This is a genomic window from Acrocarpospora macrocephala (genome assembly GCF_009687865.1).
In the GTDB taxonomy this organism is placed as follows: domain Bacteria; phylum Actinomycetota; class Actinomycetes; order Streptosporangiales; family Streptosporangiaceae; genus Acrocarpospora; species Acrocarpospora macrocephala.
The window spans coordinates 82,059-139,729 of the sequence record NZ_BLAE01000024.1 but is presented as its reverse complement, the minus strand read 5'-3'; the positions used below and the strand labels follow the sequence as shown (position 1 = coordinate 139,729).

General features: G+C 71.5%; 49 protein-coding genes (2 of these 49 cut by a window edge). 17 read left to right on the top strand and 32 right to left on the bottom strand.

All coding sequences use genetic code 11. From position 1 onward, the window contains the following. The 3 genes in view from Amac_RS21865 to Amac_RS21855 are tightly spaced (at most 33 nt apart) and all read right to left on the bottom strand, a layout consistent with a single transcriptional unit that may run on beyond the window. On the bottom strand, positions 1-106 hold the start of the coding sequence (locus Amac_RS21865) for a DUF4387 domain-containing protein (RefSeq protein ID WP_155356236.1). 263 nt of this gene lie to the left of the window's left edge; the window shows 106 of its 369 coding nt (coding positions 1-106); it begins with the start codon at positions 104-106; its stop codon lies off the left edge, out of view. Continuing rightward, positions 99-1,484 carry an acyclic terpene utilization AtuA family protein gene (locus tag Amac_RS21860; protein ID WP_155356235.1) on the bottom strand — a complete coding sequence of 462 codons (1,386 nt, stop codon included), beginning with the start codon at positions 1,482-1,484 and terminating at the stop codon, positions 99-101. Before Amac_RS21860 ends, Amac_RS21865 begins: the two co-directional genes overlap by 8 nt. Positions 1,485-1,517: 33 nt before the next feature. Then, complete coding sequence (locus tag Amac_RS21855) at positions 1,518-2,501, bottom strand: phosphoglycerate dehydrogenase (protein ID WP_218041215.1); 984 nt, start codon at positions 2,499-2,501, stop codon at positions 1,518-1,520. Positions 2,502-2,609: 108 nt separating this feature from the next. On the opposite strand from Amac_RS21855, the gene Amac_RS21850 reads away from it, so the two are divergent. Continuing rightward, entirely contained in the window at positions 2,610-3,320 is a 711-nt protein-coding gene (locus tag Amac_RS21850) for a GntR family transcriptional regulator (protein WP_155356234.1), read from the top strand. Positions 3,321-3,504: 184 nt separating this feature from the next. Here the strand turns inward: Amac_RS21850 and Amac_RS21845 are convergent, their stop codons facing one another. The 5 genes from Amac_RS21845 to Amac_RS21825 form a co-directional block, all read right to left on the bottom strand. Continuing rightward, the gene (locus Amac_RS21845; protein ID WP_155356233.1) at positions 3,505-4,755 is read right to left on the bottom strand and encodes a hypothetical protein; all 1,251 of its coding nucleotides are present in this window, start codon (positions 4,753-4,755) and stop codon (positions 3,505-3,507) included. An 82-nt stretch (positions 4,756-4,837) separates the two neighbouring features. Beyond that, positions 4,838-9,949: a hypothetical protein gene (locus Amac_RS21840; RefSeq protein ID WP_155356232.1), complete on the bottom strand. Its 5,112-nt coding sequence runs from the start codon at positions 9,947-9,949 to the stop codon at positions 4,838-4,840. Next, a complete protein-coding gene (locus Amac_RS21835; protein WP_155356231.1) occupies positions 9,946-11,853 on the bottom strand; it encodes a CHAT domain-containing protein in 1,908 nt (635 codons plus the stop codon). The genes Amac_RS21840 and Amac_RS21835 overlap by 4 nt, the downstream gene beginning before the upstream one ends. Before the next feature lie 9 nt (positions 11,854-11,862). Then, on the bottom strand, positions 11,863-12,312 hold the full coding sequence (locus Amac_RS21830; protein ID WP_155356230.1) for a hypothetical protein: 450 nt from the start codon (positions 12,310-12,312) through the stop codon (positions 11,863-11,865). 62 nt (positions 12,313-12,374) lie between these two features. After that, the gene (locus tag Amac_RS21825) at positions 12,375-13,544 is read right to left on the bottom strand and encodes an SAM-dependent methyltransferase (RefSeq protein ID WP_155356229.1); all 1,170 of its coding nucleotides are present in this window, start codon (positions 13,542-13,544) and stop codon (positions 12,375-12,377) included. A gap of 301 nt (positions 13,545-13,845) precedes the next feature. On the opposite strand from Amac_RS21825, the gene Amac_RS53750 reads away from it, so the two are divergent. The 3 genes from Amac_RS53750 to Amac_RS21820 all read left to right on the top strand — a co-directional run bounded on the left by Amac_RS53750 (position 13,846) and on the right by Amac_RS21820 (position 15,306). After that, on the top strand, positions 13,846-14,013 hold the full coding sequence (locus Amac_RS53750) for a hypothetical protein (protein WP_170322588.1): 168 nt from the start codon (positions 13,846-13,848) through the stop codon (positions 14,011-14,013). A 137-nt stretch (positions 14,014-14,150) separates the two neighbouring features. Then, on the top strand, positions 14,151-14,312 hold the full coding sequence (locus Amac_RS53745) for a hypothetical protein (RefSeq protein ID WP_170321267.1): 162 nt from the start codon (positions 14,151-14,153) through the stop codon (positions 14,310-14,312). 292 nt (positions 14,313-14,604) lie between these two features. Continuing rightward, the gene (locus Amac_RS21820) at positions 14,605-15,306 is read left to right on the top strand and encodes a GOLPH3/VPS74 family protein (RefSeq protein ID WP_307729748.1); all 702 of its coding nucleotides are present in this window, start codon (positions 14,605-14,607) and stop codon (positions 15,304-15,306) included. Positions 15,307-15,309: 3 nt separating this feature from the next. On the opposite strand, the gene hisF is transcribed toward Amac_RS21820, so the two are convergent. From hisF to hisD, 8 genes are all read right to left on the bottom strand, one after another. Then, positions 15,310-16,080, bottom strand: coding sequence for an imidazole glycerol phosphate synthase subunit HisF (hisF, locus tag Amac_RS21815; protein ID WP_155356227.1), 771 nt, complete (start codon positions 16,078-16,080; stop codon positions 15,310-15,312). Continuing rightward, the gene (locus tag Amac_RS21810) at positions 16,077-16,463 is read right to left on the bottom strand and encodes a RidA family protein (protein ID WP_155356226.1); all 387 of its coding nucleotides are present in this window, start codon (positions 16,461-16,463) and stop codon (positions 16,077-16,079) included. Before Amac_RS21810 ends, hisF begins: the two co-directional genes overlap by 4 nt. Continuing rightward, entirely contained in the window at positions 16,460-17,194 is a 735-nt protein-coding gene (priA, locus tag Amac_RS21805; RefSeq protein ID WP_155356225.1) for a bifunctional 1-(5-phosphoribosyl)-5-((5-phosphoribosylamino)methylideneamino)imidazole-4-carboxamide isomerase/phosphoribosylanthranilate isomerase PriA, read from the bottom strand. Before priA ends, Amac_RS21810 begins: the two co-directional genes overlap by 4 nt. Before the next feature lies 1 nt (position 17,195). Beyond that, entirely contained in the window at positions 17,196-17,534 is a 339-nt protein-coding gene (locus Amac_RS21800) for a hypothetical protein (RefSeq protein ID WP_155356224.1), read from the bottom strand. 7 nt (positions 17,535-17,541) lie between these two features. Beyond that, positions 17,542-18,177 carry an imidazole glycerol phosphate synthase subunit HisH gene (hisH, locus tag Amac_RS21795; RefSeq protein ID WP_155356223.1) on the bottom strand — a complete coding sequence of 212 codons (636 nt, stop codon included), beginning with the start codon at positions 18,175-18,177 and terminating at the stop codon, positions 17,542-17,544. A 148-nt stretch (positions 18,178-18,325) separates the two neighbouring features. Continuing rightward, positions 18,326-18,919, bottom strand: a complete 594-nt coding sequence (gene hisB, locus Amac_RS21790; RefSeq protein ID WP_155356222.1) for an imidazoleglycerol-phosphate dehydratase HisB — start codon at positions 18,917-18,919, stop codon at positions 18,326-18,328. Then, positions 18,916-19,989, bottom strand: a complete 1,074-nt coding sequence (locus Amac_RS21785) for a histidinol-phosphate transaminase (protein ID WP_174900206.1) — start codon at positions 19,987-19,989, stop codon at positions 18,916-18,918. The genes hisB and Amac_RS21785 overlap by 4 nt, the downstream gene beginning before the upstream one ends. Then, positions 19,986-21,290, bottom strand: a complete 1,305-nt coding sequence (gene hisD / locus Amac_RS21780) for a histidinol dehydrogenase (RefSeq protein WP_155356221.1) — start codon at positions 21,288-21,290, stop codon at positions 19,986-19,988. Before hisD ends, Amac_RS21785 begins: the two co-directional genes overlap by 4 nt. A 122-nt stretch (positions 21,291-21,412) precedes the next feature. On the opposite strand from hisD, the gene Amac_RS21775 reads away from it, so the two are divergent. Then, positions 21,413-22,957, top strand: coding sequence for a dolichyl-phosphate-mannose--protein mannosyltransferase (locus Amac_RS21775; RefSeq protein WP_155356220.1), 1,545 nt, complete (start codon positions 21,413-21,415; stop codon positions 22,955-22,957). 93 nt (positions 22,958-23,050) lie between these two features. Here Amac_RS21775 and Amac_RS21770 read toward each other — a convergent pair whose 3' ends face one another. Both Amac_RS21770 and Amac_RS21765 read right to left on the bottom strand, forming a co-directional pair. Then, positions 23,051-23,512 (bottom strand): hypothetical protein, encoded by a 462-nt coding sequence (locus tag Amac_RS21770; protein ID WP_155356219.1) that lies wholly within the window; start codon positions 23,510-23,512, stop codon positions 23,051-23,053. A gap of 123 nt (positions 23,513-23,635) precedes the next feature. After that, positions 23,636-24,907: a S8 family peptidase gene (locus tag Amac_RS21765; protein WP_155356218.1), complete on the bottom strand. Its 1,272-nt coding sequence runs from the start codon at positions 24,905-24,907 to the stop codon at positions 23,636-23,638. Between the two features lie 100 nt (positions 24,908-25,007). On the opposite strand from Amac_RS21765, the gene Amac_RS21760 reads away from it, so the two are divergent. Continuing rightward, on the top strand, positions 25,008-27,590 hold the full coding sequence (locus Amac_RS21760; RefSeq protein WP_155356217.1) for a CHAT domain-containing protein: 2,583 nt from the start codon (positions 25,008-25,010) through the stop codon (positions 27,588-27,590). Positions 27,591-27,686: 96 nt separating this feature from the next. Beyond that, a complete protein-coding gene (gene ybaK / locus Amac_RS21755; RefSeq protein ID WP_155356216.1) occupies positions 27,687-28,178 on the top strand; it encodes a Cys-tRNA(Pro) deacylase in 492 nt (163 codons plus the stop codon). On the opposite strand, the gene Amac_RS56305 is transcribed toward ybaK, so the two are convergent. Further along, entirely contained in the window at positions 28,175-29,017 is an 843-nt protein-coding gene (locus Amac_RS56305) for an SEC-C domain-containing protein (protein ID WP_246268558.1), read from the bottom strand. The two genes, ybaK and Amac_RS56305, sit on opposite strands and share 4 nt — an antisense overlap. Before the next feature lie 31 nt (positions 29,018-29,048). On the opposite strand from Amac_RS56305, the gene Amac_RS21745 reads away from it, so the two are divergent. Next, on the top strand, positions 29,049-30,440 hold the full coding sequence (locus tag Amac_RS21745; protein ID WP_155356215.1) for an amidase: 1,392 nt from the start codon (positions 29,049-29,051) through the stop codon (positions 30,438-30,440). Here Amac_RS21745 and Amac_RS21740 read toward each other — a convergent pair. Further along, the gene (locus Amac_RS21740; protein WP_155356214.1) at positions 30,412-30,891 is read right to left on the bottom strand and encodes a hypothetical protein; all 480 of its coding nucleotides are present in this window, start codon (positions 30,889-30,891) and stop codon (positions 30,412-30,414) included. The genes Amac_RS21745 and Amac_RS21740 overlap by 29 nt on opposite strands. Positions 30,892-30,969: 78 nt before the next feature. Between Amac_RS21740 and murA the strand changes: the two genes are divergently transcribed. Beyond that, on the top strand, positions 30,970-32,271 hold the full coding sequence (gene murA, locus Amac_RS21735) for a UDP-N-acetylglucosamine 1-carboxyvinyltransferase (protein WP_155356213.1): 1,302 nt from the start codon (positions 30,970-30,972) through the stop codon (positions 32,269-32,271). Between the two features lie 45 nt (positions 32,272-32,316). Here the strand turns inward: murA and Amac_RS21730 are convergent, their stop codons facing one another. After that, the gene (locus Amac_RS21730) at positions 32,317-34,578 is read right to left on the bottom strand and encodes a transglycosylase domain-containing protein (RefSeq protein ID WP_155356212.1); all 2,262 of its coding nucleotides are present in this window, start codon (positions 34,576-34,578) and stop codon (positions 32,317-32,319) included. Between the two features lie 90 nt (positions 34,579-34,668). Then, positions 34,669-35,412 carry an NUDIX hydrolase gene (locus Amac_RS21725; protein ID WP_246268556.1) on the bottom strand — a complete coding sequence of 248 codons (744 nt, stop codon included), beginning with the start codon at positions 35,410-35,412 and terminating at the stop codon, positions 34,669-34,671. Positions 35,413-35,498: 86 nt separating this feature from the next. Between Amac_RS21725 and Amac_RS21720 the strand changes: the two genes are divergently transcribed. The 5 genes from Amac_RS21720 to Amac_RS21700 all read left to right on the top strand — a co-directional run bounded on the left by Amac_RS21720 (position 35,499) and on the right by Amac_RS21700 (position 43,323). Beyond that, entirely contained in the window at positions 35,499-37,079 is a 1,581-nt protein-coding gene (locus tag Amac_RS21720) for an AbeC-like domain-containing protein (RefSeq protein ID WP_155356211.1), read from the top strand. Between the two features lie 19 nt (positions 37,080-37,098). Next, complete coding sequence (locus tag Amac_RS21715) at positions 37,099-37,995, top strand: 5'-methylthioadenosine/S-adenosylhomocysteine nucleosidase family protein (protein WP_155356210.1); 897 nt, start codon at positions 37,099-37,101, stop codon at positions 37,993-37,995. Between the two features lie 109 nt (positions 37,996-38,104). Beyond that, positions 38,105-39,511 (top strand): amino acid permease, encoded by a 1,407-nt coding sequence (locus Amac_RS21710; protein WP_246268555.1) that lies wholly within the window; start codon positions 38,105-38,107, stop codon positions 39,509-39,511. A gap of 116 nt (positions 39,512-39,627) precedes the next feature. Beyond that, positions 39,628-41,574: a serine/threonine-protein kinase gene (locus Amac_RS21705; protein WP_155356209.1), complete on the top strand. Its 1,947-nt coding sequence runs from the start codon at positions 39,628-39,630 to the stop codon at positions 41,572-41,574. A gap of 24 nt (positions 41,575-41,598) precedes the next feature. Next, entirely contained in the window at positions 41,599-43,323 is a 1,725-nt protein-coding gene (locus Amac_RS21700; RefSeq protein ID WP_155356208.1) for a serine/threonine-protein kinase, read from the top strand. A 106-nt stretch (positions 43,324-43,429) separates the two neighbouring features. On the opposite strand, the gene Amac_RS21695 is transcribed toward Amac_RS21700, so the two are convergent. Genes Amac_RS21695 through Amac_RS21675 form a run of 5 tightly spaced genes read right to left on the bottom strand, consistent with a single transcriptional unit; the run spans position 43,430 to position 48,695 of the window. Continuing rightward, positions 43,430-45,082: a CotH kinase family protein gene (locus Amac_RS21695; RefSeq protein WP_155356207.1), complete on the bottom strand. Its 1,653-nt coding sequence runs from the start codon at positions 45,080-45,082 to the stop codon at positions 43,430-43,432. Positions 45,083-45,087: 5 nt separating this feature from the next. Beyond that, positions 45,088-45,765: a DUF4956 domain-containing protein gene (locus Amac_RS21690; RefSeq protein ID WP_155356206.1), complete on the bottom strand. Its 678-nt coding sequence runs from the start codon at positions 45,763-45,765 to the stop codon at positions 45,088-45,090. A 4-nt stretch (positions 45,766-45,769) separates the two neighbouring features. After that, a complete protein-coding gene (locus tag Amac_RS21685) occupies positions 45,770-46,582 on the bottom strand; it encodes a polyphosphate polymerase domain-containing protein (RefSeq protein WP_155356205.1) in 813 nt (270 codons plus the stop codon). 41 nt (positions 46,583-46,623) lie between these two features. Next, positions 46,624-47,997, bottom strand: coding sequence for a sensor histidine kinase (locus Amac_RS21680; RefSeq protein WP_155356204.1), 1,374 nt, complete (start codon positions 47,995-47,997; stop codon positions 46,624-46,626). Continuing rightward, positions 47,994-48,695: a response regulator transcription factor gene (locus Amac_RS21675; RefSeq protein ID WP_170322587.1), complete on the bottom strand. Its 702-nt coding sequence runs from the start codon at positions 48,693-48,695 to the stop codon at positions 47,994-47,996. The genes Amac_RS21680 and Amac_RS21675 overlap by 4 nt, the downstream gene beginning before the upstream one ends. Before the next feature lie 129 nt (positions 48,696-48,824). On the opposite strand from Amac_RS21675, the gene Amac_RS21670 reads away from it, so the two are divergent. Beyond that, a complete protein-coding gene (locus Amac_RS21670; protein ID WP_155356203.1) occupies positions 48,825-49,553 on the top strand; it encodes an AzlC family ABC transporter permease in 729 nt (242 codons plus the stop codon). Next, complete coding sequence (locus Amac_RS21665; RefSeq protein WP_155356202.1) at positions 49,550-49,861, top strand: AzlD domain-containing protein; 312 nt, start codon at positions 49,550-49,552, stop codon at positions 49,859-49,861. Before Amac_RS21670 ends, Amac_RS21665 begins: the two co-directional genes overlap by 4 nt. On the opposite strand, the gene Amac_RS21660 is transcribed toward Amac_RS21665, so the two are convergent. From Amac_RS21660 to Amac_RS21650, 3 genes are read right to left on the bottom strand one after another with little or no spacing between them, the layout of a single operon-like run. Continuing rightward, positions 49,862-50,788: an RluA family pseudouridine synthase gene (locus tag Amac_RS21660; RefSeq protein ID WP_155356201.1), complete on the bottom strand. Its 927-nt coding sequence runs from the start codon at positions 50,786-50,788 to the stop codon at positions 49,862-49,864. Next, a complete protein-coding gene (gene lspA, locus Amac_RS21655; protein ID WP_246268554.1) occupies positions 50,781-51,347 on the bottom strand; it encodes a signal peptidase II in 567 nt (188 codons plus the stop codon). The genes Amac_RS21660 and lspA overlap by 8 nt, the downstream gene beginning before the upstream one ends. Beyond that, the gene (locus Amac_RS21650; protein WP_218041214.1) at positions 51,311-51,754 is read right to left on the bottom strand and encodes a TraR/DksA family transcriptional regulator; all 444 of its coding nucleotides are present in this window, start codon (positions 51,752-51,754) and stop codon (positions 51,311-51,313) included. Before Amac_RS21650 ends, lspA begins: the two co-directional genes overlap by 37 nt. Before the next feature lie 484 nt (positions 51,755-52,238). Here Amac_RS21650 and ileS point away from each other — a divergent pair, with 484 nt between their 5' ends. Continuing rightward, positions 52,239-55,379, top strand: coding sequence for an isoleucine--tRNA ligase (gene ileS / locus Amac_RS21645; RefSeq protein ID WP_155356199.1), 3,141 nt, complete (start codon positions 52,239-52,241; stop codon positions 55,377-55,379). A 151-nt stretch (positions 55,380-55,530) separates the two neighbouring features. Here the strand turns inward: ileS and Amac_RS21640 are convergent, their stop codons facing one another. Together Amac_RS21640 and Amac_RS21635 are read right to left on the bottom strand one after the other, a co-directional pair. Continuing rightward, a complete protein-coding gene (locus Amac_RS21640) occupies positions 55,531-56,853 on the bottom strand; it encodes a hypothetical protein (RefSeq protein ID WP_155356198.1) in 1,323 nt (440 codons plus the stop codon). Positions 56,854-56,948: 95 nt separating this feature from the next. Then, positions 56,949-57,671, bottom strand: the 3' portion of a protein-coding gene (locus tag Amac_RS21635; protein ID WP_155356197.1) for a DivIVA domain-containing protein. 180 nt of this gene lie beyond the right edge of the window; the window shows 723 of its 903 coding nt (coding positions 181-903); the start codon falls outside the window, past its right edge — the gene reads right to left on this strand; it ends in the stop codon at positions 56,949-56,951.

Here is a 57,671-nt window from a genome sequence, read left to right as displayed (position 1 = left end):
GCTCCATCGTCACCCAGAAGGGGCCGGCGTTCTTGGACCGGACCTCGAGTGCGAGGTCACCGACGGTGCTCGGGGGCGCCACAGGAGGCGCCGTGCTGTCAGCCATGGTGGTTGTTGTCTCCGTGTTCGATGCGGAACATGCCGGTGGGCGTGATGCTGTCGACGACGTGGTTGAGCACGAATTCGTAGGCCGGGCCCCGCTCGACCTCCGCCGGCGAGGACGCGAAGGCGAGGCTGGGCAGGTAGTGCATCTCGGGCGTCGGCAGATGCAGCATCAGCGGGTTGGCGAGCTTCGCCACCGCCGTGGCGGTGGCCTGGTCCGGGGCGTTGACGAGGAGCATCACGCCCACCTCCCGCGGCGGGCTGGTGTCGAACTCGAGGTCGTCCAGCACCGCGTTGTGGCCGTAGAGGCGAAGGTCGAAGGCATACTCGTCGTCCGCGAGTCCCAGGGTCTGACTCACCCACCGCCGCAGATGCGCGCGCAGGAGGTCCGCCCAGGACTCGATGTCCGCGAGAATGAGCGGATCGCGGACGGCGGTGAAGGACATGGTCTCGTAGCCGGTGACCCGGGCGCCCTCCAGTTTGACGGTGTGCTGGTCGGCGGTGTGGAACCGCGACCCCTCGACCCGGACCGTGCGGTCGTCCACGGCGCCGTAGGTCGCCGCACGCACGTCCAGGGTTCCGGCGGGCTCACGCATCTCGAACGGGTTGACCGTCTCGTACAGCATGTGGGCGGCGACCGTGTACGGCGTGCACGCGTTGCCCGGGTCGAGCGGCTCGATCGTGAACCCGCCCGCGTCGATCGTGGTGTGCACCCCGCCCGCGCGCGGGTTGACGGTGCACTGGCCGCCGCACTCGACGATCTTGGCGGCGTGCCAGCTGGGTCCGGCCGACATCCCCTTCATCAGCGGGTACGCCGCCGCCACCGCCGTGTCGGTCGCGCGGCCCGCGAGCACGACCTGGGCACCCGCCGCGAGCGCCTCGACGATCGGTTCGTGTCCCATCATCCCGACGATGTGGGTGCAGCTCTCCAGCGTCTCGGCCCGGATCCCGCCCAGGGGCGGCAGCGGGTGGATCCGGCCGGCGTCGAGGTGTTCCTTGAGGTCGGCCGGGTTCTGCTCGCTGTAGATCCGCGCGACCTTGAGGTCCAGGCCGTCCTCCGCCATGATCTCGGTGACCATCCCGGCGACCCAGTCGACGCCGCTGTCGGTGCCGCTGGTGCCGCACGAGCCGATGATCAAAGGCGCCGCCGCGCGGGCCGCCGCCCTGAGCAGGCTGCGCAGGTCGCGGGCCACCGCCTTCGCGGTGGTTTTCGCCGTCGCCGACCCGAGGTAGTACGGACCGGAGTCGGTGGACCCGCCGTCCACGGTGATCACGTCGACGCCGAGGGCCAGCCCGCGCTCGATCGTGGCCTCGTCCCATCCGGCGCCGAGCATGCCGACGGGCGTCATGATCCGGACGGAGTCGACCGGTGTGTTGTCCATGGTTCGCTTCCTTTCGATGGTTGGCGTCCTCGCTCATGCCCGTACCGCCGCGCGCCGCATGACGTCCGGACGGGTGACCGCGAACCGGGGAGCGCCCTTGAGCGAGGCCACCAGCTCGGCGGCGCCCTCGAGCCCCGCGGCCCGGCGGGCCTCGGCCGACTGGCCGGCCAGGTGGGAGTACACGACGATCCCGTCGACGTCCCGCAGCGGACTGTCGGGGGGCAGCGGCTCGGCGCACACGACGTCCAGCGCCGCCCCGGCGATCACACCGGCGCGCACGGCGTCGACGAGCGCCTGTTCGTCCACGATCGGCCCCCGCGCGGTGTTCACGAGCACGGCGCCAGGCTTCATCCGGCGGAACGCCGCGGCGTCGAGGAGGCTCCGGGTCCGTTCGGTGAGCGCCGTGTGGACGGAGACGTAGTCGGAGGCGGCCAGGAGCTCGTCGAGTTCGACGAAGCGCACGGACTCGCCGGACCGCTCGCTGACGGGCACGCTCGTCCTGCAGAGCACCGACATGCCGAACGCGCTCGCGAGCGGGACGACCGCCCGGGCGACTGCGCCGTACCCGATCAGGCCGAGCGTCGCACCCCGCAGCTCACGCCCGTCCTCGCGCGGCCACGCCCCGGCCGCGACACCCGCGGCGCTCTGAACCAGGCGGCGGGCGGCGGCGAGGAGCAGCCCCAGCGTGTACTCGGCGACCGCGTTCGCGTTGACGCCCGGGAGGTTGCTGACCGTGATACCCAGCCGCGCGGCGGCGCCGACGTCGACGGAGTCGTACCCGGCCCCGGTCCGCACGATCACGCGCAACGCCGTCGCCCCCGCGAGCACGTCGGCCGTCATCGGCTCGTTCGCGATCAGAGCCCCTTCGACGTCACGCAGCGCCGCCGCCAGCTCTGCCGGGTCACGCCGCCCGCGCATCGGCAGGTGCACGGTTTCGCATCCGAGCCGGCGCAGGTAGTGATCGACCTCGTCATCCGGCCTCAGGTAGTCGGTGGTGATCAGGACGCGAGACACCATGGTTCTTCCTCGAAACGTCGGGGCGTGGCGCCTCATGGTAGGTTTGCTATAGCTTGTTCGTCAAACGTTGCATAATTCGCTGCCATGGCGATGCGCTAAGCTACGGCTGTGGCCACCGAATCCCTCGCAACGCTCAGCAGCGACACCCTCGCCGACCAGGCCTACCGGTCGGTCCGGGCCGCCATCGTCACGGGCGAGCTCGGGCCGGGCCAGAAGGTGACGGAGCGCGGGCTGGCCGAGCGGCTCACCGTGAGCCCGACACCGGTGCGGGAGGCGATCAGGCGGCTCGAGCAGGACGGCCTTCTCGAACGCACCGGGCCCCGCACGGTCAAGGTCTCCACCATCGGCGACACCGCGCTGCAGGACCTCGCCGAAGTGGAGGTCGCGCTGCGCGGCATGGTCGCCCGGTTCGCGGCCCGCCACGTGACGCCCGAGCAACTCGGCAATCTCGACGCCATCCTCGACCAGGCCGACGACCTGCTGATCCTTATCAAGCAGCGTCATTCCAACGGCGACCCGGTGACCCGGAATGTCAACCAGCTCCTGGACACGATGGAGCGGTTCAACGACGCCGTCAGCGCCTGTGCCAACAATCCGGTCCTGATGCGTCTGCTCGACCAGACCCGGGTGTTCTCCCGCTCCGAGAGCCGGGCCCGGCGGCTCGAACGCATCGCCCAGGACCCGAGCTTCGGTCTTGACCGCTACACCACCCACCGTGCGCTGGTCCGCGCACTGCGCGCGGGGGATTCTGCGACAGCCGAGGCCGTCGTGATCGAGGACGCCCGGGGCGGTCTGAGCGCTCTGCTCTCCGACGGCTAGTGCTTTGACCCGCACACCGTCAGCTTTCGCCTCCGACGAATCACCGCGCTGAGCGTGAACCTCCAGCACGCTGACGGGGTCTTCGAGCTGCGAGTCGCAAGGATGATCCGAGCCGTCCAGCGCGCGACCGAGCCCGCCGCGGCCCGTCCGTGCGCACTCAATGGCCTGGTTGAGTCGACGTGGCTCACGAAGGGTTGTCTGGGGGTGCGGTCAGGATGTCCATGATTGCCTGACCGGCCTTGGTGTCGCGTACCGGGTCGGTGGGGGTGTCTGCGCCCCGGATGCCCTGCTTGATCGTCGCCAGTGCGGCTTTGACCACGGCGTCCGCGACGTTTCCCTGCTCGTACGCGAGGGGGTCGGACCCGAAGGCGAGTCCGGCGGCGGCCAGGAGGGTTCGCACGCTCGGGGCGCCCTTGATGGCGAAGCCGCGCAGGAGCTGGGTCGCGGTGCGCTCGGCCACCTGGCGTTCCTGGTTGAAGTTGATCACGTCGGAGAGGGCGATGCCGCCGAATTCTGGATAAGGGCCGGCCACCAGCGCGGCGGCGATCGCGGGAACGTCCGGGTCCGCTTTGTCGGAGGAGGGCTCCCCCAGGACCTCGGCCGCCAGGGCGATCCGGATCCTGGATGGCGGGTAGGCTCCCTGGCCGCTGTCCGGGCCTGTCGCCAGGAAGTCGGTCAGTGCGGCGGCGAATGCGGGGCCCGCGGCGAGGGTGCCGTACACGTCGGCGAACACCTCCCCCAGCCACCGCCGCCACACCGGCCTGCGCGCGGCCGGAACAGCTGCGTCGACCAGTCGTTCGAGTGTCGGGGTGAGCCGGAAGTCGGTTTCCACGTGGTGGCCGACCTCGTGGGCGAGCACGAGGGCGTCCGGCAGGTGCCGCAGCTGGAACCACGGGATGCCGATCACCGGGACCGGCAGCCGCTCGACCACCGCGCGGAGGGTCCCTGGCGGGAGAACGCCGATCTCGCTGCGGTAGGAGGCGCCGCGCGGGATCGCGAACGGGGTGCTGTCCTGGCTGAAGAACGTGAGCGGTGGTTCCCGCACCCGATCGGCTGGAACGTTGTGCGGCCCGGATCCCCGCTGCCTGGCCAGGCGGTAACACTCCCAGGCGAACTCGTCGGCCATCGCCAGATAGTCCCGGAAGGCGGCTACGAAGCGGAGGGTCAGCTTCGACCGGAAATATTCGAGCACCTGGTGAATCCTGAGCAGCGAGCGCTCGGTCTCCGGCCAGGTGTCGAGCACGTCCGCGGCGTCCACCCGAGGCCGCAACTCGGCGATCGGCACCGCCATCGCGGCCACGATCGCCGCCACCTGGGTGTGATGTTTCTCCAGCGGCCCGCCCGCCCGGCTCAGCTCGCTCCAGGAGGCGAGTTCGGCTTCGAGACCCCCGAGCTTGGCCCGCAACTCGGCCCGCCGCCGCTCCGCCGCGCTCATTGCCGACCAGGGCGGAACGTGGCGTCGGGACGCTGCTTCGAGAAGAGCCCGGTCGTCGCGAAGCCGCGTCCGGCCGCCGCGCTCATTGTTTGCCCGGGTGGAACATGGCGTCAGGGCGCAGCTTCGAGAAGAGCGCGGTGGTCGCGAAGGGGAGTTCGGCCGAGGCGGACTGCACGCTGCGCCAGATCTCCGCGGGGCTCTCGCCGTTGACGAGAGCGGCGGCGATCCGGGTCATCTGCGTGGCTCTGGCCTTCCCGTCGGCGAGGCCGGTGGCCAGCAGGGTCCAGATCCCGTCCACGGCGAGCAGGTCGTCGGCCATCCTGTTGCGCAGCAGCACAGCCAGAGCGAGTTCAAGGGACGTGCTGGGCGTGATCGAATCCAAGATGATCAAGGGTGGGACGGTCTGGCCCAGGGTGTGGACGAAGCGATCCAGGTCGTCGACGGTCAGGCCGGAGCTGGGCTCGTCGGTCAGGAAGTGCAGGATGGGCACCTGGCCAGGGCGTTCGATGGCCGCGATCAGGTGGATGACGTCCAGCCGTTCCGCTTCGCCCACGTCGGCGATCATCTGCCGGTCCAGTGTGGACGCGTCCAGATCCTCCAGAACCGTGAGGTGGACCGAATGGTCGCGATATATCGCCTCGGTGTCGGCGACGCTGCCCCGCAGGCCGCGCTGCCATCTCACCGACCTGCTCCGGCTCGGTTGAACAAGCAGCACGTGCGGCGGACGACCCCCGCGCGCCGTGCGCAGCGCCCGATGCAGAGCCCGCCAGGTGGAGCGGCGTAACCGACCCTGGTCCCGGAGCCGGGACTGCCGCTGGAACTCCCGCAGGTCCACCGCCGCCGTGGCGCCGAGGACCCGGTCGACTTCGTCGTGCGGCAGGGCCAGCCGGGCGAGCAGGCGTTCCACCGCCTGCGCCTCGACCCGCAGGCCCTCCCGGACGCCGATGCCCCGATAGAGGTAGCGCAGCTCAGGATGGCGGGCCAAGGGGCCGTCGTGCGTCTGGGCGTCGTCGGCGGGAAGCCGGGCCAGCTCCCAGGGGACCGAGGCGAGCGGGCCACCGTCGAGCAGGCGCAGGTCGACGGGCTTGCCGTCGCCGCGGGGTGCCAGGCGTGGGCTCAGTGGCCTGAGCACCTGTCCGGCTGAGCGGGCCCAATCGATCGGCTGGGTCAGCTCCCGCGCCAGCCGGAGCTCGCCGCCCGCACCCGAGACATCGAGCCAGTCGGGGATCCTGAACAGTTCGGTGGCGGTCCCGCGCGGGCCATCCACCTGCACCTGCAGGCGTATCCGATCCTGCGACAGGCCGAGCCGGAGCGTGAGCTCGTCGCCCGCGTGGCCGGGCACGGTCGGAGCCGCCTCGGGCTCGCCGGAGGACCCGGGGATGAGCGTCTCGGCCGCGACTCTGGCGTCCTCGTCGCGGCCAAGCGCGGCCCACAGGCGAACAGCCTCGTCGGCGGCAGCCCGCGCGGCCGAGGACAGGCCTTGGGCCAGAGCCAGCGCGGAGAGCGCCGCCGCCAATTCAGCACGACGCGAGGTATCCCCGAGCCGGGCTCCATCCTGCGCGACCCCGAGCCGGGCCACCGCGTCCGCGAGACGCCGCCTGGTGACCTCGTGCGGGTCGATCGGCAGTCGCCGCCGGGCCAGCGCGATCAGATAGGCGGCGCACAGTTCGGCATGGTCCGCGTGCTGGTCGAGGAATCCAAGGGGCGGTTCCGGCTCGCCGGGGCGGGCGGGTTCGAGGCGGTCCATGGCGTCGATCCAGTCGAGCCAGACCAGGGGGTCGAGCGCGCCGAGCAACGCGGCCGCACCCCGAAGCAGTTGCCGCGCCAACTCGGCGCGGCCGTCCAGCCGGGCGACCTCGGCCGCCACGAGATCCAGGTGCGCCCGGTCGGCGACCGGGTACTGATCACGCTCCAGCAGCCATGGATCGAGGGTCTCCCGGGCGAGCGCGTGGGCCAGTTCCGTATCGCCCATCGACGCGGTGCCCCGCAGCTCGCCCAGCAGCGCGAGCCGTGCCCCCGTTTCCTCGAACTGCCTGATCCCGCGCAGTATCGCGCGCGCGAACAGGGCGTCGCCGGACGGGAGGCCACCCAAACCTGCCGCCACCAGCAGGTCTGGCGGACCATCCTGCGCTCTGTCCACTGTCTCGGCGGCCAATTCCCGGGCTAGGGACCACTGGGACCGCCCGTATCGCACGTCGATCCGGGCCAGCCTGGCCGAAAGTTCGAGGGCGGGCGGCAGCTGCGGATGGCGCTCGACGGCATCCAGGGCCCGCTCGGCGAGGCGCACGTTCCCGGTTCGCCTGAGGTGCAACCGGACGAGTTCCAGCGTGAGCGCGGCGTAGTCCGGATCCGAGACGACCTGGCGGCGCGCCGTTTCCAGAATCTCCTCGGCGGCGGCGGTCCGCAGCAGGTCGCCCTCGGCTCGCGCCGCCAGAATCGCGGCCCGAACCGGGTCCGCGTCACCCAGGCCGCCGTCGGCTCGCGCCCCCGCGATCGGGCCCAGGTCGCCGTCGGCTCGCGCCCCTGGAATCGGGTCCGGGCCGCCCAGGTCATGCTCCGCCAGGAACAGCCGAGCCCGGTACGGCTGCCGCAGCTCCAGCATCGCCTCGGCGGCCACCAGCACGACCTCGCGCGCCTCCGCCCGCGCGCCGGGACGCGTCAGGCGCTCGACCGCCTGACTCGGACGGCCGAGCCTGATCAATGTTTCGCCCAGTTCGGGGAGCGCGGCGCTGCCCGCCCGCTCGAACCAGTCGAGAGCGGCCGTCAACCGGCCGCTGGCCGCCTGCAGGCTGCCGTAGCGCCGTGCGGCATACGTCGCGACATCGTCCAGGCCCAGATCTCCCGCGCGCCTGAAGACCGATGGCAACGATTCGGACGGCCTGATATCGGCGCGCGCCAGCAGGGTGTCGGCTTCGAGCGACGGCAGGACACCCAGCTCCACGGCGCGGGCGATCGTGGCCTCGGCCTCCTCCACCCGCCCGCGCAGCGCGTCCACGGCGGCTTTCGCGACCAGGTGGGCGACGGTCGGACCGGTGATCTCCGGATGGGCGATGAGCAGCAGGTCGGCGGCGGCGAGATCGCGTTCGGCCGTGCTCCACGAGGCTCCGGCCGCACCCGCCGCACGCTCCTTGCGGGCGCGGGTGACGGCGGCACGGGCGAGCGCGATGTGGGCGTCGTACCAGGCCTCATGGTCGACCAAGACGGGTTCGCCGCTGATGTCCTGGTAGTCGGCGGAGAGCAGGTCGGCGGCGAGTTCGGCCGCCCAGTCGTCACGCCCGGCCAGCCAGGCCTCCTCGAGGCCGGCCCGCCAGAAGGCGAGCCCGTCGTCGCGGGCGAGGTGCAGCCGGTGGAAGACGATCTCGCGGGTCCAGCGGGCCCACAGGGCGGGCTCGGCGTCGCGGCGTTCGGTGTAGTAGCGGGCCGACGCCTCGTGCAGCCGCGAGAACACCGCCTGGTCGCGGAGGAAGGCGCGGACCGGGCCGCGCAGGTTCTCGTGGAACATCACCACGTCGGGGGCGACGGGGAAGACCCAGGAGGACGCGCCCGCGTACCGGATCAGCTCCGCCCAAAGGGCGGGCAGGCCGAGGTCCTGGGGCGGCTGCCCGGTGGTGAGGAAGATCTTGATGTCGCGCCGGGGGCGGCCGTCGTGGGCGGGGTTGTCGAGCGGGTTGTCGGTGGTCATGCCGCGCGTCAGGTACGGCGGCAGCACCCGGGTGACGTAGTCCAGGTCGAGGCGGCGGGGCACGACGCCGTAGCGGAGCAGCCAGCGGAGGCGGTCGTCGGGGATCCGTTCGAGGATGCGGTCCAGGCAGTAGAGCAGGGCGGGGTCCTCGGTCTGGTCGATCTCCGTGGCCGTGATGGCGGGGTTGCCCTGGGCGAGGTCGCCGTACAGGGCGAGGGTGAAGGGCAGGCCGTCCGATCTTCTGATCATGGCGGGGATCAGGTCGTCACGCGCGCCGCGCCGGACGAGGTAGCGGGTCGCCTCCTCCGTGTCGAAGGGCGTGACTTCGACGCTGTCCGCCGCGGGGAACCGTTCGGTGAAGCCGGGGAGGCGGTCGCGGAGGTCGTACCGGCCGGAGAGGACGAAGCTCAGGGTGGGGGCGGCGGTGTGGAGGGCGGCGAGCAGGTCGAGCAGGACGGCGGGGTCGGCGACCGGGCGGAGGATGACCTCTTCCAGGGTGTCCAGGACGATGATCGCGCGGGTGAGTCCGGGGGCTTCGGCGAGGGCGGCGAGGAATCGGCCGGTGATGTCGGCGGAGTCGGCCGCCACCGACGCCACCTCGCCCAGCAGCGCGGTGTCGGGGACCGCGGCCCGGCTGAGCGCGCGACGGTATTTGCCCTGGTCGCGGAGGAGTTCCTGGAAGGGGGCGCCGGTGATCTGCGGGTTCAGCTGCCCGGCCAGCTCCAGGAGCAGCAGCCACGGGAACCGGATGGCGTTGACCGGGTCGATCACGTCGAAGTCGATCCGGGCGCACGGGATGAGCGGGTCCTGGGTCAGGCAGTGGCGGGCGGTGAACCAGCGCAGCTGCATGGTCTTGCCCATGCCGCCCATCGCGTAGAACTGGAGGATCCCGGGCCCTTCGGTCAGCGCCGCCAGCCGTTGTTCAAGATCGTGGCGGGCGAGGTATCGGCCGGTCTGGTGGTATTCGGTGGCGTACAGACCGCGCGCGGTCAGCCGGACCTGGCGGGCGTCGCGCCGCTCGGCCAGGTCGATCGGGACCAGGTGGGCGCGGCCGGGGTCGGCCAGCACGTCCACCAGGTCCTGGCAGCCGGCGAGGTCGAAGTCACGGTCGGCGGCGTCGTACAGGCGGTCGAAGAGCTCGCGGGCGCGGACCGGAGCGCAGAGCACGCATTGGCGTAGCTCTTCCAGTTCGTCGGTTCCCCGGTAGTACGCGGCCAGGTCCAAGGCGAGGGAGGCGAGCGCGGGCGGGACCTGGGCGGCTCCTGGAGTGAGGCCTTCGTCCACCCACCACTGGTCCCAGGCGCAGTCCCGCAGGCTGGGCTCCAGCCGGTACTGCCCGGGGGCGGTTTCCCGCACGCGCCCGGCGGCCACCAGATCGTCCAGTTCGTCCCCGTCGCCGCGGAGCAGCCGGTCGTACAGGTCCGCGTCGAACCGGGTGACCGCCGCGCACCGTTGCAGCGTGCCCCGCCCGGGCAGCTGCCCGAACAGCAGCATCGCCAGATCGGTGGTCATGGCTTACCCGCCGACGGGGGCAGCAGCGTGTGGAGCTGGGTCAGCCGGCTCGGATCCAGCCACGGCCCCGGCAGCGTGCTCAGCGTCTCCACGATCTCCTTCCACTGATCCCGGTACGGCCTGCGCACCCGCGCCCCGTACTCCCGGAAGATCCGCACCGTCTGCGCCTGCGGGAACTTCTCCACCTCCAGCGACTCGGCCAGGCCGGGGTAATCCCCCAGCCCGTCGGCCGTGCGCTCGGCCACGATGATCCGCACGCCCGGGACCTCGCCCGCCGCGACGGGAACGAGGAGGCCAGGCACCAGGTAGTCGGTGAGCTCCAGTGAGAATGCGCTCCCCACATGGTCCAGCGCGATGATCAGCGGCTCGTCGCCCGCCACCTCGGCCAGCAGCGCGCGCATGGCGTCGAAGAGGCGGGCGCGCAGTTCGGGCTCGCCCTCATGGGCGGGCTCCCAGCGCCCGCCGTCGTCGGGGTCGAGAGCCTCCGGCGGAGGAAGCCGCCCCTGGCGCAGGTGCACCAGGGCGTGCCGGAACCGGCGGACGGGTTCGGGGTGGGCGTCCGCCAGCGTTCCGGCCACCGCCCGGAGGATGTCCAGCCAGGACACGTTCTTGCCGTCCTTGATCGCCTGCACGTCCACGTATCCGGCGTGGCAGCCGCGCAGGTGCCAGGTGAACATGGCGGACCTGAGCAGGGACGTCTTGCCCGCCTTCGCCTCGCCGCGGAGCAGCAGCGCCTGCCAGGGGGCGTCGAAGTCAGGGCCGCCCCAGAGCCGCCAGTGTTCGGCGGTCCTGTCGATGGTGGAGAGCACGGTGGGATACCAGGCGCGGGTGGCCCGTTCGGCGTTCTGCCTGGTGGCCACGCCGAGCCGCCAGGGCAGCACGTGTTCCGGCTCGCGCCGTACCAGCAGGGAGGGCAGCGCCCAGGCGGGGTCGCGCGCGGTGAACAGGGCGCGGCGGGCGCGGCGCACGGCCGCGTCCAGCGGATCCCCGGCGGCGAGGGCGGCGTAGACGCGCCCGGCGAAGGCGACCGCGGACGGGGACGGAATGTCGCCCTGCATGGCCAGCACCGCGTCGGCGCCGCGCGCCTCGAACGCGCCCGCCATCGCCCAGGTGGCCCGCTGCGCGTCCGCGGCCTGCCCATACGAGGTACGGCAGGCGTTGAGGAACACGATCCGCGGCCCGCCCCGCAGCGCGTTCCCGACCATCTCGCTGGTGACCGACTCGACGCCCTGCGCGGTCACCAGCTCCAGCATGGGCGAATCGTCGAACGGGTCGGTCCCGGCGTGGCCGATGAAGTGGAACACGTGCGGCTGGAGCGCCTCGAACCGCTCGAACAGTTCGGTCGGGGTCGGCTCCCAGAGCACCTCGGCATGCCAGGCCCCGGGCTGCTCCCCCAGCGCGCTGCGGATGGCGTCGACCTCGTCGGCGGCCCGCAGGTCGGGGTCCCGCGCGTTGCCGACGGCGATCAGCAGCCGGATCGGGACCAGGAACTCGCCGACCCGGCCAGGCTGGAAGTCGCCGCGCAGGCAGGGCCGGTCGTCGTCGAGGAACAGGTGCCGCCGGTCGGGATCGGTCATCAGCTCCCACGGCAGGGCCCGCAGTTCGACCGGGCGGATGTCGAGATATGTCCGCATGGGCGAGTCCCGCAGATCCGTCCAGGCCCGGCCCACGTCCGTGGCGGCCACCAGGTCGTAGAGGGCCTCGCCGGTCGCGCGCCGGACCGCCGGGTCGGGGACCCCGAGCAGGACCGCGCGGGCCTCTCGCAGGCCCGGCGACGCGGGGATGACGCACCGGGCCACCGGCTCCCGCGTCCAGGCGCCGGCGGCCGCGTCCCGATCGGTGTAGAGCGCGGCCGGGTAGCCGCCCTCGGCCGCCGGGCCGACCCTGAGGATGCTCGTGATCAACAGATGCCCCTAGACGCCAGGAAACAGCCTCTGCGCGTATGCCGCAAGGTCCCCCAACCGGCCGTCGGACGGCTGCGCCGCCGCTTCCGGGCGGGCGCCCCGGCGCGCGTCCGGCTCACCGGCCGCGGCGATCTGCACGGCCGCCGCCAGGTTCGCGCCGTTCGTCGCGGCCTCCTGCAGGCCCTGGGCGCGTTCCCGCTCGGATTTGGCCTCTTCCTTGGCCTCGGCCGCGTCCTGGCGGGCGGCGGCCGTCCCGGCCCGCTGGATCGAACTGCCGAACAGCGCGCCCACCCCGGCGAACACGATCGCCTCAAGCCCGCCGAGCAGGTAGACCAGGCGGTCCCAGTGCTCGTCGTCGCGCAGGAACCCGAGCACCACCAGCACGGCCGCGAACACCACGATCAGCACGATCGCCACCACGGCCTGCAACATGCTCAGGCCGCCCTGTTGCTGCTCCATCGGCATCCCTTCCGCGTTTTTTCCGAGCTTTTCTTCAGACGTGCGCGGCGCGGGAGTGGTTGTCAGCGGGCCAGCGTGATCTGGTGCACGCCCATCCGGCCGCGCTCGAAGGCGAGGCCGCCGCCGACCAGGTAGAGCCGCCAGACCCGGGCCAGCTCCGGGCCGACCAGCGCGACCGCCCGGTCGAAGCGGTGCTCGAAGGTCTCGTGCCAGGCGTGCGCGGTGCGGGCGTAGTCCTCGCGCAGGCTCTCCACGTGCACGGCCTCGAACCCGGCCTCCTCGAAGATGGCGATGGTCTCACCGAGCGGGCGCAGGTGCAGGTCGGGAGCGATGTAGCGCTCGATGAACGGCCCGCCGCCCGGCCCGCCGCCGCCGCGCGAGCGCTGCTGGACGACGACCCGGCCGCCCGGCTTGACCATCCGGAACAGGGTGGCCGCGTACATGGCGTAGTTCTCCTCGCCGACGTGCTCGCCCATCTCGATCGACGAGATCGCGTCGTACGGCTCCCCGGTGATGTCCCGGTAGTCCTGCAGCCGCACCTCGACCCCGGCGCTCTTGGTCCGGATGAAGGCGCGCTGCTCGCGGGAGACGGTGACGCCGGTGGCGCGGGCGCCGTACTCGCGGGCCGCGTACAAGATCATGGAGCCCCAGCCGCAGCCCACGTCGAGCAGGCGGTCGCCGCGCCGCAGGTTCAGCTTGCGGCAGACCAGGTCGAGCTTGCGCCGCTGCGCGTCCGCCAGCGTGTCGCCGGGCGCCCAGCGGGCGCACGAGTACGCCATGGACGGGTCCAAGACCAGCTCGTAGAACTCGTTGGGCAGGTCGTAGTCGTGCGCGTGATCCCGGACGTGCCGCTTAGCCCGCGGCCGCGCCTCGCTGGCGGGGACCGGCGGGCGCGGCCCGAGCACCTCCGGGATGGCCCGCAGCGCCCGCGCCAGGGCGGTCTTGCCCGGTTTGGCGCCACGGCTCGCCCAGACCCGCCGGAAACTCTCCGCGAGGTCGCCCTCCACGTCGAGATCCCCCGTGACGTACGCCCGGGCCAGGCCGAGCTCTCCCGGGTTCCAGAGCAGCTGCCGGAGCGCCAGCGGCGATCTGAGGACCACCACGGGCGCTCCGGCGGGCCCTGCGAAGCCGCCGTCCCAGGTGCGCAGCGCCACCGGCGAGAAGCCCCCGAACAGCTCCTCGACGAGAGGCATCAGCCGCCCGGCGAATCCGGAGGTGAGCGTCTCCGACATGTTTCTGCCCTTTCCAGGATGAACTGGTGGACGTTCAGGTAGCCGGACCGGAACCCGGCCTCGGAATACGCCAGGGTGCAGCGTCCACATGCGGTGCGCGAGGCCAGCATACGATCATGCGCGGGTCACGTTCGATGAATGGTTCATCCGCGCGAACCCAGGGCAGGCGTTTCACCCGATGACGGGAATTTTCCGGGGCGCGGGCGAGTTGCGGGCCTGGGATGATCTCCGCAAATCCCCTACGGTTCCGGCCGAAATGGGGCAGCATGAGGGCAGCGCGCATCACGGTTGGAGCTCCTCCATGAAAGTCAAGCAGCTGGTGACCTACGCGGCCATCGCGTTCGTGGTCTTCTATTTGTTCACCCAGCCCGAAGGGGCGGCGAACGCCGTGCGCGGCGTGATGGACGGCATCGGCACCGGGGCGAACTCGCTGGCCCAGTTCTTCAACTCCCTGTTCACCGGGTCATAGCCGCCAGTCAGGGGCGAGTCAGCGAGCAGTCAGCCGCTTAATGGCGGGCGGAAGGTCCTCCTCTCTTCCCGGCTAGTTATGATCATTCGGGTTGCCGGGTACATAGCAGCGGGAAACTGACCGCAGGAGGCCCCCTGATGCAGGTCAAGAAGGTGCTCACGTATGCGGGTATCGCGTTCGTGGTCTTCTACCTCTACACGCAGCCGTCCGCCGCGGCCGCGGCCGTGACGGGCGTGTTCGACACGATCAACACAGGTGCCACGCAGTTGGCGACCTTCTTCACGCAGGTTCTAGGGTGATCTGACCCGGCCCGTGAGCTCGCCTCACGGGTCTTTTTTTGCGACTCGGTCCGGGGCTCGGCCCGGACAGGACGAATGTGGTCGAGGGGTGGGCTTGCGCACGCCTGTCACGCGTGCGCAGGCCCGACCCCTGAGTCGAGGATCAGGCCGACACCTTGTCAGCCCGGTCATCCCAGTATCCACTACAGAGCGTTACTTGACCACCACACACACAAAATTGGACTTATCGCCCAAAAGTCACTGAAAACACATTTATTCCACGGGTTCGCGCGGGCACGTCGGCGAAATTCCCGTGACCGAACTCCAGCGGCGTACTGACAGAATTAACAATTCGCCGATAACATCACCGAACGTGGCTGAAGGTGATCTTCCAGCATCGCGTCTGGCTGACGATCTGTATTTCGTCATGCACGACGACGTCACAGGGCGCGGGCGCATCCATCCGCGGCTGACCGGTCTCGGACTGGCCGCCGCCATCCTCGGCGAGCTCATGCTGGCCGGGCGCGTCACCGTGCGCCTGGTGCCGGGGCAGATCCAGCTCGCCGTGGTCGACCCGGCCGAGACCGGCGACGCGCCGACCCAGTTCGCGCTCGACCACATCCAGGCCGAGCCCACCCACCCGGTCGGCACCTGGCTGCTCTTCCTGGCCCGTACGGCCCACGCCGACATCGCCGCCCGGATGACCGAGGCGGGGCTGCTGCACCCGCCGGGGCGGCGCCTGCTGGCCAAGCAGGTGCAGGCGCCGGTGGCGGCCAACACGGCCGCCTGGCCGGTGGGCCGCCTCAACCTGGCGATCGAGCGCCGCCAGCCCCTGCGGATGCAGGACGGCGTGCTGTTCGGCCTGATCGTCGCCACCGGCGGCGGGCAGCTCGTGCTCTGGGACGCCAACCCGCGCTACCTGCGCGAGTCGCTGGCCGCCTTGCCGGAGACCCTGCAGCAGCTGATCGCCCAGACCGAGGCGGCCTGCGGCGACGCCGTCATCAGCCGCCGCTGAGCCTCACCTGACCGGGTGACCGGCGGCGCGCAGCGCCTCCTTCACGTCGCCGATCTTGAGCTCGCCGAAGTGGAAGACGCTGGCCGCCAGCACCGCGTCCGCGCCCGCCGCGACGGCGGGCGGGAAGTCGGCCGGCTTGCCCGCGCCGCCCGATGCGATCACCGGGACCGTCACCACGGCCCGGACCGCCTCGATCATCTCGATGTCGTAGCCGTCCTTGGTGCCGTCGCCGTCCATCGAGTTGAGCAGGATCTCGCCCACGCCCAGCTCCTGGCCGCGCGCCGCCCACTCGACCGCGTCGATCCCGGTGCCGCGCCGCCCGCCGTGCGTGGTCACCTCGAACCCGCTCGGCGTGGGCGGGCCGTCCACCACCCGGCGCGCGTCCACCGACAGCACGATGCACTGGGCGCCGAACCGCCAGGACGCCTCGCGCAGCAGCTCGGGGCGGGCGATCGCGGCGGTGTTGATGCCCACCTTGTCGGCGCCGGCCCGGAGCAGCCGGTCCACGTCCTCGACCGCGCGCACTCCCCCGCCGACGGTGAGCGGGATGAAGACCTGCTCGGCGGTCCTGCGGACCACGTCGTACATGGTCGAGCGATCCGAACTGGACGCGGTGATGTCCAGAAATGTCAGTTCATCGGCGCCTTCCGCGTCGTAGCGGCGGGCCAGCTCCACCGGGTCGCCCGCGTCCCGGAGGTTCTCGAAGTTGACGCCCTTGACCACCCGGCCCGCGTCCACGTCCAGGCAGGGGATCACCCGCACGGCGACCGTCATGGCCGGTACGCCTCGACCTCGACCTCGACCAGCATCCGCGGGTCGACCAGGCCGGCCACCTGGACGCTGGTGCAGGCCGGGCGGACCTCGCCGAAGAGGTGGCCGTGCGCGTGACCGGCCGCTTCGAAGTCGCCCACGTTCACCACGTACAGCCGAGTACGGACCACGTCGTCGCGGCTCGCTCCGGCCCGGTCCAGGGCGTCCAGGGCGATCCCGAAGGCGGTGAGGGTCTGGTTGTAGGCGTCGCCGACGTGCTGGACCTCGCCGTCCACCACGGCGGTGCAGCCCGAGACCAGGACGTGCGGGCCGGCGATCACGGCGCGGGAGTAGCCGTAGCGGTCCTCCCAGGGGCCGCCGGAGGCGATACGCGTGGCGGGGATCATGCGCGCACCGCCGCGAGCGCCGATTCCAGCGTGAACTGCCCGGCGTACAGGGCCTTGCCGACGATGGCGCCCTCGACGCCGTCGTCGACCAGGGTGGCCAGGGCCCGCAGGTCGTCCAGCGAGGAGACGCCGCCGCTGGCGATCACCGGCCGGTCGGTCCTGGCGCAGACGTCGCGGAGCAGGTCCAGGTTGGGGCCGCGGAGCGTGCCGTCCTTGGTGACGTCGGTGACCACGTAGCGGGGGCAGCCGTCGGCCTCCAGCCGGTCCAGCACCTCCCACAGGTCGCCGCCCTCCTCGGTCCAGCCGCGGGCGGCGAGCGTGGTGCCGCGCACGTCCAGGCCGACCGCGATCTTGTCCCCGTGGGTGGCGATGATCTTGGCGCACCAGTCGGGGTTCTCCAGCGCGGCGGTGCCGATGTTGACCCGGCGGCAGCCGGTGGCCAGCGCCGCCGCCAGCGAGGCGTCGTCGCGGATGCCGCCGGACAGCTCCACCTGCACGTCCAGCTTGCCGACCACCTCGGCGAGCAGCTCCCGGTTGGTGCCCCGGCCGAAGGCGGCGTCCAGATCCACCAGGTGGATCCACTCGGCTCCGGCGTCCTGCCAGGCGAGCGCGGCGGCGAGCGGGTCGCCGTAGGAGGTCTCGGACCCCGCCTCACCCTGCACCAGGCGAACCGCCTGGCCATCCGCCACGTCCACGGCGGGGAGCAACACAAGCGACCCGGTTATAGACATTTCACGACCTCCGGTCGAAGAAGACGGTGACGAGCACCGGGATCAGCAGGAGCGACACCCCGAAGACGGCGAGCCTGGCCATCCAGGTGTCCAGCAGGATCCAGGCCAGCACCTGGATCAGGAACCACAGCGTCGCCATGACGGCGTTCTGGGCGCGCCGCCGCCGCGCCAGGTAGCCGCCTTGCCTGGCCACCCGCATCGGCTTGGGCAGCGCGGCCGTGATCCGGCCGCGCAGTTCCCTGCGGCGGTTCGCGCGGGCCTCGCGGCGAGCCCTGATGGCGGCCAGCCGCTCCCGTTCCGCCTCGCGGACGGCCCTGCGCTTGGCTCGTTCCTTGCTCATGAGCGGCTCATGGCAGGGTGTTAAGCCAGTTGGCGAGCAGTAAGGCGCCCGCGTCGCCGGATTTCTCCGGGTGGAACTGGGTGGCCATCAGCGGCCCGTTCTCCACGGCGGCCACGAACGGCACGCCGTGCTCCGCCCACGTGACCAGCGGCTGGGTGAACCCGGGCCCGGCCTGGAGTTCCCACGTCCGGACCCCGTAGGAGTGCACGAAGTAGAACCTGGTCCCCGCGTCCATGCCGCGGAACAGCACCGACTCCGGCGGCGCGGTGACGGTGTTCCAGCCCATGTGCGGCAGCACCGGCGCATCCAGGCGCTCCACCGTGCCGGGCCACTCGCCGCAGCCCTCGGTGTGCACGCCGTGCTCGACGCCCTTCTCGAACAGGATCTGCATGCCCACGCAGATGCCCAGCACCGGCCGCCCGGCCGACAGGCGGCGGCCCACGATCCGCTCGCCGCGCACGCCCTTCAGCCCCGCCATGCAGGCCGCGAACGCGCCGACCCCGGGCACGACCAGCCCGTCGCACTCCAGGGCCGCCTCGTAGTCGGCGGTCACGGTGACCTCCGCGCCGGTCCTGGCCAGCGCCCGCTCGGCCGAGCGCAGGTTGCCCGACCCATAGTCGAGAATCACCACGCGTTTCGCCACTGCCACCAGCTCCACTTAATCGTATGTGGGAATTGCTCGGCCGCGCTCGTGTCTGGACTGACGAACGCAGGGAGCGAAGCGACCGGAGAGAGGAGGGAAGACACGAGCTGAGAGCGGCCGAGCCGCCGCGCCGGAGGCGCGGCCAATGTCACAGCACGCCCTTGGTGCTGGGTACGCCGACCGCGCGGGGGTCCGGCTCCGAGGCCGCGCGCAGAGCCCGGGCCAGGGCCTTGAACTGCGCCTCCACGATGTGGTGGGCGTTTCGGCCGTACGGCACGCGCACGTGCAGGCAGATCGCCGCCTGCGCCACGAACGACTCCAGGATGTGCCGGGTGAGCGTGGTGTCGTAGTCGGGCCCGATCATCGGCGCCATGCCGTCCGGCTCGCTGTGCACCAGATACGGCCGCCCGGACAGGTCCACGGTGACCTCGGCCAGCGCCTCGTCCAGCGGGCAGGACGCGTTACCGAACCGCCTGATGCCCGACTTGTCGCCCAGAGCCTCGCGGAACGCGGCGCCCAGCGCGATGGCGGTGTCCTCGATCGTGTGGTGCGAGTCGATGTGCAGGTCGCCCTCGGTCTTCACGGTGAGGTCGAACAGGCCGTGCTTGCCGAGCTGGGCGAGCATGTGGTCGTAGAACCCGACCCCGGTGGACACGTCGACCTCGCCAGTCCCGTCGAGGTTGACCTCGACCAGGACCGAGGTCTCCTTGGTAGCGCGTTCGATCCGACCGACCCTCATCAGAGAACCCCCTCCAACGCGGCGCGGAAGGCCGCCATCTCATCTCGTGTGCCGATGGAAACGCGCAGCCACCCGTCGGGACCGGTCTCCCGGATGAGGACCCCGCGGTCGAGAATCCCCGCCCACACCGCATGCCGATCCGGAAACTTACCGAATAGCACGAAATTCGAGTCGCTGTCAGCAACTGTCAGGTTACGTTGCCGTAGCCAGGTCACGGTCGCGTCCCGCTCGGCGCGCAGCGCGTCCACCGTGCCGAGCAGCTCGTCGCGGTGCGCCAGGGCCACCCGGGCGGCGGCCTGGGTCAGCGTGGACAGGTGGTACGGCAGCCGCACCAGCAGCAGCGCGTCGATCACGGCGGGGTCGGCGGCCAGATACCCGACCCGGGCCCCGGCCAGCGCGAACGCCTTCGACATGGTCCTGGTCACGATCAGCCGGGGACGCCCGGGCAGCAGGGTCAGCGCCGACGGGGTGCCCGCCCTGGCGAACTCCGCGTACGCCTCGTCCACCACCACCATGCCCGGCGCGGCCGCCAGCACCCGCTGGATCACCGCGAGCGGCAGCGCCGTCCCGGTCGGATTGTTCGGCGAGGTCAGGAACACCACGTCGGGCCGGTGCCGCTCGATGAGCGCGACGGCCCGGTCCGGATCGAGCGAGAAGTCCTCCTCGCGCCCGCCCTCGATCCACCGGGTGCTGGTGCCGGAGGCGATGATCGGATGCATCGAGTACGACGGCTCGAACCCGATCGCGGACCGCCCGGGCCCGCCGAACGCCTGCAGCACCTGCTGGAGGATCTCGTTGGAGCCGTTGGCCGCCCACAGCTGCCCGCCGGTGAGCCCGTGGCCGAGATAGTCGGCCAGGTCCTTGCGCAGCTCCACGGCGTCCCGGTCCGGGTAGCGGTTGAGCGAGGCCGCGCCCCGCCGGATCGCCTCGGCCAGATCCGCCACCAGCGCCGCCGACGGCGGGTACGGATTCTCGTTGGTGTTGAGCTGCACCGCCACGTTGAGCTGCGGCGCCCCATACGGCTGCTTGCCCCGCAGGTCGTCCCTGATGGGCAGGTCGTCAAGAGTGGTCACGAGGCCGGAATCTCCCAGTCGAAGCGGGCACGGATGGCGGCGCCGTGACCGGGCAGGTCCTCGGCGTCGGCGAGCGCGCACACGAGCGGGGCGGCCTCGGCCAGCGCCGGGCGGGTGTAGTCGATCACGTGCACGCCGCGCAGGAAGGTCTGGACGGACAGGCCGGAGGAGTGGCACGCGCAGCCGCCGGTGGGCAGCACGTGGTTGGACCCGGCCAGGTAGTCGCCCAGCGAGACGGGGGCGAACGCCCCCACGAAGATCGCGCCGGCGTTGCGCACCCGGGCCGCCACGGCGGCGGCGTCGGCGGTCTGGATCTCCAGGTGCTCGGCCGCGTACGCGTCCACGACCCGCAGGCCGTCGTCGATCGAGGACACCAGCACGATGCCGGACTGGCGGCCGTTCAGGGCGGCCGAGATCCGCTCGACATGCCGCGTGGCCGTGATCTGGGCGGCGAGTTCCTTCTCGACCGCCTCGGCCAGGTCCTCGGAGTCGGTGACCAGGACGGCGGCGGCCAGCGGGTCGTGCTCGGCCTGGCTGATCAGGTCGGCGGCCACGTGCACCGGGTCGGCGGTGGCGTCGGCGAGCACCGCGATCTCGGTGGGCCCGGCCTCGGCGTCGATCCCGATCCGGCCCTTGAGCAGCCGTTTCGCGGCGGCCACCCAGATGTTGCCAGGACCGGTGACCATGGCGACGGGCGGGCAGTCCTCGGTGCCGTAGGCGAACATGGCGATCGCCTGGGCGCCGCCCACGGCGTAGACCTCGTCAACGCCCAGCAGAGCGCAGGCCGCCAGGATGGCCGGGTGCGGCAGCCCGTCCGCCTGCGGCGGCGAGGCCACGGCCATCGACGGCACGCCGGCTTCCTGGGCGGGGACCACGTTCATGATCACGCTGGACGGGTAGACGGCCAGGCCTCCCGGCGCGTACAGGCCGACGCGCTCGACCGGGACCCAGCGTTCCGTGACGGTGCCGCCGGGGACGACGGTGGTGGTCACGTCGGCGCGGCGCTGGTCGCGGTGGACCAGGCGGGTGCGCCGGATGGCCTCCTCCAGGGCGGCCCTGACCTGCGGATCCAGCCCGGCCAGGGCGGCGGCGAGGGCCTCGGCGGGCACTCGCGCGGTGGGCAGATCCACTCCGTCGAATCGCGCGGTCAGCTCCCGTACGGCTGCCGCGCCGCGATGGCGCACGTCTTCGCAGATCGGCCGCACCTTCTCCAGGGCGGCTTCCACGTCGAGGTCGGCGCGGGGCAGCACGTCGCGCAGGTCCCGAGGCAGCGGGCCGCGCAGGTCGATACGGGAAATCACCCGCCCAGTCTACGGAGGGACCGGCCCTGATCCGATTCTGTCCACGATTCGGACGTGTCGCCGCGCCTCCGATACCCCATAAGAGGGTCAATTCACCTCAGCAACCTCAATATCATTGCCTAATGGCAGAATCACCGTCGGCACGCGACCGTCTTTTACCGCCATTCCAGGACAGCGTCCTGTGGGGGTGGGCGGGGCCGCTGCTCGTCACGGTCTTCGGTGCCTACCTGCGGCTACGCGACCTGGGCACGCCGCACGCGGTGATGTTCGACGAGACGTACTACGCCAAAGAAGCGTATTCACTGATCAAATTCGGCGTGGAGCGCAAGTCGGTGGAGGAGCCGAACATCCCGCTGCTCAACGGCGGCGAGGTGTTCGCGAGTTGCCCGACGGTCTCGGAGTGCGCGAACTACGTGGTGCATCCGCCGCTGGGCAAGTGGGTGATCGGCCTCGGCGAGCTGATGTTCGGGGTGAACCCGTTCGGCTGGCGGATCATGGCCGCCCTGCTCGGCACCCTGTCGATCCTCATCCTGGCCAGGACCGCCCGCCGGATGACCCGCAACACCCTGCTCGGCTCGCTGGCCGGGCTCCTGCTGGCCATCGACGGGCTGCACCTGACCCTGTCCAGGGCGGCGCTGCTGGACATCTTCCTGACGTTCTGGCTGGTGGCCGCGTTCGCCTGCCTGGTGGTGGACCGGGATCGCACCAGGGAACGGCTGGTCGCCTGGTACGAATCAGCCGATCTCGAGGAACTCGGGCCCCGGCTGGGGTACCGGCCGTGGCGGCTGGCGGCCGGGCTCTGCCTGGGGGCGGCCCTGGCCACCAAGTGGACCGCGATCTTCTACATCGTGGCGTTCACCGTCATGGTGTTCATCTGGGACATGGGGGCGCGGCGGGCGATCGGGCTGCGCCGGCCGCTGGCGGGGGCGTACCGGCGGGATCTGCCGCTGACGGCGGCCTGGACGTTCGTGCTGCCCGGTGTCCTCTACGTGCTGTCGTACGCGGGCTGGTTCGCCACCGCGGGCGGCTACGGCCGCAACTGGGATCAGGCCACCGCGCACGGCCCGGTGTTCTTCGTGATCGACTCCTTCCGGTCCTGGTTCGGCTACCAGCAGGCCGCGCTGAGCTTCCACACCGGCCTGGCGACCTCCCACTCCTACCAGTCCTGGCCCTGGTCGTGGCCGCTGCTGCAGCGCCCGGTGCTGTTCTTCAACGAGCAGGCCCCCGGCTGCGAGGTGGCCTCCTGCAACCAGGCCGTGCTCAGCGTCGGCACCCCGGTCATCTGGTACGGCGGCCTGCTCGCCCTGATCGCGATGATCGCCTGGTACACCGCCACCCGGGACTGGCGCGGCGGCGCGGTGCTGCTGGCCTACGCGGTCGGCTGGCTGCCGTGGTTCTACTTCGCGATCGCCGACAGCCGCACCATGTACCTGTTCTACGCGCTGCCGATGCTGCCGTTCCTGATCCTGGCCATCGTGCTGGCCGCGGGGCTGCTGATCGGGCCCGCCGACGCGCCGCCGAACCGGCGCGCCGTGGGGGCCGCGATCGTGGGGGTGTTCACCCTGTTCGCGCTGGCCAACTTCTGGTGGTTGCAGCCGATCCTCACGGCCGAGAACATCCCGCACGAGGAGTGGTTCCGCCGGATGCTGTTCAGCAGCTGGATCTGATTCCAATGGGAAAGCTGCTAAATGGACTGCCACTACGGCCCTGACCAGGCAAGACAGTGGGGTGGCAGGCTGATGAGCAGGTTTCCTGTTGGATCACAGCGAGATCGGCGCCGTCACCACGTTGACCCCGTCCGGGGTGCGGAAGTGCAGCCGGAACCGGCCGGGCGGGATCGGGCGGATGGTGAACCCGCCGACCTCGTCCACCGGCGCGCTGGTGTCCCGGCCGGACACCAGCACCACCCGCACCTCCCCGGGCCCAGGTGGGATCAGCTGGCCCTGCAGCGCGTCGCCGGTCACCCCGATCTCGATCTGCACGCCGGATCTGGTCTCGAACGCGATGTCGCGCAGCGCGGCCACCTCGGCCCGGACCAGCGCTCCCGGCGCGGGATCCCCGCGCCAGGAGTCGTAGGTCAGCTCGGCCAGCTCGGCGTCCACGTGCTGCCAGGTGAACACGGCCCGGCCCATCTCCAGCACCTCGGCGGGCACGCCGTCGACGGCCTGGAAGAGCGCGGCCAGCTCGGCCATCAGCTCATCGTCGGACGGGTGTTCACGCATGGCAGCCATCCTGCCCGAGCAGCGGGTCGGCTAACAGCGATAAATGGATCGTTGACATGGAGACGCCCCTCCCGGCGACCCCGAGCGGCGGTCAGGGCAGGCCCCGGCCGCCGTCACGGCGAATCACTTCGTGGGCGGACGGTGCTCGGCGACGACCTGGGCGCAGGCGGTCCTGAGGTCGAGCCCCGGCTCCCCGGCCCGCCGGGCGACCATGCCCGAGAACCGGGCGGCCGCGAACGACGTGCCGCTCCACCGGGCGAATCCGGTGTCGAAGGTCTCCGTCCCCATCGGCGTGCGGGTGCCGCCCAGCTCCGGCCTGACGATCTCGACCAGGCCGGTGAAGTAGGTGCTGACCACGTCCACGCCGTCCACCGCGGCGTCCACCCAGGGCAGGTCGGGGCTGAAGGGCGCCTTCACGGTGATCGTGTCGTCGTGGGTGGCGCCGACCGCGATCACCTCGTCGAACGCGGCGGGCCACACCGGCGTCCTGGCGGTGACCACGGAGAACCTGGGCTCGCCCGGCGAGGCCGGCTGGCGCATGCCGTGGTTTCCCGCGGCGGCCACCAGGACCATGCTGCCGCTGAGCCGCTCGATGGCCCGGCTGAGCACCAGCGGCGGGGAGTGGTCGGCGGTGACGCAGCCGAAGGACATGTTGAGGATGTCGGCCTTGCCGTGGAAGTCCATCATGGCCTCGGCGACGTCCCAGGACGAGACCGTGACGCCGTGGTCGTCGAGCACGGCGCGGACGACCAGGCGCGCGTCCGGCGCCTCCTGGAGGATGGCGCCGCAGATGAACGCGCTGTGCCCGGCGAGCGACGGGTAGGGCGGCTCTCCTTCGAAGACCGCGTCCACCGGGACGTCGCAGCGCCCGGCCAGCGCCGGATGCGCGACCAGGCGGGTGTCCAGCACGCCGACCCGGAGCCCCGGCCCGGTGGCCGGCGGGATCGCCACGGGCGGGCACGGGGTCGGCCGGTCCTCCCCGCCGCCCGTGTACGGCGACCCGGCGACGCCGTCGATCAATCTATGTTTGCCCCAGGTGGGGACCCAGCCCTCGAACTCGTCGGAGAAGCTCTTCCGCAGCGCGAACATCACCAGGTCCAGGTCGGGCACGGAGGCGTCGGGGCCGTACGCGAGCTGGCGGCTGGCCTGGGCCGCCTTGACCAGCGCGAGGTCGGCGCGGAAGGACGCGGCGGCGTCGGCCAGGCCCGGCAGCTCGACCAGGGCCAGGCCGAGCGCCTGGCTCGACCGCAGCTCCCGCCAGGCGAGACCGGCCACCTTGACCAGGCGTTCGCGGACGAGTTCCGCGTGGCGGAGGTCGACGACGATCTGGTCCTGCCACCACGCCCCGAGGGCGCCGCGATAGACGTTCTCCGATATCTCTGGCGTCTGCGCCATGATTCGCTCCTGACACTATTGATCGGTTGCTCTATTGACGGAGGCGTGCCACCCGGATTTGATACATCTCTCGCAGGATCCCGCCTGAGAAATCCGGGTGATGACGACGACCACGGTCGACGACCCTCTGGCGCTGGCCGAAGCCGATCCCGAGCGGGCGGTGGCCTTCGCCGCCGCCCTGGCCCGGCAGGCGCGCGCGGCGCGTGACCCACTGGCCGAGTCGACCGCGAGGCGCGCGCTGGGCATCGCCTCGGTGCACCTGAACCACCTGGGCACCGCCAGCCGCCACCTGAACGCCGCGATCCGGCTGGCCGAGCGGGCGGGATCGCCCGAGCTGGCGGCCGAGGCCCGGCTCCGGCTGGCGTTCGTGACCAGCGTCGGCGGGCGGCCGCGGCAGGCGCTGCGGGAGATCGAGGAGCTGCTGCCCGGCCTGCACGGCGTGCTGCGGGCCCGCGCCGAGGCGCAGAAGGCCGCGGTCTTCAACCACCTCGGGCAGCGGGCGGAGGCGCTGGCCGGCTACCGGGCGGCCATCCCGGTGCTGCGCCGGGCCCAGGACCACCTGTGGCTCCAGCGGGTGCTGTCCAACCGGGGCATCGTGCACGGCTACCGGCAGGAGTTCGCCGCCGCCGAGACCGACTTCCGCGAGGCCGAGGCGCTCTGCCGGGAGCTCGGCCTGGACCTGTCGCTGGCCATCGCGCGCGGGAACCTGGGCTGGGTGATGGGGGCGCGCGGCGACGTGCCGACCGCGCTGCGCTACTTCGACCAGGCCGAGGCCCGGTTCCGGGAGCTGCGCACCCACCAGCTGGGCTGGCTGCTGACCGACCGGGCCGAGCTGCTGCTGTCGGTCGGCCTGGTCGCGGAGGCGCGGGCGGCGGCCGAGGAGGCGGTGGCCGAGCTGGAACGCCTGCGGCGGGCGATCCTGCTGCCGGAGGTGCGGCTGCTGCTGGCCCGCGCGGCCACCATGGCGGGCGACCACGAGGACGCGCTCCGCGCGGCCCGCCGCGCCGTCCGCGAGTTCGCCGCGCAGCAGCGCCCGGAGTGGCGGGTGCTGGCCTCGTTCGTGGTGCTCCGCTCCCGGCTGGCCGCCGGTCAGCAGGGCATCCCCGTACGGCGCGTGGAAACCCTGGCCGGTGACCTGGACGCGGCCGGCTGGACCGCCGCGGGCGTGGAGACCCGGCTGATGGGCGCGGCCCTGGCGCTGGGCCGGGGGCAGCGCGCACGCGGGCAGGACCTGCTGGCCCAGGCCGCCCGGGCCCGCCGCCGGGGGCCCGCTCTGCTGCGGGTCAGGGCCTGGCAGGCGGAGGCGCTGCTGCGGCTGGCGCGGGACAACCGGCCCGGAGCGGCCGTGGCGATCAGGACCGCGCTGCGCATCCTGGACGAGCACCGCGCCTCGCTGGGGGCGACGGACCTGCGCGCCTACTCGTTCGGGTTCCGGATCGAGCTGGCCGGGCTCGGGCTGCGGATGGCCTTCGAGCACGGCGCGGCGGCCCGGGTGCTCGCCTGGGCGGAGCAGGGCCGGGCCAGCCATCTGCTGATGAAACGGGCCAGACCGCCCGACGATCCATGGCTGGCGGGGGCGCTGGCCGAGCTGCGGGCCACGGCGGGCAACCTGGCGGCCAGCCGGAACCCGAAGGTCGTGCAGCGCCAGGCCGCGCTGGAGCGGGAGATCCGCGACTACAGCCGCAGGCAGCACGGCGCGGCCGGTCCGGCGGCCGGTCCGCCGCCGGTGGCGCGGCTGGCCGAGTCCCTGGGCGAGCAGGCCCTGGTGGAGTACGTCCAGCTGGACGACCAGCTGCACGCCGTCACCGTGACCGAGGGCAGGGCCAAGCTGCACCCGCTGGGGCCGCTGGCGCCGATCAGGGACCTGGTGGAGCGACTGCCGTTCGCGCTGCGGCGGCTGGCCCGGGCCGACTCCTCGGCCGCCGCCGTCATGGTCAGGCACGCCGCCGACCGGCTGGACGCGCTGCTGCTCGCCCCGCTGGCGGCCGAGCTCGGGGACCGGCCGCTGGTCCTGATCCCCACCGGGCCGCTGCAGTTCCTGCCCTGGTCGGTGCTGCCGTCCTGCGCCGGGCGCGCGGTCAGCGTCGCGCCGTCGGCGAGCATGTGGCACACCGCGAGCGGGCGCGACGGCGGCGGGCACGTGTCCGCGGTCGCCGGGCCCGGCCTGCCGGGGGCGCGGGAGGAGGCGGGCACGGTCGCGGCCCTGCACGGGGCCAAGGCGCTGACCGGCGAGGACGCCACCGCGGAGGCGGCGCTGGCCGCGCTGGACGGCGCCGGTCTGGCGCACCTGGCGGCGCACGGCCGGGTCAACCTGACCAACCCGCTGTTCTCCGCGCTGAGCCTGGCCGACGGCCCGCTCACCGTCTACGACCTGGAACGCCTGGCCGAGCCGCCCCGGATGGTCATCCTGGCCGCCTGCGAGAGCGGCCGCTCGGTGGTCAGGGCCGGGGACGAGCTGCTCGGCCTGAGCGCCACCTTCCTCGCCCTGGGCACCCGCTGCATCATCGCCTCCCTGGTCCCGGTGCCGGACGCGCAGACCACCCCGCTGATGGTCGACCTGCACGGCCTGCTCGCCGACGGCCACCCCGCCGCGAGCGCGCTGGCCCTGGCCCAGCAGCGGGCGGGCGGGGTGGCGGCGGCCGGGTTCGTCTGCCTGGGCGCGGGATCCACCGCACTTAGTTAGAAAGTCGTGATCTGGACAGCCGCCGCGGCGAATCGTCTGGTCGGCGGCTAGGCGGCTGGCTATGGGACGGGTTTCTGGCTAAGTAGGCTGAGGGCCGTGGCGAAGACCAAGGGCGGGCAGGGCACCCCGGCGACGGTGGCCCTCACCCAGGCGAAGGCGGAGTTCACCCTGCATCCGTACGATCACGACCCCAGCGCGGAGGCGTACGGCGAGGAGGCCGCGAACGCGCTCGGAGTGCCCGCCGAGCGCATCTTCAAGACGCTGGTGGCCGAGACCGAGGCCGGGCTCGCGGTCGCGGTGGTACCGGTGGCGGGCAAGCTCGACCTGAAGGCGTTCGCGGCGGCGCTGAAGGGCAAGAAGGCGGCCATGGCCGAGGCCGCCAAGGTGGAGCGGGTGACCGGCTACGTGGTCGGCGGCATCAGCCCGCTCGGCCAGCGCAAGCGGCTGCCCACCGTGGTGGACGAGTCGGCCCTCGGCTTCGACACGATCTACTTCTCGGCCGGGCGGCGCGGCCTGCAGATCGAGACCGCCCCCGGCAACCTGGTCCGCCTCACCCAGGCGGTCACCGCCCCGATCTCCCGCGGCTAGACGGGCGACCCGCAGCATTTCTTGTACTTGCGCCCGCTCCCGCACCAGCAGGGATCGTTGCGCCCGGGCGGCCAGGCGATGTCACCGGCCGGATCGGCCTCCGCCACGGAACCACCCGTGGCGATCCTGACCACGGCCACCCGCGCCTCCAGGTCGGCCTCCCGGAAGCCCTTCTCCAGCGCCTTGAGGTCCGCCCCGGGCGGATACGGCATCCGCACCGTGGGCTTACGCGGCATCTCCGGCTGGACCGGCCGCGGCAGTTCCGGCTCCGGTTCGGCCGACCCGGCCAGATAGGCCGCGACGGCCGGATCCTGCGCGCCCCCGAACCGGTTGCGCAGCAGGCTCAGGTAGCGCACGGTCGCCTCCGGGCGGCGCAGGCCCATCGCCAGGGCCAGCCCCTCGTCCAGAAGCGCCCGGGCGAACCGCGGATCGGCGGCCCCGGCGACCATGGCCGCCGCCGGATAGAACTCCTCGTCCCGCTCCGCCTCCGGAAGCGCAGCCATCTCCCGCTGCCGGGCCCGCAGCAACCGCAGCGCCGTCTCCTCCTCGCCGAGCTGCGCGTGCAGTTCCGCCATCGGCAGCCGCAGCTCCCCGCGCAACCCGGGCTCGGCGTCGGCGAGCTCGCCCAGCACCGCGAGGGTGTCGCGCTCCCAGCCGTCCAGCGTGTACTCGTCGACGAGCACCTCGACGTAGGCGCGCAGGCCCGCGTCGCCGCGCGCCCTCGGGTCCAGCAGCGCGTCGGCCAGCAAGTCCCAGGCGGCCCGCTCCTCCCCCCGGTCGTACGCCCGGTCGAGGGCCCGGTCCAGGTCGAGCGGCTGGAAGAGATGGTCGGGAAGCACGAGAGCACACTACCCCTGGCACTATGGGCGGATGAGCACGTTGCACGAGGCGTCCGCGGTGGAGTTGTCGGAGCTGCTGCGCGGCAGGCAGGTGAGCGCGGCCGAGGTGACCGAGGCGCATCTGCGGCGGATCGAGGCGGTGAATCCGGCGGTCAACGCGATCGTCACGGTGGTCGCCGATCAGGCGCTCAAGCAGGCGGCCGAGCTGGACGCGGGGCCCTGGCGGGGGCCGCTGCACGGGCTTCCGGTCGGGCACAAGGACCTGGTGGACACGGCGGGGGTGCGCACCACCTACGGCTCGCGGGTGTTCGCCGATCACGTGCCGGCGGAAGACGACCTGCTGGTGACGCGGGTGCGGGCGGCCGGCGGGGTGATGCTGGGCAAGACCAACACGCCCGAGTTCGGGACCGGGTCGCACACCGTCAACGAGGTCTTCGGGGCCACCCGCAATCCGTACGATCTGGGCAAGTCCGCCGGGGGCAGCAGCGGAGGCGCCGCCGCCGCGCTGGCCACCGGCATGCTGGCGCTGGCCGACGGCTCCGACATGGGCGGCTCGCTGCGCAACCCGGCCTCCTTCTGCAACATCGTCGGCCTCCGCCCGACTCCCGGCCGGGTGCCAACGAAGTCGGCCACGGCCGCCTGGTACTCGCTGGGGGTCTCCGGGCCGATGGCCCGCACGGTCGCCGACGTGGCCTTGTTCATGACCGCCATCGCGGGCTTCGACCCGGTCTCCCCGCTCGCCGTCCGAGAAGGCGGGGAGGTCTTCGCCGCCTCCCTGGACCGCGACTTCACCGGGACCAGGATCGCGTTCAGCCCGGACCTGGGCGGCCTGCTCGTCGACACCGAGACGGCCAGGGTGACGGCGGACGCGGTCGGCGTGCTGACCGGCCTGGGCGCCACCGTCGAGCACGCCGACCCGGACCTGGACGGCGCCGAGGACGCGTTCCGGACCTACCGCTCCTGGTTCTACGCGCTCAACTTCGGCGACCTGGCGGGCGTCGGCCCGAACGTGGCGTGGAACGTCGAGCAGGGCCGCGAGGTCACCGGCGCGGACCTGGCCAGGGCCGAACGCCTGCGCACCGCCCTGTACCACCGCATGAACGCCTTCTTCGACCGGTACGACTTCCTGGTGGCCCCGGTCAGCCAGGTCCCGCCGTTCCCGGTCGGGCAGCCGTACGTCACGGAGATCAACGGGCAGCGGATGCCGGACTACCTGGCCTGGATGCGCTCCTGCTACTGGATCAGCGTGCTCGGCGGGCCCGCGCTCTCGGTGCCCTGCGGCTTCACCCCGGCGGGCCTGCCGGTCGGCGTGCAGATCATCGGCCGCCCGTGGGCCGACCTGGACGTGCTGCGCCTCGGCCACGCGTTCGAGCGGGCCACCGGATTCGGCCGGGTCACGACTCCCGGCGTTCCCGGTAGGTGATCGCGAACTCCAGCGCCCAGAACGTGCCCGCGGCCACCACCGGCCAGAACATCAGCACCCCGAAGGCGGTCAGCCCCAGCCGGTCCTGGGTGGCGAACCCGCCCGCCGCGGCGGCCTGCACGATCTCGCCGCCCGTGGAGGAGCCGATCAGGTAGGCGACCAGGCCGCCGGCGATCCCGCCCACGCCCAGACCGGCCACCGAGGCGATGGCGTGATCGCCCGCGAAGCGGTACGCGACCAGGCCGCAGATCAGGCCGAACGCGGCGGCGATGAGCGCGAACCAGCCGTCGGCGGCGATCAGCGTCTGGGTGTTCGGGTCGGCGAGCAGCCACCGGCCCTCGACGAGCGCGTACCGGGTGCGCGGCGCCAGCGCCGACCACGCGAGCCCCGCGCCCGCCCCCAGAACCGCCAGCACGAGGACGGTTCCCGCGAAGTACTTGAACTGCCGCACCGTCCCGATAGTACAGAGCCCGCAACGCGTCATCTTCCGTGCAGCCCCGCCGGGTCCGCCCGCCGTTAGCATTGCTCCGTGAACGATGAGGCGTGGCATATCGAACCCTCCGGCCCGCTACGGGGGGACGTCGAGGTCCGAGGGTCCAAGAACGCGGTTTCCAAGCACATGGTCGCGGCGATGCTGGGCACCGGCCCGAGCACGCTGCACAACGCTCCCGAGGTCGGCGAGGTCGGCCTCACGGCCGCCATGCTGGAAGCCCTCGGCATCCACGTGGAGATCAGCGACGGGGAGATCACCATCGAGCAGGGCCCGGAGATCCGTCCCCGGGTGCCGGAGAAGTACACGGGGCTCAACCGCATCCCGATCCTCATGCTGGGCCCGCTGCTGCACCTGGCGGGTGAGGCGTTCGTCCCGATGGTGGGCGGCGACCCGATCGGGCGGCGGCCGGTCAACTTCCACCTGGAAGCGCTGCGCTCGATGGGCGCGGAGATCATCGAGGACGAGAACGGCATCACCGCGAAGGCGACCCGGCTGCACGGCACCCGGATCACGCTGCCGTATCCGAGCGTCGGCGCCACCGAGACGATCCTGATGACGGCCGTGCTGGCCGAGGGCAAGACGGTCATCAAGGGCGCCGCGATGGAGCCCGAGGTGGTCGAGCTCGCGCTGTTCCTGCAGCGCATGGGCGCGATGATCGAGCTCAGCCCGGACCGGCGGATCGTGATCGAGGGCGTGGAGCGGCTGCGCGGCGCGTCCACCTGGCTGGCCGGGGACCGGATCGAGGCCTTCTCGTATCTGGTCGCGGGCCTGGTCACCGGGGGCGAGGTGCGGGTGCACGGCTGCCCGCAGGACCGGCTGGTGACCGCGATCACCACGCTGGCCCGGATGGGGGCGCGGTTCGACATCACCGACGACTGGCTGACCGCCTCCGCCCCCGACGGGCTGCGCGCGGCGGCCGTGCAGACCGACACCCATCCCGGGTTCATGACCGACTGGCAGACGCCGCTGATGGTGCTGTTCACCCGGGCCGAGGGCATGTCGGTGCTGCACGAGACGGTCTTCGAGAACCGCCTGGTGTACGTGCCGGCGCTGCAGAAGATGGGCTGCGAGATCGAGGTGTTCGCGCAGTGCCTGGGCGGGCCCGCCTGCCGCTACCACGACACCAACGCCAAACACTCGGCGGTGGTGCGCGGGGTGTCCAAGCTGCGCGGCGCGGACGTGACGCTGCCGGACATCAGGGCCGGGTTCTCGGCGGTGCTGGCCGCGGCCGTGGCCGACGGGACCTCGACGCTGCGCGGCGTCAACCACATCGAGCGCGGCTACCACCGCCCGTTCGAGCAGTTCACCTCGCTCGGCCTGAAGATCCGCCGAGGCTGACCATGGGAACGGTCCGGCCGCTTCTGTGGCCGGACCGTTCCCGTGTCACCAGCGCCCGGCGTTCCCGGCGTCGTCACGGTTGTCGGGGTTGCCACGGGTGTCGCGGCTATCGGGGGTGCCACGGGGGTCAGGGTTGTCGAAGTAGTCCCCGTAATCCTCGTAGCCCGGGTAGTCGCCGAATTCCTCGCGTTCGCGGGCGCGGCGCTCCCGCCTGCGCTCCTTCCGCTCCTGGGCCTTGATGAGCTCCTTCAACCCCGGCGTGTAGCCGCCGCCGAACCGCCACATGTCCGGCGCCACGAAGGCGGTCGCGGCGGTCTCGCGCAGCGCCTCCTGCATGGAGTCCACCCAGATCGGCCCCGGCAGCGACGCCCCCTGCACCGAGCCGTAGTAGGAGTCCCCGATCTGCACCCCGGTCAGCGGATACTTGTACGACCCCCGGATGTCCCCCACGCTCACCGCCGCCGCCAGATCCGGCGTGTACCCGGCGAACCAGGCCGAGGTGTAGCTGTTGTTGGTGCCGGTCTTCCCGGCGGCGGGCCGCCCGATGGACTGGCCCCGCATGGTGCCCTGGGTGAACACCCCCGACAGCACCCGGTTGACCGCGTCGGCCACCGGCTTCTCGATCGCCTGCGAGCAGCTCGGCGGCACGCTCACCTTGCGCCCGTCCCGCTCGATGATCTCGGTGATCGCGATCGGGCGGCAGTAGCGCCCGCGCGCGCCGAACGTGGCGTAGGCCGCGGCCACGGTGAGCGGGTCCATCTCGTTGACGCCGAGCGTGAACGTGGGCACCTCGGCCAGCGGCCCGCCGTCGGCCCGCTTGACGCCCAGCGCCCGCGCGGTCTTCACCACGTCGCACAGGCCGACGTCCCGCTCCAGCATCATGTAGAAGATGTTGGAGGACTTCCAGGTGCCGAGCTCCAGGCTGTAGGGCCCGCCCTGGCCCTCCCCGCTGGCGTTGTAGATCGTGGCGTTGGGGGCGTTGACCTTGTCACCGGCGCAGTTGGTGAAACCCTGCGAGGGGACGTACGCGCCTGGGGTGTTGAACCCCTGCCCGAACCGCCAGCCCTTGGCCAGCGCGGTGGCCAGCGTGAAGATCTTGAAGGTGGACCCGGCCTGGAAGCCCATGCCGCCGCCGTGCTCCCGGTCGGCGGGCAGGTTGATGCTGGTCGCCCGGCTGGGGTTGCGGCCGTAGTGCTTGCTGGCGGCCAGCGCGCGGATCTGGCCGGTGCCCGGCTGGATCATGGCCTCGGCGGCCACCTCGGTGTCCTTGGGCGAGACCCGGGCGGCGATGGCCCGCTCCGCGGCCTGCTGGGCGATCGGATCGAGGGTGGTGCGCAGGGTCAGGCCGCCGCGCTGCAGCCGCCGCTCCCGGTCGGCCTCGGTGTAGCCGAAGGCGGGGCTGGTCAGCATCTCCGCCTGGACGTACGCGCAGAAGTACGGGTATCGGCTCGCCCCGCAGCCGCCTCCCTCGGCCTGCATGCGCAGGCCGAGCGGCGCCGCCTTGGCCCGCGCCACCTCCTGCGGCGACGCCATGCGCAGCTGCTCCATCCGCTCCAGCACCAGGTTGCGCCGCTCCAGCAGCCTCGCCTGCTGCTCCTTCCCGATCGACGGATCAGTCCAGTACGGCGTGCGCACCGCCCCCGCCAGCGTCGCCCCCTGCACGAGCGTGAGCCGGGCGGCGTCCACCCCGAAGAACCGCTGCGCGGCGGCCTGCACGCCGAACGCCCCCGCGCCGAAGTAGGCGATGTTCAGGTAGCGCTCCAGGATCTCGTCCTTGGTGTAGATCTTCTCCAGGGACAGCGCGTAGCGCAGCTCGGCGAGCTTGCGGCGGATGCTCTGCACCCGGGCGGAATCCCGGTCCCGCTCCGACTCGGCCCGGTTGACCAGGATGTTCTTCACCAGCTGCTGGGTCAGCGAGCTGCCGCCCTGCTTGATGCCGCCCGCCTGGGCGTTGGCCACCAGCGCGCGCAGGGTGCCCTTGACATCCAGCCCGGCGTGCTCGTAGAAGCGCGCGTCCTCGATGGCGATGATGGCGTTGCGCATCGCCCGGGACACCTGGCCGATCGGGATGGATCTCCGGTTCTGGTAGTAGAACTGGGCGATCTTCGTGCCGTTCTTGTCCAGGATCCGGGTGAGCTCGGGCAGCGGCTCCTCCCGGGGCGGCGGTGGCAGCTCGGTGAACGTCTCGGCCGTGGCGTTGCCGACGACACCGGCCCCGACCGCCACCGGCACCACCACCGCGGCCGCCAGCAGCCCGCCGACCGCCCCGCACAACGCCAGCCCGCCCGCAGCGCCAACCCGCGCCATCGCAGTTCCCCCCGCCCGAACGTCAAACGACCAGGGGGAGCGCATGCAGCGTCAACGTAACACAAGGCGTCACCGAACCCGAACAGGCCGTCACCCAGGGTGGACGTGGGCGTCATCGCGCGAAGCGGCGGTGCGCAGCAGCGGCGGGACCAGGAAACGCGCGCTGCCGCGCCGGTACAGCGCGGCCGGCCGGCCCACGTCGGGGAACCGCTGCTCGCCGGTGGGTTCCAGAAACGCCTCCGCGCGTGTCATCTTCCTGCGGAAGTTGCTGGGGTCGAGCTTGAAGCCCCACACCACCTCGTAGATCCGGCGCAGCTCGCCGACCGTGAAAGGTTCGGGGCAGAACTTGGCCGCGACCGTGGTGTGCTCCAGCTGCGATCTGGCGTGCTCCAGCGCGTCCCGCAGGATCGTGGCATGGTCGAAGGCGAGTTCGGTGCCTCCCCCGAGGACCGAGGCGACCGGCACCCAGACAGCCTCCCTCGCGTCCGTTCCCGCCACCGGCGGTGGCATGTCCGGGCCGAGCGCCAGATAGGCAACGGTTATCACGCGCCCGCGCGGGTCGCGTTCGGGTTCGCTGTAGGCACGCAGCTGCTCCAGATGGAGAGCGCTCCCTTCGAGGGAGGTCTCCTCGCGCAGCTCCCGCTCCGCGGCCTCATCGAGTGTCTCCCCCGGCCGCACATATCCCCCAGGCAGCGCCATGGCCCCCTGGAATGGCTCGATCCCCCGCTCGACGACCAGGATGTGCAGCTCATCCCCCCGGACCGTGAAGATCACCAAGTCCACGGTCACAGCGAGCAGGGACACCTCCGGGTCATGCCCGGGCTTGCTGATCACATGCCCACCCTACTAAACGTCATATTGACTAAAAGCCCTTCCTCGTATTAAGGTCATCCTTACCTTAATAGTCTGCGGGGGGCGCTATGGCCCACACTCCGGCAGGCCGGGACCTGACCGCGTTCCGGCTCGACGCCACCACCCGCCACCTCTGCGCGGGAACCTACCTCGACGGGAAATTCCGCAGGAATGTCCTCCGCGAGGTCCACAACGACAGCAAGCACCGGATCGCGCCCTCCTACGGGTTCGACCTCGTCCCGGTCGTACGGCACGCCTGGCGGGCCTGGCTGCTCGACACCGGCCAGCAGGTCGCCCTGCTCGGCCTGCTGGCCGCGTGCTTCGCCAGGAACGCCCCGGCGGCGATCGTCGTGGCCGGCGGGCTCGGCTTCTGGGGCGTGGCCCGGCTGACGGTCCGCGGGGCCGTCAAGGCGCGGGAACGCCATCGGCCGCGCCGCGGCGAGGTGACGCCGGGGCGGACGCGGCTGCTGCGGCTCGGCGTCACCGGCTGCCTGCTGTTCGCGCTCGTCCCGCCGGCGGTCGCCAAGGCCGTGGAGACGCCGCTTGGCGAGCTGGGGCGCACGGCCGGCGGCATGGGGATCCTGCTGGCCGTGGTGGCGGGCCTCGCGGGCGGGCTGCGGCAGCAGGCGCTCAACCAGACCTACTGGGCGGGCTCGATGCGGGTGCGGCGCGGGGGCCCGCGCCTGCACGAGATCGACCGGCAGCAGCGGTACCCCTACGTCGTCTACCGGCGGACCGGCGCCGACAAGCTCTTCGTGGGCAGCGGCAAGCTGGTGCACCGGTGGGCGATGGGGGTTCCGCTGAAGCGCGCCGACGCGACCCAGCCGGACGAGACCCCGCACGTGCGCGCCTCCGCGCTGGTCGCCCGGCTCAAGAACGTCCTGGAACCCCTGGCCGAGATGCCCGGCTTCGAGCTCCACGACCGGCTCTACGTCGCCGAGGAGGACGTGCTCGGCGACCGGGACTTCCTGCGGTTCCGGCCCGACCAGGAGGAGATCGACCGGGTCGTCGACAACCCGTACGGCCGGGTGCGGCACTTCCTGGAGATCACGACGCACGTGGCCGAGGAGGTCGTCGTCACGGTGTTCCTGCGGGCCACGGTCAAGGCGCGCTCGCTCAGCCTGGAACTGGTCACCTGCGCGCTGACCCGTACGCCCCCGGAGTTCCAGCAGGTCGAGGCGTACGCGGAGAACGGGCCCGGGGCGATCGTGCGGGCCGTCGCGCGCGGGGTGGGCGAGCTGCCCGGGCAGGTGGCCGGGGTGTGGCGCCTGGTGGAAGCGCCGGGCCTGGTCGCCGGAGCGCTACTGGCGGGACGGGATCGTACGCTGATGCCCCGCCGTGGGGGGACAATAGGCACGCGGCGCAGCGTCCGGGAGGACTGGGCGAGCGTCCCGTGGGCAGACGCGCGCTTGGACGAGACCCTGATCCAGGACCATTTGAAGATCATCGAACGGCTGCTGCTCACGGCGACGGAGGAGTTCCTGGCGTCGGCGGGGCTCGATCCCGTGTCGTTCCGGCGCGGGGCCGCGAGCATCATCAACAACCTGGGTGTGCTCAACATGCACATGGGCGGCAAGATCGACATGAACCAGTCGGCTGTCGGGACCAACGCCCGGGTCCACGCCGGCGGCACCACCTTCGACGAATAGCGAGCGTGAGGAGCGCGCGGTGAACGGCGACGTCAGCACCAACAGCGGCATCGTCATCAGCGGTGGTACCGCGAACATCAGCGGGCCGGCGGTCGGCACGGGGGCGACCGTCCAGACCTCCGGCGGGCCCCGGGCCGAGCCGGAGCGCCAGGCCGACATCGGAGTGATCACGATCCTGCCGGTCGAGATGGGCGCGGTGCGCGACGTGCTCGACCTGAACCTGGCGATGAACGGCGGCACGCCCTTCTACGAGGGCACCGTGCACGTCCGGGGCACCTCCACGCGGGTGGCCGCGCTGCGCGCCCACAGCCAGGGGCAGCGCTCCGCCGTCATGGCGTACACCCGGCTGACCCAGCACTACGCGCCCGAGATCGTGGTCATCAGCGGCATCGCGGGCGGGGTCAACCCGCACATCGCGATCGGCGACGTCGCCGTCTCCACCGAGGTGGTCTACTACGACCTGCGCAAGGAGACCGCCTTCGAGACCCGCCGCCGCACCTCCGAGCAGTCCTCCCCCGCCACCATGACCCACGCGGTGAACTGCTTCTTCACCGACTACGGCGATCCGGCGCACTTCCAGACCGCCGACGCCCGCGGCGTCTCCCGCGGCCACCGGGTCCTGCACGGCCCGATCGGCTCCGGCGAGGCCGTGATCGCCGACGCGGATTCGGAGATCGTCCACCACCTGCGCGCGGTCAACGACAAGATCCTGGCCGTCGACCTGGAGGCGGGCGGGCTCGCCCAGGCCTTCCACGAGCGGGAGCGGTCCAGCCCGGTCCGCGGCTGGGCCGTGGTGCGCGGCATCAGCGACAACGCCGACCAGCGGAAGAACGACGGCCAGCAGGCGACCGCCGCCTGGCACGCGGCCGTCGTGCTGCGCTCCCTGATCCCCTATTTCCGCCTCAACGTGGGCTGAGCGTTTTCACCGCGATTGTCCAAAGGAATCCCCTAATTCTGGTGTGGCTGGCAGGGACCCCAGGTAATGCCGGGTAGCGTTGCCACGATCTTCGGGGGGAGATGTCGGGGTGGACGAGACGACCAAGGGCGAGACCGGCGAGGGCTACACGCACGCGCTCGGGAACCGCCAGGTGCAGATGATCGCGATCGGCGGGGCGATCGGCGTCGGGCTCTTCCTGGGCGCCGGGGGCAGGCTCGCCGCCGCCGGTCCCGGCCTGATCATCTCGTACGCGCTGGCGGGCATAGCCGCGTTCCTCGTGATGCGCGCCCTCGGAGAACTCGTCCTGTATCGCCCGGTTTCGGCCTCTTTCGTGGAGTACGCGACGACGTTCATCGGACCGTGGGCGGGGTTCGCCACCGGCTGGATGTACTGGGTGAACTGGGCCGCCACCGGCGTGGCCGAGCTGACGGCCGTCGCCATCTACATCGCGAAATGGGCGCCCGACTTTCCCCGCTGGGTCACCGCGCTGATCGCGCTGGGCCTGGTCCTGACGGTCAACTTGGTCTCGGTGCGGCTGTTCGGCGAGCTGGAGTTCTGGTTCGCGCTGCTGAAGGTCACGGCGATCATCACGTTCCTGGTGGTCGGGCTCTACCTCGTGCTCTTCTCGGTCCACGGCGCGGGGCCCGCGAACCTGGTCACGCACGGGGGCTTCTTTCCCACGGGGTTCGCCCCGGTGCTGGTGAGTTTGCAGGCGGTCGTCTTCGCGTACTCGGCGATCGAGATGGTCGGCATCACGGCCGGGGAGACCAAGGAGCCGCGCAAGATCATGCCGAGGGCCGTCAACAGCGTGATGTGGCGGATCGCGGTGTTCTACGTGGGGTCGGTGCTGCTGCTCGCCATGGTGCTGCCGTGGACGGCCTACAGCGCGGGCGAATCACCGTTCGTCACGGTCTTCTCCCACATCGGATTCGCGGGGGCGGGTGACGTGATGAACCTCGTGGTGATCACCGCCGCCATGTCGTCGTGCAACTCCGGGCTGTACTCGACCGGCCGCATCCTGCGTTCGATGGCGCTCAAGGGCCAGGCCCCCGCGTTCACGGGGGCGATGAACCGGCGGCATGTGCCCGCCGGCGGCATCGTGTTCACCGCCGCCGTCTTTCTCGCCGGGGTGGTGCTCTACTACTTCATGCCCGGGCGGGCGTTCAACATCGCGATCGCCGTCTCCTCGCTCGGCGTGATCACGACCTGGGGGACATTCCTCTACTGCCAGATCAAACTGCGCGAGGCCTGCCTGCGCGGCGAGATCGAGCGCCCGTCCTTCCGGATGCCGGGCTCGCCGGTCAGCAACTGGGTCGGCCTCGCCTTCCTGGCGCTGATCCTGGTGCTGATGCCGTTCGCCGACCCCGACCAGCGCATCGCCTTCTTCCTGATCCCCGTGCTCGCCATCGCCATCGCCGTCGGCTGGCGCGTGGTGGGCATGCGCCGTGCCTTAACCGAGCCAGCGGCACAGCCCGCTCCGGACACGCTCAGCTGACCCGGCTCCTCCGGCCTGAGAATGATCTGTCTCGCATCGCAGGATTAGGGCAGTGGTCCCTCGTTTGATCCATTTGCCATCCGTGGGACGATTCTTGGGTTTCGAGAGGGGTGTGGATGTCGAACGCGGAAGGCCGACTCGTCGGAGGCCGGTACCAACTGATCGAGCCCATCGGCCGGGGAGGCATGGGCATCGTGTGGAAGGCCCACGACGAGCTGCTGGACCGCACGGTCGCCGTCAAAGAGGTCAGGTACGACAGCGCCATGGGCGACGAGCTGGAGGAGCTCAACCGCCGGACCATGCGGGAGGCCAGAGCCGCCGGCCGGCTCACCCACCCGAACGTGGTCGTGGTGCACGATGTGATCGAGGAGGACGGCCGTCCCTGGATCATCATGCAGCTGGTGGAGTCCCGCTCGCTCGGCCAGGTGATCCGCGAGGACGGGCCGCTGCCGCCCGCCCGGGTCACCGACATCGGGCTCCAGGTTCTGGACGCGCTGCGCGCCGCGCACGGCCAGGGGGTGCTGCACCGGGACGTCAAGCCGGAGAACGTGCTGCTCACCGAGGACGGCCGGGTGGTCCTGACCGACTTCGGCATCGCCCGGGTGGAGACCGACTCGACGATGACCAGGACCGGGCTCGTGGGCACCCCCGCGTTCATCGCGCCGGAACGGTTACGCGGCGGTCCCGCCCAGCGCGAGTCGGACCTGTGGTCGCTGGGCGCGACCCTCTACGCGGCCGTGGAGGGGCGCCCGCCGCACGACAAGGGCATGGCGATGGCGACCATGCACGCCGTGCTGAACGACCAGCCCGACCCCGCGGTGCACGCGGGCCGCCTGGGCGTGGTCCTGGACCGGCTCCTGGTCAAGGAGCCCGGCGACCGGCCGAGTTACGACGAGACGGTCCGGCTGCTGCGCCGCGCCAAGACCGAACCCCCGCCCACCAAGGCCTTCGAGCCGGTCAAGGCGAGCGAGGCCGACACCGGTCCTGTCGAACTGCCGGTCGAACCGCCGGCCGAGCTGCCGGTCCCGCCGCAGCGGCCGGAACCCAAGCGCGCCGAGCCGCCGCGCTCGTGGGCGGTCCCCAAGCCCAAGCCCGCACCCAAGCCCGCACCCAAGCCCAAGCCCGCGCCCAAGCCCGAGGCCGAACCGGAGGAGGCCGCGGAGCAGGAGGAGACGCCCAGGCGCAGCCCGGTCCCGGCCGCCGCCGTCCGCAAGGACCCGTATCCGGTGGAGACGGGGGCGCGGGCCGTACCGGCGGACTGGAAGCGCGAGGAGGAGCCGCCGGCCGAGCCGAGCTGGAGCGCCGGTGACGGGGCCGACACCGCGCGGTCGAAGCTGCCCGTGTCGTATCCGGACTGGAACATCACCCCGCCGGAGCCACGGCCCTTCGCGGTCAGGGCGGCGCTGGTGATCGTGCCCACACTGCTGCTCATCGCGGGCCTCGGCATCTGGCTGGGGGTTCGGCAGGCCGACGACGAGGCCGCCTCCCCGCCGCCGACCGCCGCCGCGTCCGCGCCCGCGAGCTCCGCCCCGCCGTCGGGCAGCGCGGAGCCGACCGCTGAGGAGCCCTCAGCCGAGCCCTCCGAGGCGGCCGAGTCGCCCAAGCCCGAATCATCGGCGGACGCGCTCCCGGACGGCTGGAAGCGCTACAAGGACAGCAGCGGCTTCTCGCTGGCCCTCCCCAAGGGCTGGAAGCGCGACAACAGCAACAGCATGGGCGTGTTCTTCCGGGGGCCGCTGGAGGGGGCGTACCTCCAGATCGGGTTCACCAGCTCGCCGAGGAAGGACGCGGTGAAGGACTGGAAGGACCAGGAGCGGCGGAGCGTGGGCAACTGGCCCGGCTACAAGCGGATCAAGATCGAGTCGGTGGACTACTTCGACGAGGCCGCCGACTGGGAATTCACCTGGGAGCCCGGCGGCTCGACCGGCCACGTCATGAACCGCGGCTTCGTCACCGACAAGAAGCACGGGTACGCGATCTTCTGGAAGACCCGCGACTCGGACTGGGAGAAGTACTTCCACTACTTCGAGACGTTCACGGCCACCTTCAAGCCGGACAAGTAGCCTTTCGTCCCGGAGGGGGTTGCGGTGGACGAAGCGCGTCGCCTGGCGGGCAGGTACCAGCTGCTCGAACCCATCGGCAGGGGCGGCATGGGCGTGGTCTGGCGTGCCCACGACGAGCTGCTCGACCGGGCCGTCGCGGTCAAGGAGGTGCTGTACTCCGCGCTGAGCGAGGAGGATCGGGCCGCCTTCAACCGCAGGACGATCCGCGAGGCCAGGGCCGCCGGGCGGCTCTCGCACCCCAACGTGGTCGTGGTGCACGACGTGATCGAGGAGGACGACCGCCCCTGGATCGTCATGCAGCTGGTCCAGGCCCGCTCGCTCGGCCAGGTCCTGCGCGAGCACGGGCCGCTCATCCCCGAACGCGCCGCCGCGATGGGGCTGCAAATCCTGGACGCGCTGTGTACGGCACACGCCGCCGGAGTCCTGCACCGCGACGTGAAACCCGAGAACGTGCTGCTCAGCGGCGACAACCGGGTGGTGCTCACGGATTTCGGCATCGCGACCATGGCGGAGGACCCGGGGCTCACGATGACCGGGAGCATCACGGGGACGCCCGCGTTCATGCCTCCGGAGCGCCTGATGGGGCAGCCCGCCACGCCGGAGTCGGATCTCTGGTCGCTGGGTGCGACGATCTACGCGGCGGTCGAGGGGCGCTCGCCGTACGACCGGGGGACGCCGATCGCCAGTATGGCGGCCATCCTGCACAGCCAGCCCGACCTGCCGCGCCGGGCGGGGCCGCTGACCTCGGTGATCGAGGGGTTGCTGCGCAAGGAGCCCGGCCGGCGGATCGACGCCGTGGAGGCGCAGGAACTCCTGAAGCAGGCGGCTTCCGGAACCAATCCGTCTATGTCGCCTATGTCGCTTATGTCGCCACAGACCCCGGTACCGGCTGGGCCGCCTCAGACGCCGCCTCCGTGGGGCCCTGGTGCGACTCCTGGTCCGACCGGACCGCCGGGCGGGTGGCCGCAGGCCGGGGCGGGATCCTGGGGCGGCGGTGAATGGGGCGTCCCGCCGGTGCCGACCCAGCCGCGCCCGGCGTCATCGAACAGACGTTTGATTGGTTTCGTGCTGGTTCCCGTGCTCGTGGTCGCGCTGGGCGTGGCCGGGTGGTTCGGGTACCAGCAGCTCGCGGGTTATCCGGGATCCGGCGTCATCACGCTGCCCACCGCGGACACCCCCACGGAGACCATCGACGGGACCCCGACGGAGACCGCCGCCGCGACATCCCCCGTGACGGCCACAGGGACGCCCGTGGAGACGCCTACGGAGACGGCCACCCCTACCCCCTCGTCGTCGCCCGCGAACCGCCTCCCGCCGGGCTGGCGGTCCTACCGGGACGAGCTCGGCTTCGCGATCGCGCTGCCGCGGGGGTGGAAGGCCGAGCGGGTGCCGAACGCCGCCCGAGTACGGTTCCGGGGCCCGGCCATGCCCGGCTACCTCCAGGTCGACCTCACGCCCTGGGAGGAGAGCGACCCCGTGGCCGCCCTGGAGACGGTGGAACGCAACTCCACCGCGAAGGGCCTGCTGCCGAAGTACGAGAAGATCAGCATCGAGCCCGCGGACTACCAGGGCGTGGCCGCCGCCGACTGGGAGTTCACCTTCGCCACCTCCGCCGGGCGGCAGCGTGTCATCGACCGCGCCTTCCGGATCGGCGACGACTGCTACGCGCTCTACTGGCAGGTCCCCGAAAGCAACTGGGAAGCCGCCCGCTCCTACTTCGACACATTTCTCACGACATTTCGCCCGTGATGGTCGGACAAAGCACCTGCTCAACAAAGGTCCGCCGCGAGCAGGCGGCGTTCCGGCAGACGAATCTGCGGACCTCCAGCTCGCGGACCGGACCTGGGTAAGCTGATCAGCTTCCCTGCTCCGCGAACGCCTCGCCCAGCGCTTCGGCCCGGGTGGCGAGCGTCGTGCGCAGCGTGGTGGCCTCCTGCTGGGCCTCGGCGGCGTCGGCGCCCTGGTTCGCCTGGTAGGACGCCACCGCCTGGTCCAGGAGGGTCTCCGCCTTCCCGCTGGCCAGAAGATCCTGGTAAAGCTTCCGGTACTGCTCCTGGTAGACCTCCTTGAAGGCGGCCGTCTCGAGAAAACGGTCCTTCAGCGCGTGCCCCATGCGCATGCCGCCACCACCGGGCCGCTGATCTGCCTGCCCCTCGGGCTGTTGGCCCGCCTGCCCCTCAGGCTGCTGACCGGCCTGGCCCTCAGGCTGCTGACCGGCCTGGCCCTCGGACTGCTGACCGGCTTGCCCCTCGGGCCGCTGTCGCCCGAATCCGCCCATGCTCAGGGCGTCGTCCGGGCCCGCGCCGGCGTCGCCGCTGAAGGCGAGGTTGAGGTCCCAGTTGATGACTTTGAACTTCTTGCCGCTCAGGTCGTACCACAGGTAGTAGTTACGGCCGGGGCCCGCCATGTCGTCGAAGTTCAGCAACATGTTCTGCAGCGCGAGATAGCGCGCGAAGGACTCCACGTCGAGCCGGGCGGCCAGACCGGAGGCGAACTCCTCGTCCGAGGCCTGCTCCACCCACTTGACCAGCTCGATCACCGGCTGAAGGTCCTGCTCGCCCTTGGCGTTGACCTGCTTGAAGTCGTCGGTGTAGGCGGTCTGGTCCTCTCCCTTGTACGAGAAGGTCGAGGTCGCCAGGGACTTGTACAGCACCCCGTCACCCAGCTCTTCCGCGTATCCCTCGTCGAGATACTCCACCAGCAGCCGGGGCGCCGAGGAACGGCCGTTGACCGTGAAGGAACTGTAGGCGTACCCCTGGGAGGGCTCACCGGACGCGCCGACCATGGAGATCGCCAGTGACTCCTTGAGGAGTGTCGCGGAGCCCATCGACACCGGTCGCACGGCGATCTGGCTGTGCCCCTGATAGCGGCGGCCCTCGACGAACTCGTCGAAGCTGACCAGCCAGGGCAGGTTCTCCGGTTCCTCGGCCTTCAGCGACGCCCGCCCGAACCCGCCGAAACCAGCCCCGCCTTCCGGCATCCCGGCACCGTCTGGCAACTCGGCACCCTCAGGCAACTCAAAACCATCAGGCGGCTGGAAACCGTCCTGGGGCTGGAAACCCTCGGGAAGTCCCTCCGGGCGCTGGCCGCCGCCCGGTCCGCCGCTGCCTCCCTGCCGGGACTCGCCCTTCCAGGTCAGGCCCGACAGCGTCGAGTTGCCCTTGAGCCGGACGCCCACGCTGGGGATCGTGGTGCCGTCGATGACCAGGTCGGCTTCGACGTAGGCCTTCTCGCCGCTCTTGAAATACTCGCTCAGCATGTCCTCGTACGCCTGGTCGGTGAAGGTCAGCTTCACCTCGTGGGCGGCAGAGGGGTCGAACAGTTCCTTGCCGCCGGCCAGGTCGGTGACGACCGTCGCACCGGAGGCGGCGCGGGCGCTGGTCACGTACGGACGGATCGTCCCGCTGCCGAACACTCCGGCGCAGACCGCGAGGAACACCCCGCACGCGACGACCAGCTTCCAGTTCTGGCGGAGGCTGACCGGGATGCGATGCCTCAGGCGGGCCATGGCGGTCACAGGTCGGTCTGGTCGTAGCCGGTCAGGACCGTGACCGGCTGGCCGTGGTTGCGTTCGCGCAGGGCGGTGATCACGTCCGCCGGCTCGTGCCCCTTCTTGATCTTGACCGTGTACATCAGCTCCAGCAGCGCCCCGCCGCGGATGGACTCCATGCTGACCAGCTCGAACTCGTCGGTGTGCTGGATCAGGACGTCCTGGATGACGAGGGTGTAGTCGTCGTCGGAGGGCACCTGCACCTTGACCACCTGGCGGCGGGTGTTGAGCTGGAACCAGTTGAACCTGTGCATGATCACGATGATCAGCGAGACGGCCACGGCGGCCACGATGGCCAGCAGGTAGAAGCGGGTGCCGACGGCCATGCCGACGCCCATCACCAGGAAGATGAAGCCGACGTCGCGGGTCTCCTTGATCGCGTTGCGGAAGCGCACCACCGACAACGCCCCGACCAGGGCGAACGCGCGGGCGATGTTCGAGCCGACGACCAGCATGATCAGCGAGATGAGCATGCCGAGGATGACCAGCGTCTGCACGTAGGACTGGCTGTAGGAGACGTTGCGGTGCGTCGCCCGGTAGATCCAGCCGATCATCGCGCTCAGCACGAACGACAGGCTCATGGCGATGGCGATGTCGGCCACGCTGAACGTGCCGGACAGATCCTGGAAGGTGAAGTCCATGGGGTCATGCCTCCGAGTGAGCGGGCAGGTGGAAGATCGAGCGCGGCGCCAGCCCGTAGGCCTCCACGCTCTGGCAGTACTTGGACACCCGCACGACCTGCAGGTTCCTGGCGGCGGCGAGATCGGTGAACCAGTACGGCACCCGCTCGTTGACCTTCACTTCGAGGATCGCCTTGCGGGCCGGCACGATGAGCCGGTTCTCCGCCTGGGCGCCCAGCCGGAAGTCGCGGTCCCGGCCCCGGATGCGCTGGTCGAAGGTGACCCGCAGCCCGACGTCGGCGTCGCGCCCCAGGTAGGCGTGCCGGGTGTAGCCGGTCATCGCGGTGGCGTGCAGGTCGAGGCGGGACACCAGGTCGAGGACCTCCTCCAGGAAGGCCCGCTGGCCGGGCTCGTGGTCGACCATGCGCCGGCCGTCGCACAGGCCGAGCGCGTCGGCGTAGGGCAGGCGGACCCGGCGCTTCTGGGTGACCCGGTTGACGCGCTGCTTGATCTCGACGTAGACCGGGGTGTCGCCGGTGGCGGCGAGGCGGTCGCCGTAGTGGCGGATGCGCAGCTTGCGGCGGAACTTCAGGCCCTCGATCTTCTCCCAGTAGAAGCGCAGCCGACGGGTGTCGTAGTAGACGCTCCAGATGTTGTAGCCCTCGTCGGGGCAGTGCTGGTCCCGGTCGAGGCGGCGTTCCATCTCCTGCCGCAGGCTCTCGACCTGATCGACGTCGATCAGGTACTTGATCTCGTAGCGGTTGAAGGCGTGCAGCGTGCTCGGTGCGCGCAGGCGGTGCCCGGCGTCGTCCACAGGGGTGCGGAGTCGGTGCAGCATGCGCATATCTGACAGAACGAACCTGGGAACAATGTGTGAACTCAGCACGAACCAGAGATGAACGGCAGGGCGACCCTGAACGTGGTCCCCTCGCCAGGGGAGCTGGTCACCTCGATCCGGCCCTGGTGCGCCTCGACCAGTGCGGCGGCGATGGCCAGGCCAAGGCCGGTGCCGCCGTAGGCGCGCGACCGGCCGGGGTCGGCGCGGTAGAAGCGGTCGAAGACGTGCGGCAGGTGCGCGGGGTCGATGCCCTCACCCTGGTCACGTACCGCCACCAGCGCCGTGTCCGGGTCGGGCCGGGCGACCTCGACGGATACCCTGCCGGTGGTGTGGGTGACCGCGTTGCCGACCAGGTTGCCGATCACCTGGTGGAGCCGGTGTTCGTCGCCGAGCACGGTGACCGGGTCGGCCGGCACCTCCAGCGCGATCGGCCGTCCGGGCTCGCGGGCGCGGGCGGCGTGCACCACGTCACCGGCCAGGACCCGCAGGTCGACCGTGCCCTGCTCCAGCACCGGCTCCCGGTCCAGCCGGGCGAGCAGCAGCATGTCCTCCACGAGCACCCCCATGCGCCGGGCCTCGTTCTCGATCCGGCCGAGCAGCCGCTCGGCCACCGGATCGCGGGCCTGCTGCCCGTGGTGGTAGAGCTCGGCGAAGCCCCGGATCGAGGTCAGCGGAGTGCGCAGCTCGTGGGAGGCGTCCGCGACGAAATGCCGCAGCCTCCGTTCCGACTGCTCCCTGGCCCGCAGCGCCGAGGCCAGGCGCTCCAGCATCGTGTTCAACGCGCCGCCGAGCCGCCCGGCCTCCGTACGCGTGTCGGCGTCGGCCACCCGGCGGTCGATGTCACCGGCCGCGATCGCCTCGGCGGTCCGCTCCATCCTGGTCAGCGGCCGCAGTCCGAGCCGTACCACCACCCAGGCCAGCGCGCCGAGCAACGTCAGCACCACGACCCCGGCGACCGTCTCGATGACCAGCAACTGCCGCACGGTCACCTGGCTGGACTCCAGCGACATCGCGACCGCCACCCGCCCGCCCGACGGCAGCCGCTCGACCACCACCCGCCAGTCCCCCACGGTGAACGGCTGGTTCGACGCCCGGGAGACGGCCTCGGCGGGGACGACCGATTCGTCGCCGGACGCCGCGGGCATCCGACGTTCCAGCACCCCGGACGGGGAGTAGAAGGCGACCCGGAACTGGCTCGGCAACTCCAGGTTCGCCGGTGGCGGCGGCTGCGCGGCCCGTGGCGGCGGACGCCGGGCGACGCTCACGGCGAAGTCGCGCAGCTGGGTGTCGGCACGCGCCAGCAAGGACCGCTCCAGCACCAGCACGCCGGACACGGCGAAGACCGCCAGCCCCAGCGCCGACAGGCTCAGCAGCGCCGCCAGCAACCGCAGCCGCAGCGGCCAGGGACGCGTCACGGCGTCAGGGACAGGCGGTAGCCGACCCCGCGCAGGGTGTGGATCAGCGGCGGCCCGCCGGTGTCGATCTTGCGCCGGAGGTAGCTGATGTAGGACTCGACGATCCGGCTGTCGGTGTCGAACCCGTGATCCCACACCCGCTCCAGGATCTGTGTCCTGCTGACCACCCGCTCCGCATTGATCATCAGATAGCGCAGCAACGCGAACTCCGTGGGCGACAACCGGATCGCCCGCCCCGCCCGCCGCACCGCGTGCGCCTCCTCGTCGAGCTCCAGATCCGCGTACCGCACCACCCCGTCGTCGAGCCACTCCTCCGGCGGGCGGATGCGACGCAGGATCGCCCGCAGCCGCAGCACCACCTCCTCCAGGCTGAAAGGCTTGGTGACGTAGTCGTCGCCACCGGCGGTCAGCCCGGCGATACGGTCGCCGACCGCGTCCTTCGCGGTCAGGAACAGGACCGGCGGGCCGCACCGGTCCTCCCGCAGCCGGCGCGCCACCGAGAAGCCGTCGATGTCGGGCAGCATCACATCGAGCACCACGATGTCGGGCCTGTCTCTGCCGACCTCCTGAAGCGCCGCGCGCCCGCACGAGACGGTCCGGACGGTGAACCCGTTCAGCTCCAGCGCCTCGGACAGGAGATCACGAATGCTCGGCTCGTCATCGACGACCAGGACCTTGGCGGGAAGGGATGCGTCCATACGTTGGTTTGTACGTGACTTTTCTGAAAACGAGCTCAGGATCAGGTCGAACGTGGCTGAGTCGCCTTGGCCACGTACCGGGCAAAACCCCGGCAAAGCCAACCCCTGTCAGGTCCTAATATTGCCGACATGCATGACACGGAGCGGCAGCAGCGCAGGGCCGCGATCAGGGACGGGCTGGGTGTGGGAGTCGCGGTCGGGGTCTCCGGGGTGGCCTTCGGGGCGGCCGCGATCACGGCGGGGCTCACCGTGGCCCAGGCGTGCGCGCTCAGCCTGTTCGCCTTCACCGGCGCCTCCCAGTTCGCCCTCGCGGGCGTGGTGGGGGCCGGCGGCGGTCTGGTGGCCGGAGCGGCGGGCGCGCTCCTGCTCGGCGCCAGGAACAGCTTCTACGGCCTGCGTCTGGCCGTGATCCTCGGCGGGACCCGTGGCCCGCTGCGCACCCTGGTCACCGCCCAGGGCGTCATCGACGAGAGCTCCGCCGTCGCCTTCGCCCAGCCCACCCCGGCCGCCGCCCGCGCGGGCTTCTACACCACCTTCGGCACGATCTACCTGACCTGGAACCTGACCACCCTGCTCGGCGCGCTCGGCGCGTCCCAGGTCAGCGACCCCGCCGTCTTCGGCCTGGACGCGGTCGGCCCGGCCACGTTCCTGGCCCTGCTCTGGCCCCGGCTGCGCGGCGACGTGAACACGCCGAAAGAAGAGACCGTCCAGTTGCGCCTGATCGCCGCCGGGGGCGCCGCCATCGCGCTGCTCGCGACCCCGTTCACCGCGCCCGGCGTCCCCGTCCTGCTGGCCGCGGTGGCGGCCCTGATCGTGATGCTGACCCCGGGAACCCCGGAGAGGGCGGCCGCGGAATGACCGTCTGGTGGGCGATCGCCGTCACCTGCCTGGGCTGCTACCTGCTCAAGCTCGCGGGCCTGGCCGCCCCTCGCCGGGTCCTGGACCATCCCGGCGTACGGCGTTTCGCCAGGCTGGTCCCGGTCGGGCTGCTGGCGGCGCTGATCGCCGTACAGACCTTCGGGCACGGCCAGGACCTGCACCTGGACGGCGCGCGCCTGGCGGGCCTGGCGGCGGCCGTGGTCGCGCTGCTGCTCAGGGCGCCCTTCCTGGTGGTCCTGGTCGCGGCGGCGGTGGTGACCGCCGCGACCCGCCTGCTGGGGATGTGATCAGGAGTCGTCGGCGCGGTCGAGCGCCTCGGCGAGGTCGGCCGGGTAGTCGGTCGTGAAGGAGACCCACTCGCCCGTGGCCGGGTGGTCGAAGGCCAGGGACACCGCGTGCAGCCACTGGCGGGTGACACCGAGGCGGGCCGCCAGGGTGGGGTCGGCGCCGTACTGCAGGTCGCCGACGCAGGGGTGGCGGAGCGCGGACATGTGGACGCGGATCTGGTGGGTGCGGCCGGTTTCCAGCTTGATGTCCAGCAGGGAGGCCGCGCGGAACGCCTCGATCGTGTCGTAGTGGGTGATCGAGTCCTTGCCCCCGGCCACCACCGCCCAGCGGCCGTCCCCGGACGGGTGCCGGTCGATGGGCGCGTCCACGGTGCCGCGGAGCGGATCCATGTGGCCCTGCACCAGCGCGTGATACCGCTTGTCGACCGTGCGCTCCTTGAACGCCCGCTTCAGCGCCGTGTACGCCCGCTCGCTCTTGGCCACCACCATCGCGCCGGTGGTGTTGGCGTCCAGCCGGTGCACGATGCCCTGCCGCTCGGCCGCGCCGCTGGTGGACACCCGGTGCCCGGCCCCGAGCAGCCCGCCGATCACGGTCGGCCCGGTCCAGCCGACGCTGGGGTGGGCGGCCACGCCGATCGGCTTGTTGACGACCACGATGTCGTCGTCCTCGTACAGGATCGTCATGCCGGGGACGGGTTCGGCGACCGGCATGGGCGCGGCGGGCGGCGGCGGGATGGTGACGTCCAGCCAGGCTCCGCCGCGGACGCGGTCCGACTTGGCGGGGGCCGAGCCGTCCACGAGCACGTCCCCGGACGCGATCAGCTCGGCGGCCCGGGTCCGGGAGAAGCCGAACAGGCGGGCCAGCGCGGCGTCGAGGCGCTCGCCCTCGAGCCCGTCGGGCACCGGCAGGCTGCGCAGGTCACCCATCCTTCTCGGCCCCCGTCTCCCGCGTACCGTCGATCTGGTAGCCGCGCCAGGCCAGGAAGACCGCCAGGATCCCGCCGCACACGATCGCGGAATCGGCCACATTGAAGATCGGGAACCCGGTCGCCGGGAAGACCTGCATGAAGTCCACCACGTGCCCCTGGAACGGAGCGGGCGCCCGGAAGATGCGATCGGTCAGGTTCCCGAACGCGCCGCCGAGCAGCAGCCCGAGCGTGATCCCCCACGGCAGGCTGCGCAGCTGCCGCGCGGTGCGAATGATCGCGATCACCACGGCCGTGGCGATGATCGTGAAAATGATGGTCATCCCGGTGCCGATGCTGAACGCGGCCCCCGAATTCCTGATCACATTGATCACGAGCACGTCCGGCACGACCACGACCGGAGGGTCTTTCTCCAGGTATTCGACCACCAGGTACTTAGTCACCAGATCGAACACGTAAATGAGCACGGCCACGGCGGCGAGCAACCCGATCCGCCGTGCCCGTACTCCCCCGGCGGCGGCGGTCAGCGGCGTTCCTCCCGCTGCTTGCACGCCACGCACAGCGTCGCCCTCGGGAACGCCTGCAGGCGTTCCTTGCCGATCGGCCGTTGGCACGATTCGCACACTCCATACGTCCCTGCGTCGATACGGGCGATCGCCCGCTCGTTCTGCGCGAGCACATCGCGCGCATTCAGGGTAAGGGCGATCTCACGTTCGCGCTCATAGGTCTTGGCCCCGGCGTCGGCCGGATCGTCGCCCGCGCCCTCGCTGGCGTTCCCGGCCGCGAGCTCGGTCTCGGCCCGCAGGATCTCGGTGTGCAGTTCGTCGATTTCCGCCAGCAGGCGCTCGCGCGCCTCGGCGAGCTCGTCGGCGGACCAGATGTCGGTAGTAGTGACAGAATTCTCCGTGACAGAGCCCTCCGTGACGGCGTTCCCCGTGATGGCGCTCTTCGCCGCGCGCGTCGCCATGTGGCCTCCCCATGAACAGTGATCAAGCAGTCCGGGCAGCATAGGTGCCGGATTGGAGCGCGGCAATCGACTCGCCGATGCATTTACGCCATCCGTACCAGGCTCGGAATGCTCATCCCCCTATGCCAGGTACATCCTGAACAACGACACCCCGTCCCGTGTTCCGCTGGAACTACCAGAATGAGATCGGGAAGCCTGACGCGCTCCGCTGCGTTATCGTGAGGTCTGCAAGGCGTTGATGGGACGAGTACCTCCGCACCCACTCGCACGAGCGACCCGGGGACGGTGCGAGCCCGGGGCGAGCCGCGGGGGGAAGATCAGCCCGGAGCCGCCGGAAGAACGGCTTTACCTCTGGTAGACGCTTATTAGACCCGGCCGCGACCTGAATGAGTGGGCCCCCGCGAGGGCGGCCAAGGAGGGTGGTACCGCGGAGCCATGATCGGCTTCGTCCCTCCACGCCCTGTCGAATCAGCGTGGAGGTCCGGTGTCTTCCCACTCTTTCCGTTCGCTACCCGCGCAGGTGGACCTGCCGGCCCTCGAACACGAGGTGCTGGAGCGATGGCGCGACGGCAAGGTCTTCGAGCGGTCGCTGGAGCAGAACGCCGGCGGCCCTTCCTGGGTCTTCTACGAGGGCCCCCCGACCGCCAACGGCATGCCCGGCGTGCACCACGTCGAGGCGCGCGTGTTCAAGGACGTGTTCCCCCGGTACAAGTCCATGCGCGGCTTCCACGTCCCCCGCAAGGCCGGCTGGGACTGCCACGGCCTGCCCGTCGAGGTGGCCGTCGAGAAGGAGCTCGGCCTGTCCGGCAAGCCCGAGATCGAGGCGTACGGCATCGCGGAGTTCAACGCCAAGTGCCGCGAATCGGTGCTCCGGCACGTGGACGCGTTCGAAGAGATGACCGAGCGGATGGGCTACTGGGTGGACATGTCCCAGGCCTACCGCACGATGGACCCCGCGTACGTGGAGGCCGTCTGGTGGTCGCTCAAGGTCATCTGGGACAAGGGGCTGCTGTTCCGGGACTTCCGGATCACGCCGTACTGCCCGCGCTGCGGCACCGGTCTTTCCGACCACGAGCTGGGCCAGCCCGGCGGCTACGAGACCGTGTCCAGCCCGTCGGTGTACGTGCGCATGCCGGTCACGGCGGGGCGTTTCGCGGGCGTGGACCTGCTCATCTGGACGACCACGCCGTGGACCCTGGTGTCCAACACGGCGGTGGCGGTGCACCCGGACGTGACGTACGTGGTGGCCGAGAAGGACGGTGAGCGCCCGGTCATCGTGGCCGAGCCGCTGCTCGCCGCCGCCCTCGGCGAGGGCTGGACGGTCCGGGAGAGCTTCTCCGGCGCCGAACTGGAGCACACGCCGTACCAGCGGCCGTTCGAGCTGGTCGACATCCCCGGCGCGCACTTCGTCGTGCTCGGCGACTACGTCACCGTCGAGGACGGCACCGGCCTGGTGCACCAGGCGCCCGCGTTCGGCGCCGAAGACCTGACCGTCTGCAAGCGGTACGGCCTGCCCGTGGTCAACCCGATCGGCCCCGACGGCCGGTTCCTGCCCGACGTCCCCCAGGTCGGCGGCGAGTTCTTCAAGGACGCCGACGAGGGCCTCACCGCGGACCTGCGCGCCCGCGGCCTGCTCTTCCGGGGCAGCCACTTCGACCACAGCTACCCGCACTGCTGGCGCTGCCACACCCCGCTGCTCTACTACGCCCTCCCGTCCTGGTATATCAGGACCACCCAGATCAAGGACCTGCTGCTCGCCGAGAACGAGCGCACCAACTGGTTCCCCGAGACCATCAAGCACGGCCGGTACGGCGAGTGGCTGCGCAACAACGTCGACTGGGCGCTGTCCCGCTCCCGCTACTGGGGCACCCCGCTCCCGCTCTGGGTCTGCGAGGAGGACCACGTCACCTGCGTCGGCTCCCTCGCCGAGCTGGGCGCCCTGGCGGGCCAGGACCTGTCCGCGCTGGACCCGCACCGCCCGTTCGTGGACGACGTCACGTTCGCGTGCGCCGACTGCGGCGGCGAGGCCCGCCGGGTGCCCGACGTGATCGACGTCTGGTACGACTCCGGCGCGATGCCCTTCGCCCAGTGGGGCGCCCCGCACGTCAACAAGGAGGTCTTCGAGGCCTCCTACCCCGGCCAGTTCATCTGCGAGGCCATCGACCAGACCCGCGGCTGGTTCTACTCGATGATGACCGTGGGGGCGCTCGTCTTCGACCGCTCCGCCTACGAGAACGTGCTCTGCCTGGGCCTGATCCTGGCCGAGGACGGCCGCAAGATGAGCAAGCACCTGGGCAACGTGCTCCAGCCGATGCCGCTCATGGACGAGCACGGCGCGGACGCGCTGCGCTGGTACATGGCCACCTCCGGCTCACCCTGGTCGCCCCGGCGGATCGGCCACGGCCCGCTGGAGGAGATCGTCAGGAAGGTCCTGCTGACCTACTGGAACACGGCCTCCTTCTTCACCCTCTACGCCAACGCCTCCGGCTGGCAGCCCGGGCAGACCCACGACGGCGAGCGCCCGCTCATCGACCGCTGGGCCCTGGCCGAGCTCCAGCGCACGGTGGCCGAGGTCACCGCCGCCCTGGACGTCTTCGACACGGCCCGCGCCGGCCGCCGGATCACCGAGTTCCTGGACGACCTGTCCAACTGGTATGTCCGCCGTTCCCGCCGCCGCTTCTGGACCGGCGAACCGGCCGCCTTCGCCACCCTGTACGAGTGCCTGGAGACGGTCACCCGGCTGATGGCCCCCCTGGTGCCGTTCACCACCGACTACGTGTGGGACGTGCTGCGCGGCCAGGACGCGCCCGCCTCGGTGCACCTGGCCACCTGGCCCCAGGTTCGGGCTGAGCTGGTCGACCCGGCCCTGTCCGAGCAGATGGCCCTGGTCCGCCGCCTGGTGGAGCTGGGCCGCTCGGCCCGCGCGTCCTCCTCGGTCAAGACCCGCCAGCCGCTCGGCCGCGCGCTGATCGGCGCGCCGGGCTGGCCCGGGCTCACCGGCGAGCTGCGCGACCTGATCGCGGACGAGCTGAACGTGCTGGCCCTGGAGGACATGTCCGGTTTCTCCGCCGATCTGGTGACGTTCACTGTCAAGCCCAACTTCCGGGCGCTGGGCAAGCGGTTCGGCTCCCAGACCAAGCTGGTCGCCGCCGCCGTCACCGCCGCCGACCCGGCGGACCTCGCCCAGACCCTCAGGGCCGGTACGGCCGCCACCCTCGACGCCGGAGAGCTCGGCGCGGTGACCGTCGGTCCGGAGGACGTGATCGTCACCGAGCAGCCCAAGTCGGGCTGGGCGGTGGAGACCGGCGCGGTCGACACCGGGACCGGCGAGACGGTGGCGCTGGACCTGGCGATCACGCCCGAGCTGCGCAGGGCCGGGCTGGTCCGGGAGGTCATCCGGCTGGTCCAGGAGGCGCGCAAGGCCAGCGGCCTGGCCATCACCGACCGGATCGAGCTGCGCTGGGCGGCGGGCTCCGACGAGCTGGCCGAGGCGCTGCGCGGCGGAGGCGGCACGGTGGCCGAGGAGGTGCTGGCGACCTCATTCGCCGAAGCCGACCTGGACACCGGCTGGGTGGTCCACCAGGACGCCGATCTGGGCCTCAGCTTCCAGCTGCGCAAGGCCTGATCACAACACGCCGATTACACGAAGGGCCCGGCTTCCCGCTGGGCCCTTTTGTGGATCGTCGCTACCTTTCGGCCCTTCAGCGCAGGCCGAGCAACACGAAGGGCCCGGCTTCCGCTGGGCCCTTCTGCGTGCCGTCGCTACCTTTCGGCCGCTACCTTTCGGCGCAGGCCGAGCAGGGGGTCAGACCGGCCTCTTCGGCCTCGGTCTTGGTCATGGTCTCGATGTCGGCGCTGTCGTCGCCGACGAGCGAGCACTCCGCGCGGTGATACCGCCGGGTTCCGACCAGCACGTGAACGATCTCGTCGTCCGCTCGCTCGGGAGTCTGCTCCGGGGTCTTCTCGGCGGTCTTCTCGCCGTCGTCCTTGGCCGTGACCGGCCGGGTGGCCTCGACCGTCGAGTCGAACGGGCGCGGCTTCTCGTCCTTGACCGCCGCGGATTCGGCGACCACCGGCTCGGGCTTGCTGGGCGCGGGGTCGGGCGCGGGCGGAGTCGGCGCCTGAGTCGGCGACGGACGCGAGAAGGCGGACCATTCAGACGAGGCGGGCGGCACCGAGGGGACCGGAACCACGGGCGGCACAGGGGGCGACGAAGGCAAGGGGGTGGCCACCGTGGGGGTGGCCGTTTCAGACCGCTTTTCCGACCGAGGCTTTTCAGACCAGGGTGTCTCGGGCCGGGATGTTTCAGGCCGGGATGTTTCAGGCCGGGATGTTTCGGACCGATGTGTTTCGGACCGGGGCACCGACGCGGAGACCGTGGGGGCGTCCATGCTCGTGGCGGAGTCGGTGAGGGCCGCTGACCCGGCGCGCCCGGGTGCGGTCTCGGCCGGCTCGCCCGGCTGCCCTGGGACGCTCTCGGCGACGCAGGCGGTGCACGGCGTGAAGCCCTCCTCGCGGGCCTCTTCGAGGGTCAGCTCCTCGATCTCGCGATCGGCCAGCTGACGGCAGTTGGGCAGGTGGAACCGTTTCCGGCCCGGGATGACCAGCACGATCGAGTCGGGCCCGAGAGCACCGCCCGGCAGGGAGCGGGGCATCGGGGGGCGCGTCCGCCGCTCCGGCGGCTCCTGACCGGCCGCTCCCGGATAGGGAACCTGCTGGGTCGCCATCGAAGGAGACACGGGGGCCGCCACCGGTCCTGGCACGGGTGCGGCCATCATCGGGTTCGCCATCTGCTGCGTCGGCCCCCCGCTGTAGGCGGCCGAGTGCGCCATCTGGGGGGAGGCCTGCGTCATGGGCTGCTGCATGTGCTGCGGCAGCGCCTGCGGCATCTGGGGCATCGGCTGGGGGGTGGCGGCCTGGGACCGCCCGCCGGCCGGGAACAGCTCGTGCCGCCTGAGCAACGCCCCGATCAGCAGGCAGACCGCGGACAGCACGCTGACCACGATCGACCACATCACGAGGAACGGCTTCGCCAGGACGACGCCCGCGATCAGCAGGACGATCGCGGCGAGCACCAAGGCGGCACTGACAAGGATCACTGGGGGGATCTCCGAACTACCGAACGCGTGACCGGACGCCTACCGGACACCTGACCCGGACAACACTTCCACGCGCGACACTTCCACGCGGAAGGTTACCGGCGGTCGCCGTGCGGGCCCTCGGGGTTCTGGAACGCGCCCGAGTGCTGCGGGTCGCCGCCGAACGGGTTCGGCGCGGGCATCTGCTGGCCGCCGGGCGCGATGGCGTGCGCCATCTGCTGCTGACCTGACACCTGACCCTGCACGATCGGGAAGCCGCCGCTGCCCTCGGCGGAGACGTTCAGCTCGGCGAGCTGGTTCTCCAGGTACAGCTTGAGGCGGCTGCGATACTCCCGCTCGAAGCTGCGCAGCTCCTCGACCTTGCGCTCCAGCTCGTCCCTGGTCTGCACCAGCGACCCCATCGCCTGCCGGTGCCGCTCCTGAGCGTCACGTTCCAGCGTCTCGGCGCGGGCGCGGGCGTCTCCGATGATCTGCTCGGCCTGGCGGCGCGCCTTGCCCAGCACCTCGTCGGCCTCGCGGCGGGCCCGGGTCACGGTCTCGTCCGCCTCCCGGCGGGCGTCCGCGATGGCCTGGTCGGCGGTCTGCTGGGCCAGGGCCAGCACCCGGGCCGCGGTGTCCATGTTGTCCTCGGCGGGCGGCAGGCCCATGCCGACGGGGACGGGCTCGGGACGCACCGGCTCGGGCTGGCGCATCGGCTCCGGCTGCGGAACCATCATCTCCGGCTTGGGCTCGGCGACGGGCGCGGGAGCCATCTGCATGCCGCCGCCCATCATGCCGCCGGCCATGCCTCCCGCCATCCCCCCGGCCATGCCGCCGGG

Excerpts from the sequence above, each read along its gene's own strand:
- Amac_RS21860 (WP_155356235.1), bottom strand. The coding sequence starts at position 1,484 with ATGGACAACACACCGGTCGACTCCGTCCGGATCATGACGCCCGTCGGC.
- Amac_RS21855 (WP_218041215.1), bottom strand. The coding sequence starts at position 2,501 with ATGGTGTCTCGCGTCCTGATCACCACCGACTACCTGAGGCCGGATGAC.
- Amac_RS21845 (WP_155356233.1), bottom strand. The coding sequence starts at position 4,755 with ATGAGCGCGGCGGAGCGGCGGCGGGCCGAGTTGCGGGCCAAGCTCGGG.
- Amac_RS21840 (WP_155356232.1), bottom strand. The coding sequence starts at position 9,949 with ATGACCACCGATCTGGCGATGCTGCTGTTCGGGCAGCTGCCCGGGCGG.
- Amac_RS21830 (WP_155356230.1), bottom strand. The coding sequence starts at position 12,312 with ATGGAGCAGCAACAGGGCGGCCTGAGCATGTTGCAGGCCGTGGTGGCG.
- Amac_RS21825 (WP_155356229.1), bottom strand. The coding sequence starts at position 13,544 with ATGTCGGAGACGCTCACCTCCGGATTCGCCGGGCGGCTGATGCCTCTC.
- Amac_RS53750 (WP_170322588.1), top strand. The coding sequence starts at position 13,846 with ATGAAAGTCAAGCAGCTGGTGACCTACGCGGCCATCGCGTTCGTGGTC.
- Amac_RS53745 (WP_170321267.1), top strand. The coding sequence starts at position 14,151 with ATGCAGGTCAAGAAGGTGCTCACGTATGCGGGTATCGCGTTCGTGGTC.
- hisF (WP_155356227.1), bottom strand. The coding sequence starts at position 16,080 with ATGACGGTCGCCGTGCGGGTGATCCCCTGCCTGGACGTGGACGCGGGC.
- Amac_RS21810 (WP_155356226.1), bottom strand. The coding sequence starts at position 16,463 with ATGATCCCCGCCACGCGTATCGCCTCCGGCGGCCCCTGGGAGGACCGC.
- priA (WP_155356225.1), bottom strand. The coding sequence starts at position 17,194 with ATGTCTATAACCGGGTCGCTTGTGTTGCTCCCCGCCGTGGACGTGGCG.
- Amac_RS21800 (WP_155356224.1), bottom strand. The coding sequence starts at position 17,534 with ATGAGCAAGGAACGAGCCAAGCGCAGGGCCGTCCGCGAGGCGGAACGG.
- Amac_RS21775 (WP_155356220.1), top strand. The coding sequence starts at position 21,413 with ATGGCAGAATCACCGTCGGCACGCGACCGTCTTTTACCGCCATTCCAG.
- Amac_RS21770 (WP_155356219.1), bottom strand. The coding sequence starts at position 23,512 with ATGCGTGAACACCCGTCCGACGATGAGCTGATGGCCGAGCTGGCCGCG.
- Amac_RS21765 (WP_155356218.1), bottom strand. The coding sequence starts at position 24,907 with ATGGCGCAGACGCCAGAGATATCGGAGAACGTCTATCGCGGCGCCCTC.
- Amac_RS21760 (WP_155356217.1), top strand. The coding sequence starts at position 25,008 with ATGACGACGACCACGGTCGACGACCCTCTGGCGCTGGCCGAAGCCGAT.
- Amac_RS21745 (WP_155356215.1), top strand. The coding sequence starts at position 29,049 with ATGAGCACGTTGCACGAGGCGTCCGCGGTGGAGTTGTCGGAGCTGCTG.
- Amac_RS21730 (WP_155356212.1), bottom strand. The coding sequence starts at position 34,578 with ATGGCGCGGGTTGGCGCTGCGGGCGGGCTGGCGTTGTGCGGGGCGGTC.
- Amac_RS21720 (WP_155356211.1), top strand. The coding sequence starts at position 35,499 with ATGGCCCACACTCCGGCAGGCCGGGACCTGACCGCGTTCCGGCTCGAC.
- Amac_RS21705 (WP_155356209.1), top strand. The coding sequence starts at position 39,628 with ATGTCGAACGCGGAAGGCCGACTCGTCGGAGGCCGGTACCAACTGATC.
- Amac_RS21695 (WP_155356207.1), bottom strand. The coding sequence starts at position 45,082 with ATGGCCCGCCTGAGGCATCGCATCCCGGTCAGCCTCCGCCAGAACTGG.
- Amac_RS21690 (WP_155356206.1), bottom strand. The coding sequence starts at position 45,765 with ATGGACTTCACCTTCCAGGATCTGTCCGGCACGTTCAGCGTGGCCGAC.
- Amac_RS21685 (WP_155356205.1), bottom strand. The coding sequence starts at position 46,582 with ATGCTGCACCGACTCCGCACCCCTGTGGACGACGCCGGGCACCGCCTG.
- Amac_RS21675 (WP_170322587.1), bottom strand. The coding sequence starts at position 48,695 with ATGGACGCATCCCTTCCCGCCAAGGTCCTGGTCGTCGATGACGAGCCG.
- Amac_RS21670 (WP_155356203.1), top strand. The coding sequence starts at position 48,825 with ATGCATGACACGGAGCGGCAGCAGCGCAGGGCCGCGATCAGGGACGGG.
- Amac_RS21665 (WP_155356202.1), top strand. The coding sequence starts at position 49,550 with ATGACCGTCTGGTGGGCGATCGCCGTCACCTGCCTGGGCTGCTACCTG.
- Amac_RS21660 (WP_155356201.1), bottom strand. The coding sequence starts at position 50,788 with ATGGGTGACCTGCGCAGCCTGCCGGTGCCCGACGGGCTCGAGGGCGAG.
- Amac_RS21650 (WP_218041214.1), bottom strand. The coding sequence starts at position 51,754 with ATGGCGACGCGCGCGGCGAAGAGCGCCATCACGGGGAACGCCGTCACG.